The organism is Dyadobacter frigoris (assembly GCF_005280585.1).
Classification (GTDB): Bacteria; Bacteroidota; Bacteroidia; order Cytophagales; family Spirosomataceae; genus Dyadobacter; species Dyadobacter frigoris.
In genome coordinates, this window is the sequence record NZ_SZVO01000016.1 from 115,344 (window position 1) to 173,014 (window position 57,671).

49 protein-coding genes (2 of these 49 cut by a window edge) are annotated in these 57,671 nt (G+C 39.9%); 37 read left to right on the top strand and 12 right to left on the bottom strand.

The features are described 5' to 3' along the window. On the top strand, window positions 1-2,218 hold the 3' portion of the coding sequence (locus tag FDK13_RS27625; RefSeq protein WP_137343259.1) for an aconitate hydratase. 50 nt of this gene lie to the left of the window's left edge; 2,218 of the gene's 2,268 nt are visible here — the last part of the coding sequence; its start codon lies beyond the left edge, outside the window; the stop codon is at window positions 2,216-2,218. Window positions 2,219-2,465: 247 nt separating this feature from the next. Beyond that, entirely contained in the window at window positions 2,466-3,584 is a 1,119-nt protein-coding gene (locus tag FDK13_RS27630) for an MBL fold metallo-hydrolase (RefSeq protein WP_137343260.1), read from the top strand. 13 nt (window positions 3,585-3,597) lie between these two features. On the opposite strand, the gene FDK13_RS27635 is transcribed toward FDK13_RS27630, so the two are convergent. After that, window positions 3,598-4,077 (bottom strand): DUF6252 domain-containing protein, encoded by a 480-nt coding sequence (locus tag FDK13_RS27635; RefSeq protein ID WP_137343261.1) that lies wholly within the window; start codon window positions 4,075-4,077, stop codon window positions 3,598-3,600. 474 nt (window positions 4,078-4,551) lie between these two features. Here FDK13_RS27635 and FDK13_RS27640 point away from each other — a divergent pair, with 474 nt between their 5' ends. The 6 genes from FDK13_RS27640 (at window position 4,552) to FDK13_RS27665 (ending at window position 12,306) form a co-directional block, all read left to right on the top strand. Then, window positions 4,552-5,166, top strand: a complete 615-nt coding sequence (locus FDK13_RS27640; protein ID WP_137343262.1) for a TetR/AcrR family transcriptional regulator — start codon at window positions 4,552-4,554, stop codon at window positions 5,164-5,166. Between the two features lie 65 nt (window positions 5,167-5,231). Continuing rightward, window positions 5,232-6,548, top strand: coding sequence for a TolC family protein (locus FDK13_RS27645; protein ID WP_137343263.1), 1,317 nt, complete (start codon window positions 5,232-5,234; stop codon window positions 6,546-6,548). 39 nt (window positions 6,549-6,587) lie between these two features. Next, the gene (locus FDK13_RS27650) at window positions 6,588-7,637 is read left to right on the top strand and encodes an efflux RND transporter periplasmic adaptor subunit (RefSeq protein ID WP_137343264.1); all 1,050 of its coding nucleotides are present in this window, start codon (window positions 6,588-6,590) and stop codon (window positions 7,635-7,637) included. 24 nt (window positions 7,638-7,661) lie between these two features. Continuing rightward, window positions 7,662-10,811 carry an efflux RND transporter permease subunit gene (locus FDK13_RS27655; RefSeq protein ID WP_137343265.1) on the top strand — a complete coding sequence of 1,050 codons (3,150 nt, stop codon included), beginning with the start codon at window positions 7,662-7,664 and terminating at the stop codon, window positions 10,809-10,811. A gap of 18 nt (window positions 10,812-10,829) precedes the next feature. Then, window positions 10,830-11,057: an acyl carrier protein gene (locus FDK13_RS27660; RefSeq protein WP_229216236.1), complete on the top strand. Its 228-nt coding sequence runs from the start codon at window positions 10,830-10,832 to the stop codon at window positions 11,055-11,057. Window positions 11,058-11,097: 40 nt separating this feature from the next. Continuing rightward, on the top strand, window positions 11,098-12,306 hold the full coding sequence (locus FDK13_RS27665; protein WP_137343267.1) for an NAD(P)/FAD-dependent oxidoreductase: 1,209 nt from the start codon (window positions 11,098-11,100) through the stop codon (window positions 12,304-12,306). A 446-nt stretch (window positions 12,307-12,752) separates the two neighbouring features. Here FDK13_RS27665 and FDK13_RS27670 read toward each other — a convergent pair whose 3' ends face one another. Then, complete coding sequence (locus tag FDK13_RS27670) at window positions 12,753-13,718, bottom strand: helix-turn-helix domain-containing protein (RefSeq protein ID WP_137343268.1); 966 nt, start codon at window positions 13,716-13,718, stop codon at window positions 12,753-12,755. Window positions 13,719-13,788: 70 nt separating this feature from the next. Between FDK13_RS27670 and FDK13_RS27675 the strand changes: the two genes are divergently transcribed. Beyond that, window positions 13,789-14,430 (top strand): CatA-like O-acetyltransferase, encoded by a 642-nt coding sequence (locus tag FDK13_RS27675; RefSeq protein WP_137343269.1) that lies wholly within the window; start codon window positions 13,789-13,791, stop codon window positions 14,428-14,430. A 4-nt stretch (window positions 14,431-14,434) separates the two neighbouring features. On the opposite strand, the gene FDK13_RS27680 is transcribed toward FDK13_RS27675, so the two are convergent. Then, window positions 14,435-15,109 (bottom strand): phosphatase PAP2-related protein, encoded by a 675-nt coding sequence (locus tag FDK13_RS27680; RefSeq protein WP_137343270.1) that lies wholly within the window; start codon window positions 15,107-15,109, stop codon window positions 14,435-14,437. Window positions 15,110-15,288: 179 nt separating this feature from the next. Further along, window positions 15,289-16,131 carry an ATP-grasp domain-containing protein gene (locus FDK13_RS27685; RefSeq protein WP_137343271.1) on the bottom strand — a complete coding sequence of 281 codons (843 nt, stop codon included), beginning with the start codon at window positions 16,129-16,131 and terminating at the stop codon, window positions 15,289-15,291. Window positions 16,132-16,545: 414 nt separating this feature from the next. On the opposite strand from FDK13_RS27685, the gene FDK13_RS27690 reads away from it, so the two are divergent. From FDK13_RS27690 to FDK13_RS27745, 12 genes are all read left to right on the top strand, one after another. Beyond that, entirely contained in the window at window positions 16,546-18,189 is a 1,644-nt protein-coding gene (locus FDK13_RS27690) for a TldD/PmbA family protein (protein ID WP_137343272.1), read from the top strand. A gap of 101 nt (window positions 18,190-18,290) precedes the next feature. Continuing rightward, window positions 18,291-19,643: a TldD/PmbA family protein gene (locus tag FDK13_RS27695; RefSeq protein ID WP_137343273.1), complete on the top strand. Its 1,353-nt coding sequence runs from the start codon at window positions 18,291-18,293 to the stop codon at window positions 19,641-19,643. 66 nt (window positions 19,644-19,709) lie between these two features. Continuing rightward, window positions 19,710-21,347, top strand: coding sequence for a TldD/PmbA family protein (locus FDK13_RS27700; RefSeq protein WP_137343274.1), 1,638 nt, complete (start codon window positions 19,710-19,712; stop codon window positions 21,345-21,347). Window positions 21,348-21,356: 9 nt separating this feature from the next. Beyond that, complete coding sequence (locus tag FDK13_RS27705) at window positions 21,357-22,694, top strand: TldD/PmbA family protein (protein WP_137343275.1); 1,338 nt, start codon at window positions 21,357-21,359, stop codon at window positions 22,692-22,694. Between the two features lie 51 nt (window positions 22,695-22,745). Further along, on the top strand, window positions 22,746-23,363 hold the full coding sequence (locus FDK13_RS27710; RefSeq protein WP_137343276.1) for a DUF4159 domain-containing protein: 618 nt from the start codon (window positions 22,746-22,748) through the stop codon (window positions 23,361-23,363). A gap of 3 nt (window positions 23,364-23,366) precedes the next feature. Continuing rightward, complete coding sequence (locus tag FDK13_RS27715; protein ID WP_137343277.1) at window positions 23,367-24,350, top strand: AAA family ATPase; 984 nt, start codon at window positions 23,367-23,369, stop codon at window positions 24,348-24,350. Between the two features lie 92 nt (window positions 24,351-24,442). After that, a complete protein-coding gene (locus tag FDK13_RS27720) occupies window positions 24,443-25,351 on the top strand; it encodes a DUF58 domain-containing protein (RefSeq protein WP_137343278.1) in 909 nt (302 codons plus the stop codon). After that, on the top strand, window positions 25,351-26,571 hold the full coding sequence (locus FDK13_RS27725; RefSeq protein WP_137343279.1) for a BatA domain-containing protein: 1,221 nt from the start codon (window positions 25,351-25,353) through the stop codon (window positions 26,569-26,571). Before FDK13_RS27720 ends, FDK13_RS27725 begins: the two co-directional genes overlap by 1 nt. After that, window positions 26,564-28,780 (top strand): DUF4175 family protein, encoded by a 2,217-nt coding sequence (locus FDK13_RS27730; RefSeq protein ID WP_137343280.1) that lies wholly within the window; start codon window positions 26,564-26,566, stop codon window positions 28,778-28,780. The genes FDK13_RS27725 and FDK13_RS27730 overlap by 8 nt, the downstream gene beginning before the upstream one ends. Window positions 28,781-28,809: 29 nt before the next feature. After that, window positions 28,810-30,483 (top strand): hypothetical protein, encoded by a 1,674-nt coding sequence (locus FDK13_RS27735; RefSeq protein WP_137343281.1) that lies wholly within the window; start codon window positions 28,810-28,812, stop codon window positions 30,481-30,483. Between the two features lie 428 nt (window positions 30,484-30,911). Continuing rightward, entirely contained in the window at window positions 30,912-31,709 is a 798-nt protein-coding gene (locus FDK13_RS27740; protein ID WP_137343282.1) for a HipA family kinase, read from the top strand. Next, window positions 31,687-32,070, top strand: a complete 384-nt coding sequence (locus FDK13_RS27745; RefSeq protein ID WP_137343283.1) for a DUF3037 domain-containing protein — start codon at window positions 31,687-31,689, stop codon at window positions 32,068-32,070. The genes FDK13_RS27740 and FDK13_RS27745 overlap by 23 nt, the downstream gene beginning before the upstream one ends. A 149-nt stretch (window positions 32,071-32,219) precedes the next feature. Here FDK13_RS27745 and FDK13_RS27750 read toward each other — a convergent pair whose 3' ends face one another. Then, the gene (locus tag FDK13_RS27750) at window positions 32,220-32,705 is read right to left on the bottom strand and encodes a TlpA family protein disulfide reductase (RefSeq protein ID WP_137343284.1); all 486 of its coding nucleotides are present in this window, start codon (window positions 32,703-32,705) and stop codon (window positions 32,220-32,222) included. 210 nt (window positions 32,706-32,915) lie between these two features. Here FDK13_RS27750 and FDK13_RS27755 point away from each other — a divergent pair, with 210 nt between their 5' ends. Genes FDK13_RS27755 through FDK13_RS27765 form a run of 3 tightly spaced genes read left to right on the top strand, consistent with a single transcriptional unit; the run spans window position 32,916 to window position 34,738 of the window. Then, window positions 32,916-33,323 (top strand): hypothetical protein, encoded by a 408-nt coding sequence (locus FDK13_RS27755; protein ID WP_137343285.1) that lies wholly within the window; start codon window positions 32,916-32,918, stop codon window positions 33,321-33,323. Between the two features lie 15 nt (window positions 33,324-33,338). Continuing rightward, window positions 33,339-33,797: a hypothetical protein gene (locus FDK13_RS27760; protein WP_137343286.1), complete on the top strand. Its 459-nt coding sequence runs from the start codon at window positions 33,339-33,341 to the stop codon at window positions 33,795-33,797. Between the two features lie 41 nt (window positions 33,798-33,838). After that, on the top strand, window positions 33,839-34,738 hold the full coding sequence (locus tag FDK13_RS27765) for a winged helix-turn-helix domain-containing protein (protein ID WP_137343287.1): 900 nt from the start codon (window positions 33,839-33,841) through the stop codon (window positions 34,736-34,738). A gap of 173 nt (window positions 34,739-34,911) precedes the next feature. Here the strand turns inward: FDK13_RS27765 and FDK13_RS27770 are convergent, their stop codons facing one another. Next, a complete protein-coding gene (locus tag FDK13_RS27770) occupies window positions 34,912-36,627 on the bottom strand; it encodes a GMC oxidoreductase (protein WP_137343288.1) in 1,716 nt (571 codons plus the stop codon). Window positions 36,628-36,641: 14 nt separating this feature from the next. Then, window positions 36,642-37,247 carry a gluconate 2-dehydrogenase subunit 3 family protein gene (locus tag FDK13_RS27775; RefSeq protein ID WP_229216237.1) on the bottom strand — a complete coding sequence of 202 codons (606 nt, stop codon included), beginning with the start codon at window positions 37,245-37,247 and terminating at the stop codon, window positions 36,642-36,644. Window positions 37,248-37,563: 316 nt separating this feature from the next. Between FDK13_RS27775 and ytxJ the strand changes: the two genes are divergently transcribed. Together ytxJ and FDK13_RS27785 are read left to right on the top strand one after the other, a co-directional pair. Continuing rightward, window positions 37,564-37,914 carry a bacillithiol system redox-active protein YtxJ gene (gene ytxJ / locus FDK13_RS27780; RefSeq protein ID WP_137343289.1) on the top strand — a complete coding sequence of 117 codons (351 nt, stop codon included), beginning with the start codon at window positions 37,564-37,566 and terminating at the stop codon, window positions 37,912-37,914. Window positions 37,915-37,953: 39 nt separating this feature from the next. Then, window positions 37,954-38,517, top strand: coding sequence for a DUF4468 domain-containing protein (locus FDK13_RS27785; protein WP_170982934.1), 564 nt, complete (start codon window positions 37,954-37,956; stop codon window positions 38,515-38,517). 11 nt (window positions 38,518-38,528) lie between these two features. Here FDK13_RS27785 and FDK13_RS27790 read toward each other — a convergent pair whose 3' ends face one another. Continuing rightward, window positions 38,529-39,083 carry a mechanosensitive ion channel family protein gene (locus tag FDK13_RS27790; RefSeq protein ID WP_137343291.1) on the bottom strand — a complete coding sequence of 185 codons (555 nt, stop codon included), beginning with the start codon at window positions 39,081-39,083 and terminating at the stop codon, window positions 38,529-38,531. 40 nt (window positions 39,084-39,123) lie between these two features. Then, entirely contained in the window at window positions 39,124-41,541 is a 2,418-nt protein-coding gene (locus tag FDK13_RS27795) for an ABC transporter permease (RefSeq protein ID WP_137343292.1), read from the bottom strand. Between the two features lie 222 nt (window positions 41,542-41,763). On the opposite strand from FDK13_RS27795, the gene FDK13_RS27800 reads away from it, so the two are divergent. Further along, window positions 41,764-43,311, top strand: a complete 1,548-nt coding sequence (locus FDK13_RS27800) for a SulP family inorganic anion transporter (protein ID WP_137343293.1) — start codon at window positions 41,764-41,766, stop codon at window positions 43,309-43,311. A gap of 294 nt (window positions 43,312-43,605) precedes the next feature. Further along, a complete protein-coding gene (locus FDK13_RS27805; RefSeq protein WP_137343294.1) occupies window positions 43,606-44,637 on the top strand; it encodes an aldo/keto reductase in 1,032 nt (343 codons plus the stop codon). A 64-nt stretch (window positions 44,638-44,701) separates the two neighbouring features. Here FDK13_RS27805 and FDK13_RS27810 read toward each other — a convergent pair whose 3' ends face one another. Then, window positions 44,702-45,736 carry a glycoside hydrolase family 43 protein gene (locus tag FDK13_RS27810; RefSeq protein ID WP_220417436.1) on the bottom strand — a complete coding sequence of 345 codons (1,035 nt, stop codon included), beginning with the start codon at window positions 45,734-45,736 and terminating at the stop codon, window positions 44,702-44,704. A 204-nt stretch (window positions 45,737-45,940) separates the two neighbouring features. Here FDK13_RS27810 and FDK13_RS27815 point away from each other — a divergent pair, with 204 nt between their 5' ends. The 9 genes from FDK13_RS27815 to FDK13_RS27855 all read left to right on the top strand — a co-directional run bounded on the left by FDK13_RS27815 (window position 45,941) and on the right by FDK13_RS27855 (window position 55,191). Then, window positions 45,941-46,507, top strand: a complete 567-nt coding sequence (locus FDK13_RS27815) for a TetR/AcrR family transcriptional regulator (RefSeq protein WP_137343295.1) — start codon at window positions 45,941-45,943, stop codon at window positions 46,505-46,507. A gap of 68 nt (window positions 46,508-46,575) precedes the next feature. Continuing rightward, window positions 46,576-47,328: an SDR family oxidoreductase gene (locus tag FDK13_RS27820; RefSeq protein ID WP_137343296.1), complete on the top strand. Its 753-nt coding sequence runs from the start codon at window positions 46,576-46,578 to the stop codon at window positions 47,326-47,328. A gap of 199 nt (window positions 47,329-47,527) precedes the next feature. Beyond that, window positions 47,528-48,262 carry a TlpA family protein disulfide reductase gene (locus tag FDK13_RS27825; protein ID WP_137343297.1) on the top strand — a complete coding sequence of 245 codons (735 nt, stop codon included), beginning with the start codon at window positions 47,528-47,530 and terminating at the stop codon, window positions 48,260-48,262. Between the two features lie 100 nt (window positions 48,263-48,362). Beyond that, complete coding sequence (locus FDK13_RS27830; protein ID WP_220417437.1) at window positions 48,363-49,241, top strand: helix-turn-helix domain-containing protein; 879 nt, start codon at window positions 48,363-48,365, stop codon at window positions 49,239-49,241. A gap of 90 nt (window positions 49,242-49,331) precedes the next feature. Further along, window positions 49,332-50,339 (top strand): aldo/keto reductase, encoded by a 1,008-nt coding sequence (locus tag FDK13_RS27835; protein ID WP_137343298.1) that lies wholly within the window; start codon window positions 49,332-49,334, stop codon window positions 50,337-50,339. A 122-nt stretch (window positions 50,340-50,461) separates the two neighbouring features. Beyond that, a complete protein-coding gene (locus FDK13_RS27840; protein WP_229216238.1) occupies window positions 50,462-51,643 on the top strand; it encodes a DUF3095 family protein in 1,182 nt (393 codons plus the stop codon). Between the two features lie 162 nt (window positions 51,644-51,805). Next, on the top strand, window positions 51,806-52,267 hold the full coding sequence (locus FDK13_RS27845) for a (2Fe-2S)-binding protein (protein WP_137343299.1): 462 nt from the start codon (window positions 51,806-51,808) through the stop codon (window positions 52,265-52,267). A gap of 2 nt (window positions 52,268-52,269) precedes the next feature. After that, window positions 52,270-54,414: a xanthine dehydrogenase family protein molybdopterin-binding subunit gene (locus FDK13_RS27850; RefSeq protein WP_137343300.1), complete on the top strand. Its 2,145-nt coding sequence runs from the start codon at window positions 52,270-52,272 to the stop codon at window positions 54,412-54,414. Between the two features lie 174 nt (window positions 54,415-54,588). After that, entirely contained in the window at window positions 54,589-55,191 is a 603-nt protein-coding gene (locus FDK13_RS27855; protein WP_137343301.1) for a nucleotidyltransferase family protein, read from the top strand. A 140-nt stretch (window positions 55,192-55,331) separates the two neighbouring features. On the opposite strand, the gene FDK13_RS27860 is transcribed toward FDK13_RS27855, so the two are convergent. Together FDK13_RS27860 and FDK13_RS27865 are read right to left on the bottom strand one after the other, a co-directional pair. Continuing rightward, entirely contained in the window at window positions 55,332-56,561 is a 1,230-nt protein-coding gene (locus FDK13_RS27860) for an XdhC family protein (RefSeq protein WP_137343302.1), read from the bottom strand. 21 nt (window positions 56,562-56,582) lie between these two features. Beyond that, on the bottom strand, window positions 56,583-57,671 hold the 3' portion of the coding sequence (locus FDK13_RS27865) for a cysteine desulfurase family protein (protein WP_137343303.1). 69 nt of this gene lie beyond the right edge of the window; the window shows 1,089 of its 1,158 coding nt (coding positions 70-1,158); the start codon falls outside the window, past its right edge; the stop codon is at window positions 56,583-56,585.

Sequence of the window (57,671 nt, forward strand, 5' to 3'; positions counted from 1 at the left end):
AAGAGTGGAAGCTGCTCGTAAAATAGAAGGGCGGCCGTTGACTTTAGCAGAAAAAATATTGTATTCTCACTTATGGGAAGGTACACCTTCTCAGGTTTATGAGCGAGGTAAATCTTACGTAGATTTTGCTCCTGACCGCGTTGCGATGCAGGATGCTACTGCACAGATGGCCCTTTTACAATTTATGCAGGCCGGAAGGCCACAAGTTGCCGTTCCATCTACTGTACACTGTGATCACCTTATTCAGGCTGAAGTTGGCGCTGTTGCGGATTTACAGACTGCAAAAGATAAAAATAAAGAAGTGTATGATTTCCTTGCTTCGGTATCTGATAAATATGGTATCGGATTCTGGAAACCAGGCGCAGGTATTATTCACCAGGTTGTTTTGGAAAACTATGCGTTTCCAGGTGGCATGATGATAGGTACTGACTCACACACACCAAATGCAGGTGGTTTGGGTATGGTTGCAATCGGTGTTGGTGGTGCAGATGCGAGTGATGTAATGTCAGGATTGGCCTGGGAGCTTAAAATGCCTAAGCTGATCGGTGTTAAATTGACAGGAAAACTGAGCGGATGGGCTGCTGCAAAAGATGTTATTCTTTGGGTTGCAGGTCAGCTTACTGTAAAAGGTGGTACTGGCTGCATCGTTGAATATTTCGGTGAAGGTGCTGAAAGTCTTTCTTGTACAGGTAAAGGAACCATTTGTAACATGGGTGCTGAAATCGGGGCTACAACTTCTATTTTTGCTTATGATGAGAAAATGGCTGCTTACCTCCGCTCGACAGACCGCGTTGATGTAGCGGATGCTGCAAATGCTATTGCTGGTTACCTTCGTGCAGATGATGAAGTTTATGCAAATCCTGCTGCTTATTACGATCAATTAATTGAACTTGATCTTTCAACGCTTGAACCTCACGTAAACGGTCCGTTTACACCCGATTTGGCCTGGCCTATTTCTAAATTCGCTAAGGCGGTGAAAGAAAACGGATGGCCGGAAGTTCTTTCGGTTGGTTTGATCGGTTCTTGTACCAACTCTTCTTATGAAGATATCAGCCGTGCAGCTTCTTTGGCACAACAAGCCGTTGATAAAAAACTGGTGGTAACATCTGAATATACAATCACGCCGGGTTCTGAACAGGTTCGTTTCACAGTAGAACGTGACGGTTTCCTTGATACTTTCGCTCAAATCGGTGGTGTAGTTTTGGCTAATGCTTGCGGGCCTTGTATCGGTCAGTGGGCACGTCATGGTGCTGAAAAAGGTGAGAAAAACTCAATTATTACTTCTTTCAACCGTAACTTCTCGAAACGTGCTGATGGTAACCCCAATACGCACTCGTTCGTAGCTTCTCCTGAAATCGTTACTGCTTTGGCCATTGCCGGTCGTTTGACTTTCAACCCGCTTACAGATACGCTGATCAATTCTGAAGGTGTTGCAGTAATGCTTGACGAACCATCGGGACTTGAACTTCCTACAAAAGGATTTGCTGTTGAAGATGCAGGATATCAGGCACCAGCCGAAGACGGAACAAAAGTTCAGGTTTTGGTTAGTCCGACTTCTGATCGTCTGCAATTGCTTGAACCGTTTAAGGCTTGGGAAGGTACAGATCTTAATGGATTGAAACTTCTGATCAAAGCAAAAGGAAAATGTACGACGGATCATATTTCTATGGCTGGTCCATGGTTGAAATACCGTGGTCACCTTGACAACATTTCTAACAATATGTTGATCGGTGCGGTTAACTTTTACAACGAAAAAACAAATACCGTTAAAAACCAGTTGACTGGCGTTTACGGTGAAGTTCCAGCGGTTCAACGTGATTACAAAGCGAACGGTATCGGTACAATCGTGGTAGGTGACGAAAACTACGGAGAAGGTTCTTCACGTGAGCATGCGGCTATGGAGCCTCGTTTCTTAGGTGCTCGTGCTATTCTTGTAAAATCTTTCGCTCGTATTCACGAAACGAATTTGAAAAAACAAGGCATGCTGGCATTGACTTTTGCTAATACTGCTGATTATGATAAAATTCAGGAAGACGATACAATTGATATCAAAGGTTTGCAATCATTCGCTCCTGGTGTTCAGTTGACAATCGTTCTTCATCATTCGGATGGCACAACCGAAGAATTCCCGGTGAACCATACTTATAACCAACAACAAATCGAATGGTTTAAAGAAGGTTCGGCTTTGAACATTATTCGTAAATCGGTAGCTGCATAAGCTTCGATTGATAAATTTTTGATAAAAGAGCTCCTGGAAACGGGAGCTTTTTTTGTGGATAATTTCTCTTCATTAAAAACCAGACCGGTCCACGAGATTAAAATTTTATTATTATACGTAATTTCCTTTTTCGGTTATCAAATAATCATTTAGCTTTGGTGATTGATCAATCAGTCGAAATTAAAAGTGAGGCAAAAGGGTAGTGGATTTTGCTTACAGGCAGGTTGAAAGGAATAATTAACCCAAAATGAAAAAAATAATCATAAAAATGCTGGCAGGAATTTTAATTTTAACGGTCGTGCTGACCGGCGCTATATATTTGTTTTTACAACAAGACCAATTTGGCAAAACTCCATCGGGAGCCCGATTGGAAAGAATTCAGAAATCCCCGAATTATCGTGATGGTCAGTTTCAAAATTTAAGTTTTACACCTGATCTTGCGGAAGGTGTAAGTTATTTTAAAGTGTTAAAAGAATTTATTTTTGACAAAAGCAAAAGGATCAAACCGGAATCCGTTCTTCCTTCTGTTAAGTCGGATCTGCTACATTTGGATCCAAACGAAGATCTTTTGGTATGGTTTGGACATTCTTCTTATTTCATGCAGATTGATGGCAGGACGATGCTTGTCGATCCTGTTTTTAGTGGTGCTGCTTCTCCGGTTAGTTTTACAACGCCAAGTTTTGCCGGAAGTGATGTTTATTCAGTCGAAGATTTTCCGGCAATCGATTATCTTTTTATCTCCCACGATCACTGGGATCATTTGGATTATGAAACCATTTTGAAATTAAAATCCAAAGTGAAAACTGTGATTACCGGATTAGGAACTGGTGAACATTTTGAGACCTGGGGATATGATCTTTCAAAAATAAAAGAAAAAGATTGGGATGAAGAAGTGAATTTGGGAGATGGTTTTGTGGTAAATATTACGCCGGGAAGACATTTTTCTGGAAGAGGACTATCGAGAAACCGTGCTATGTGGGCCTCTTTCGTTCTCCAAACGCCGACAAAAAAGATATTCCTAGGCGGCGATTCTGGTTATGATACCCATTTTAAAAAGATTGGAGATAAATTTGGCCCGTTTGATCTGGTACTCCTGGAATGTGGTCAATACAATTATAACTGGAAATACATCCACATGATGCCCGAGGAAGTTGCCCAGGCGGCGGAAGATTTACAAGCTAAAAAGCTGATGCCGGTTCATTGGGCAAAATTTGCACTGGGACAGCACGATTGGGATGAGCCTATCATTCGTGTAACCAAAGCGAGTAAATTGAAAAACTTGCCACTTGTAACACCCGTGATAGGAGAGGTTGTAAATCTGAATGAAGATAAAGTTTTTCCCGCTTGGTGGGAAAAGGTTAAATAGGAGATTTTCGATTCTATTTCAGCAATTTCCACTTGAAGCAACCATTAGCAAATTTCAGAATATTGATATTATTTTCAGGATTGGCATATTGCTTGGTAAGCGATATGTCAAAAGTCCCTTCTATTAATTTTTGTGCAGGATTATATTTCGTAACGGTAAGATGTCCTACATCACCATTGGCCATAACATAATTGCTGGAAATAACATCTCCACCGACCGTTGAATAATAGCCGGCCTGATTACCTTTTAATGGATAGGATCCGATTTCATTAAACTTGATTTTCACCCACAAAACTTCATTTGAATTATTAGCTTTAAAAAGTAGTGTTAAGGTGTCAGAATCTGGTGCCTGCAATGATATTTCGGTAGTTCCAGTCCATTTTTCATCATTTTTTTCTGCTGAAAATAAATAATTTTCCGGAGCGAATGACTCCTTATCTTTTTTGCAGGAGAATATTCCCAGTGCAAAAAATAATATTGCTAATTTTCTCATGTATTTGTCTTTCTAAAACCGACACAAGTTGTTTTCAATTGGTTGGAATCAGGGTTGAAACAAGAAGAATGGAAGTGAATATTTTTACTTACTCATTCTTTATTTTAATATTTTCAATGCCGATTCAAAACTTTTGGAATCGGTGGATAATCTGCCATTCGTGAAGAAAACACGACCGTAAGATGCATAAAATCCAAACGACTCATTTTTTGTACGACGGATAGCTTTATCTCTTTCGTCATTAATGAAAAGGGAATCATTCGAATCTTTTAAGATTGCAGCAATTAGATATCTTTCCTTATTTAAAAGTTTATAAAATTGAAATGAAATAGGATTAAGCGGATTCTTTTCTGTTTTAAATTTATATTTTAAATGTTTGTTTAAATTATGCGTTTAAATTATTTGGAAGTGATATTTTTAATTAACAACTTTGAATCGTAATTACAACAAGGCGAAATAAAAGGAACAATAAAAGTGAGGTGCATAGGACAATCCAGCGAGGAGAAAATCAAGGAAGCTGCAAGGAAAGTATTTTTGAAGAAGGGTTTTGACGGGACCACTTCCAGGGATATTGCGAATGAGGCTGAGATGAATATTGCACTGACCAATTATTATTTCAGAAGTAAGGAAAAGCTGTTTCTTGAAATTTTCAAGGATTTGCTGAACCTGTATTTTCAGGATACAATTGACATTTTTAATAAGGATATTCCTTTAAGGGAAAAGATTATTGAGTCTGTCGATCATACCTTTGAGATGGTTAAAAAAGAGCCGGATCTGGTTATTTTTATTATGAACGAGGTTCACAAAGAGCCAGAACGCCTTGTTCCGGATTTGAATTTTTTACGTCAGGTTAAAAACTCGAAGCTTGCTCAACAGCTTTCCGATGAAATAGTAAAAGGAAATATCAGGCCAATAGGCGTGGAAAATATTCTACCGATGCTTTGCGGGTACATTCAATTTATTTTTATGGGAAAGAATATTCACATGAAAGTTTTTGAAGTGACCGAAGAACAATTTGCAGTATTTGCGGAGGATCACAAAAATATAATTAAAGATATGATCATCAACTATATTTTTCTGCCAAAGTAAATTTTTTTGGCATAGGGTTAAACAAACATTTAAAATATTCATTTTATATATATTCTTCGTAAACCATGAAATTTTCATTTTACAGGGGATTTCTGCTGTTAATATTAACGGCTGGAAGTTCCCAGGCACAGCAGCTCAGTCTCGGGCAGTTGGTCGACCTTGCCATGAAAAATAATTATGCTATCCAGGCTTCTGTTTTGGATGAGGCCAAAACAAACGCAAAGATCGATGAGGTTAAATCAAACCTTTTACCGACTGTTAATGTGACCGGAGATTATAAACGTTATTTCAAAATTCCCGGCCAGGTTGTGCCTGCAAGTGCATTTGGAGGGCCGGAGGGTACATATAGTACTTTCGCTTTTGGTTTACCGTATAATTTGTCGACTACGGCACAAATAACCCAGAAATTATATAATCCATCTGTCAAATACGCACTTAAAGCAGCAGATCTCAATCGCGATCTTACGGCGCTCAGTACGACAAAAACGAAAGAAGATGTGGCCTACAATGTAACCGACGCCTATTATAATCTGGTTACAGTGGTTCAGCAAATGGCCTTTCTTGATAGTAACCTGATTTCAACGGATCGTTTGTACAAGGTCACAGATCTGCTTTATCAAAATCAGCTTGCGCAGCGCGTAGATAAAGACCGGATCATGATCAACAAAATGACTACTGAAACCCAATTGAAAACGTTGAGACAATCGTACGATCAGCTTGTCAATCTTTTGAAATATTATACCGGAATTCCTCAGTCAGATTCGCTTCGTATAGAGATTAAGGTTAAGGATGTTTTGCTTCCGTCTAATGCAGAAAAAGGTAGTTTGAAGCGGACGGATGTGACTTTACTGGAAAGACAAAAAGACCTGAATATCTTGCAGGACAAGAATTTTAAATCTGGCTTTTTACCGACAGTTAGCGCTTATGGTGTAGGGAACCTGACTTATTTTGCAAAAGGCGGAGATAATTCTGTTTTTAAATCCGTTCCGGGTTACTGGGCAGGATTACAAATGAACTGGAATGTTTTTGACGGATTTGCACGAAAAGCACAACGAAATCAAAACAGGATTGACAATCAAAAACTTTCTGTTCAATTAAAGCAGTTGGAAGAATCCATTCAAATGGAGGAAATCAATGCACGAAATAAATTTGCCGTCGAGCAGCAAAATATCAATTCAAAAAATGAGCAGGTGGCTCTTGCAAACCGCGTTTATGCGCAAATTCAGTTGCAATTTAAAGAAGGTTTGGTTTCGCTCTCAGACGTAATTCAGTCGGAACAAACACTTTTGGATACCCAAAGTAACTATCTGACTTCACTCGTTCAACTGCTTCAAGCCGAGCTCGAATGGAAAAAAGCAACAGGGACTTTACTTGAAAAATAATATCAAAATATAGCTGTCAACCTTCAATAGTATAAAATTATGAAACGCCTTTTAATTTTTGTAGCCGTGATTGCTGTTCTGGGCCTTACTGCTGCAAAGCTTTTAACAAATAAAGAAAATACCGAAGCGAAAATATATCAGCCGGATCCAAATCTTAAAGTGGGTGTTAGAACGGCCGTTGCGGAACTTAGGAATATGTCGCAGGAGAACAAATTTTTGGGATCATTTTCACCCAACAGAAAAATAGAAATTCGTCCGCAAGCCGGTGGGGAAATTGTTAAACTTCCGATTGAAGAAGGCCAGCATATTAGTGCAGGGCAACTTTTGGCAAAACTTGATGATGATCAGCTTCGTTTTCAGGTTGAAGCTTTGCAGGTAACGCTGGAAGGTCATCAAAATGATTTAAGACGTTTTGAAGTTCTGGTAAAAGGTGACGCGGTACCGGCTGTTAATATCGAAAGAACAAAGTTGAGTATCCGCAGTACACAGGCGCAGATCAAACAATTGAACAAACAAATTGCAAACACAACGATTTTAGCACCTTTTTCGGGTATAGTTACTTCCAAAATGGTAGAGAAAGGTTCGGTTGTTGCGATTGGAACAGCCATGGCTGAAATAACGGATATTGCTTCTTTGAAACTGGTTGTGAATGTTCCGGAAAAAGCCATTAACCAGTTCCGCATGGGACAAACCATTTCAGTTCAAACGGAAGTTTATCCGGACTCTAAATTTCAGGGAAAGGTTACGATGATTAGCGCAGAAGGAGATGAAGCGCATAATTATCCGGTAGAAATTACGGTTCCAAATACGGCCAATAATCCGTTGAAAGCAGGTATGTATGGTTCTATTGCGAATTTGAATGAGATCAAAGGCCAGTCACTTGCCGTACCTCGCCAGGCGATTATGGGTTCAGCGAAAGAGCCTCAGCTTTATGTGGTTGAAAACGGAAAGGCTGTTTTGAAAAGCGTTTCAATCGGGCTCTCAACCAACGAGTTTTATGAAATTACAAAAGGGTTGAAAGCGGGCGATCAGGTGGTAACAAGCGGCCAGATCAACCTTCAAAACGGAACTTTGATAAGTGCTCAATAATCCTCATTCCTAAAAGTATTTATTATGAAATTTATTGAATCCATAATCAAACGCCCGTCGATGATTATCGTACTTTTTGCGATTTTATCATTGGGCGGGATATTTTCCTACCGGTTGCTGAGTTACGAATTATTGCCGGAATTCTCAGTTCCAATCGTCACGATTACAACACTTTATCCGGGTGCAGCACCGACAGAAGTTGAATCTGAAATAAGCAAAAAAATAGAAGACGCCATTTCAGGACTTGATAATATTGATGACGTAACTTCCAAATCTTACGAAAGTGCGTCACTTGTAATTGTTCAGTTAAAACCCGGAACGGATATCGACAAAGCGCTGGAAGATGCTCAGCGTGATATTAACAACATGGTGAGTGATTTACCGGATGATGCGGAAACGCCTTCGTTGTCAAAAATATCACCGAGTGATCAGCCGATTATGCAGCTTTTGGCAACGTCTTCGCTTCCAAACGAAGTTTTCTACCAACAGGTTGAAGATAAATATTTGCCTGTGATTCAGCAAATTGCAGGTGTTGCGGAAATAAATATGGTAGGAGGTGACCAACGCGAAATCCGTGTGAATGTGAATGACGAAAAACTTCGATACTATGGTTTGTCGCTTTTGCAGGTAACCCAGGCCATCAATCAGGCGAACCTGGATTTCCCAACTGGCAAAGTAAAAAGCACTTCCGAAAATATGACGCTTCGTTTAGCCGGAAAATTCAGTTCACTGGATGATATCAGAAATCTGGTAGTATCTACTTCGAAACAGGGAAGTCAGATCCGGGTCGGTGATGTTGCCGATATTACGGATGGCTTGGGAGAAGCTGAAAGTATTAGCCGTTATAACGGACAAAACGGGATAGGACTTTTTATAAAGAAACAATCGGATGCTAATGCGGTGGAAATCAGTCGCCTGGTACAGCTGAAATTATCAGAAATTGAAAAGGCAAATGCCAAGGATAAAGTACATTTTGCAATCGCTTACGACAGTAGTATTTTTACGTTGGAATCTGTTGAAGCGGTAACACATGATTTGATTTTGGCTGTTGTGCTTGTAGCAGCCGTTATGCTTCTTTTCCTGCATAGTTTCAGGAATGCGTTTATTGTAATGGTTTCCGTACCCGCTTCTCTGGTTTCAGCATTTTTGTTTATGTATGTGATGGGTTATTCCCTGAACCTGATGACTTTATTAGCACTTTCGCTTGTAATTGGTATTTTGGTGGATGACTCGATTGTGGTTTTGGAAAACATTCAACGACATTTGGAAATGGGCAAAAACCGCTGGCAGGCCACGATTGACGGTGTGACGGAAATCGGCTTTGCAGCACTTGCTATTACATTGGTAATTGTTGTCGTTTTCGTGCCAATCACGATGGTGAATTCTGTGATTGCAGATCTTTTGCGCCAGTTTTCCCTGACCGTAGCTTTTGCAACTATGATCAGTCTTTTGGTGAGTTTTACTTTAACGCCGTGGATGACTTCAAACATGGCTCGTATTGAGCATCTGGATCCGAAAAATCCTTTTCAAAGGTTCTTGCTTTGGTTTGAAAGACAATTGACAAACCTTACAAAAGCGTATCACGGAAGTCTGGAATGGGTGTTGTCGCATAAATTGATTTTTACCGGCGGACTTATTGCGCTGTTCGTCATGACTGGCTGGGTGATGGGACTTGGCATTATCGGACAGGAATTTGTTGCGCAGGGAGATCAGGGTAAGTTTTTATTAACCATGAAACTTGATAAAAGCGCATCGTTACAGCAAAATAACCTGACTGCGCGAAACATTGAAGATTATCTGAGAAAAAAGCCGGATGTAACAACCATTTTCGCCAATGTCGGTGGAGCAAGTACAGGTTTGAACAGTTCAGGGCAAGGCGAAACAAATCGTACAGAGCTTACCGTTGAATTAAAACCTTTGGCGGAACGTGGGGGACTGGTCCCAACGGAAACTTATATGCTGAGCGTTCGGAAGGAGCTTGAAAAGAAATTTGCCGGCATAGAATTTAATTCAGCTATCGTTGGTATGGTGAATTCAGGTTCAGCGCCGATAGAAATTTTTCTAACCGGAAATGATCTGAAACAGATTTTAGCTTCCGCCGATGACCTTTCAAATCGCCTGAAAAAAACACCCGGTGCAAATGATGTAAACGTTTCTGTTGAAGCAGGAAATCCGGAAGTGCGCGTTGATATTGACCGTGAGAAAATGGCCAGGCTTGGTTTAAATATTCAGACCGTCGGTGCGACCATGCAAAATGCTTTTGCAGGAAATGATGATTCCAAATACCGTGATGGCGGAGAAGATTATGATATCAGGATTATGCTGGATGCATTCGACCGGAAAGATCCTGACGATGTAAAACACATCACATTTTTCAGTCCGTCAGCAAATCGTCCGGTTCGTCTGGAAGAATTTTCCAATGTTACTTTGAGTACCGGTCCATCCGTTTTGGAAAGAAAAAATCGTCGCTCATCTGTTACAGTTACAGCCAATACTTTGGGACTTGGTTCTGGAACTTTGGTTGCTAATATCCAGGCTGATCTGTTAAAAAATCCGCTTCCTGCCGGTGTGGTGGTAACCTGGGGGGGAGATGCAAAAAATCAAAGTGAAGGTTTTGGCTCGTTGGGTTTGGCTATGATGGCGGGTTTGATGCTGGTTTACTTTATCATGGTTTTGCTTTACGATAGTTTTATTTATCCTTTTGTGGTATTGTTTTCAATTCCGGTAGCCGTTATCGGAGCCTTGCTTGCGCTTGCCTTGTCTTCTTCCAATATCGGGATTTTTGCTCTTTTGGGGATGTTGATGTTAATCGGTTTGGTAGTAAAAAATGCGATTTTGATTGTCGATTTTGCCAATCAGCAGAAGGCAATGGGTACGCCATTCCGACAAGCAATTCTCCATGCGGGCGAAGAACGGCTGCGTCCGATTTTAATGACAACGATCGCGATGGTGATCGGTATGATTCCGATTGCGACCGCGTCTGGCGCGGGCGCAGAGTGGAAGAATTCTCTGGCCTGGGTTTTGATCGGTGGTTTGAGCAGTTCCATGGTTCTGACAATCTATCTGGTTCCGATGATGTATTATCTGGCCGACAGGGTAGGTGAAAAGTGGGCTTCTTTTCGTTCTAAGTCGAATTCTGAACAAGAATCCTCTGTGGCTACTGCTGCCCAATAACATCAAAATATGACAAAAATGAAAGAGCAACTTCTTGAATTATTAAGCAAAAGCACAGGTTTACCGGTTTCTTCTATTTCAGTAGAATCACATTTGATGAAGGATTTGGGATTTGACAGTCTTGATACCATTGATCTGGTTTTGCAAATGGAAGATCAGTTTCATATCGCAATTCCGGACGAAGATTATGATAAACTTCAAACAGTTGGACAAATAGAACGTTATCTTTTGGTCCGAAGCAATTGATTAAACCAACTGGCGTGAAGATAATTAGCAGCAAATTGAAATGAAAGTAATTATAGTAGGTGGTGGATTTGCCGGCATAAATCTCGCGCTGTCACTGGCCCACAATATCAAATTTCAGGTAACGCTCGTAGATAAGAACGATCATCATTTTTTTACGCCGTTTCTTTATCAGCTAACCAAAGGAGTTTTAAAACCTGATGATATAAGTTTTCCTTTCCTGAAATTGTTTTCGGGAAAGGAAAATCTAAAATTTCATTTAGGTGAGTTAGTGGAAGTAATGCCTTCTGAAAACAAACTTATCCTTAGCAACGGCATTCTGGAATACGAATATCTGATATTGGCCACCGGTTCCGTAACCCGGTTTTCTGATCATCAAAATATTGCCGAAAAAGCATTTAGCTTAAAAACAGAGGAAGATGCTCTTGCCTTGAAAAACCATTTGATAAAACAATTTGCGACTGCTGATGTTTCAAACAGAAATCTAAAAATTGTTGTAGCGGGCGGTGGATCCGGAGGCGTGGAAGCATCTGTGATGCTGGCAGAAATACTGGACGATGTTCGTGCAAAACAAAAATTCCCAAATCTCAAACCGGAGATTTATTTAATTGAAAAAGAAGACTCCCTTTTGCCAGCAATGGATTTGAAATCGCAGCAAAACGCTTATAACAATTTGAAAGAATTAGGTGTCAATATTTTGATTGACCATTTTGTGGAAGATTATTCAGATAACTCCGTTTTATTTTCTTCTGGTGAAAAAATTGAGACGACAACTTTAATCTGGACAGCTGGAATAAAGTCAAGGAAGTATAACGGATTTATTTCCGAAGCTTACAATGCGGATGATCGGCTTGTTGTGGATGACTATAACAAGGTCATCGGGACTTACAATGTATTTGCTATCGGTGACATGTGCATCCAAAGAAATCCTGAAAATTTTCCAAACGGTTATCCGCAAATGGCATCTGTTGCAATGCAGCAAGGACAAAATCTGGCGGAGAATTTTCAGTTGATGGCGGAGAGAAAGGCTTTGAAAGAATTTGTGTACAATGATATTGGTACTTCTATTGTAACTGGAAAGAGAATTGCTATTACCAGCTTTTCTAAATCTAACATCCATTTTTACGGTAAGACGGCCTGGTTCATTAGGGTATTTCTACATCTTAGGCCAATGATTCAGGAAGGAAACCGGCTAAAAATGTTATTTCGTGGGGTATATGGGCATTTTGGGAAGGTGATTTTTAATAAATAAAAAAAACTTATCAATTAAAATATTAAGTTTTCCTGTTAAAGAAAATTCCTGAACATTATCCAATAGAAATCTAGGGTTGAATGCTTTCATATTTCTCAACTGCCAGAGCCATTCTTCCTAATTTTAGGATTTCTTTTTCTGAAAGATTTCCTTCACCCATATTCATAAGTTCAAGTATTTCTTCCAAAACCTGATTATGTTCGGATTCGGTTAAAATATTTATTTATTTTTCATAGGTTCATTATTTCTTTATAGTTGGTAACATTAATCCAAAAACCCCTTAAAGTCAATGTGTTTATAAAACGGACTTTGTTTAGCAACATTCATTTCCTCGATATCAAATGTATGTTTCGAGTTCTTGAATAGTCATGACTTAGCGTTTTATCAAAGATACAAATTCTATGTATGATGCTTTTTTGAGTTGGTAAAGGCAAATTAGAAACCAATTAATACCGTTTAACCTTCCCCGGACTACACCCAAATTTCCCCTTAAAAGCCCTGACAAAAGCAGCATCACTGTCATAACCAATAATGGCAGCAACTTCACCAATTGGCAATCTATTTTTCAAAAGTAACTCATGCGCAAAATCCAGTCGTAGTGTTTGTATGTATTTGAAAACGGTTGTCCCAAACAGTTCTTTAAATCCGGCTTTAAGCTTGAATTCATTGAGCAAAAATCTTTTTGATAATCCTTCCAAACTGAGAGAAGTCAGATAGTCCGTGGAAAGAAATTCTTTTAATCCATATAAGCGCTCCTGGTCAATTTTGTTAATAACAACTTTATCAAACGATGTCTTAACCTGATAACCACTTAATGTCAGCAGAATAAGCTCCTTAACTTTCGATCTCAAATAATGGATTTTTAATGAATCAGCAATATCCGGAGATTGGATGTGATGCAAAGTATTCAGCTGCAAATAATTAGTGGCCCGATTGGTTTTGTACAATGAAAACGAATTTTCATTTTCACTCAACTTTAAAATAGTATCATATTCCGATCCGCATTCAAGAAGTACTGAATTGAAAAAATCCGGTTTCAGACCCACACAGATATACTGATAGTTATTTTGTTTTGGAAAAATAAACGTACTGACAGGATCCACACAATTAATCAGATTAAACTGTCCGGCCCCCATTTTCATTCCAGGTTTAAATCCTGAAATGTCGGCATCCGAACTGCCACTCATCTGGAAATGCAAGCTTACATGCGTGGTATCCTGCAATTGCTCCACTTTTACATCTTCATGAAAATCTGACGACAGAAATAAAATGTCAAAGTTTTCATCTCTGAAATTTTTGCTTTTGCAATCAAACCTGTCAGTTAAAAACCCGGACGCTTCATGAACGGAAAATTCTTTTACAAATTCCCGGTTGATCAGATTTGAAAATTCATTTCCTTTTAGCGTAAACATAATCCGTTTCGGTCAATTTTTAATCCGTTTGAGCAAAGTTGCCACCGAATTTAACTTGCAATTTGCACAAATGAAAGATACAATAAACAAGACAAAAATAGACATTGAAAGCTGGAAGAGAAAGGAGCACTTTGATTTCTTTCGAGGTTTTGAACAGCCATTCTGGGGGATTACCGCGGAAGTTGATTGCACGGGTTCATATGAGTATTGTAAAACATATAACATTCCTTTCTCTACTTTTTACTTGTATAAATCGCTAATTGTAGCAAATCGGATCCCGGAATTTCGGCAGCGAATAGAAAATGGATCTGTTTTTGAGTACGAAAAAATTTCAGGTTCTGTTACAGTTTTGAGAGAAAATGAGACTTTTGGGTTTGCCAATTTTAGTTATCTGGAAGACTTTGATTTGTTTAAAAATGAACTGGAAAGTCAAATCTCAGAAGAAAAAAACAGATATGGTTTAAAACCGGATTTTAATCTGAACAGTCTGATTCATTATTCAGTAATTCCGCTTGTCCGATTTTCCAGCTTTGAGCATGCACAGAAAATGGATATTGATTCCGTTCCTAAAATCGTTTTTGGGAAATTTAATAAAATTGAAAACAGGCTGTTTTTACCAATTTCAATACACGTTCATCATGCCTTGTGTGACGGTGTGCATGTGGGGAAGTTTGTAAAGGCTTTCGAAAAAGAAATGATTATGGAATACTGAAAAATCAATTTTCTTCCATAAGTTCTTTGTCTGCAATAACCTCATTTTGATTTTCATAAAGAGGTTTGGTAGCCAAAAATCTTTTGGCGCAATAATAATTGAAATAGGCAAAAAATGGTGCTGCCAGGACATCCATGCTATAATGAACATGCTGAATTAACAATAAAAGACCGACGATTCCTGTGGAAAACAAGACAAAAAGTTTATCGTTTTTCTTTTCAAGACAAAGATAAATAAGGAAAAGTGTTGCAGTATGTCCCGAATAAAAGAGATCCTTGGTAATGAAAATCTGCCCGTAGAAATAATTGCTTAAAGGGTCTCTTAATGGTATCAATCCTTCCGGAGCATTGAGCGGAACCAGTGTAATGGTAATAATCCGGGTAAGACACAAGGCCACGTACGACCACAAAAATCCAAGAAAAATCATCGGATTATATAAAAAGCGAATCGTCGCCAGCACTACACAGGACCAAATAAGGATAAATATAATCTCTGAGCAATCTTTTGCCGGCAATATGGAAAGTAAAATGTCATTTAAAGCAATACCTTCCCTGACTTCGATAGCCCGGAAAAAATGATTTAAAAAACAGGAAATGACACAAAGTATCAAAAAGCCGGAAATCACAGTAGTTTTATATGTTTTTTTCTGCCATGTTTCCTTCCAAATACTGGAAATCATATTTAATTAGGGCTGTCTTATTTTAAAGTAATTGGTGTCTGTTTTTAATCTGTCAGTAAAAAATCCAATTTTTCACTGTTTAGTACTACTGGAAATTATAAGAGTAATCCGAGGTAAAAGTATATAATTTAAAGGTAAGCCAAAGGCTGAATTATCTAAAGGTCAATTATCTAATCAAATTATAATCCGGACACATTTTCAGCTATCGTTTTGTTGATCGATTCAATAAAATTTACCACAAACTTTTCTCTTGTTTCGATACTTAAAAGATCCAGCGACAAATACGGATTCAAATCTTCCAATTCAACTAACAACAAGTCACCACTTGAAGTTCTACACGCGTCTACCCGCTGTATTCCGTGGGTTACTGTATTCCATGTAATAAATCGATCTGCAAAAGTAAGATCATTCGCAGTTGCATCATATATTTCCAGCTCCCATCTTTTGCTCTTGTCAGGTGCATAAAGCGCGTATTGAAAATCATTGTCGATAAAATAAAACGAAACTTCATAAACAAAATCGACAAAAGGTTGAATAATGTTTCCGCCCAGTTCAATTACTACTAAACCTTCCCTGTCAACAACCTGCATACCAATGGAATCAGCTCCATCTTTCAGTTTTATCATGTACTTGTCACTTTCCGGCAGCAAAGGCAAATCTTGTAAATGTTCAATGGTTGGTATCACTGGATAGCCTTCTTTGGTCAGCTTGGCCAAATAGGATTTTCCCTTCATATCAGCCTTGCCCGACATGGCATTGTAGGTTGGTGATTTTTTTGTATTAATCCTTGTAATAAATGAATTAAAGTAATTTTTGTAATGCATAACCGGTCCCGTGTTTCTGAAAATTATCAGATCAACGATTTCCTCAAACTTTTCAGAGTCACAAGGGTGACATAGCAATATATCAAAGTGTTCTCGAAGTCTGGATGTCAGATATAGATCCTCTTCGCAATACTTTCTTCCTTTTGCTTCAAAATATAAATCGGTAAGATATAATATAGAATATTTTTTCGATGTCATGAAAATTGATAATAATTGATACGTTGCAATATAATATTTTGAATTGTAAGCGAACCGGAATTAAAAGGAATAATTGACTTTTCGATTTAAGCTTAAAAAAAGTAACCCAAAGGCCAGATTTTGCTGCTTCGATTTTCAACACATTTTTTCCAATTCATAAAGTCTTAATTCATAAACCCGGGAAATTAATTGCTATCAAACCTTTACCATTATAGATTATATGGGAAATGTTTAATTGTATCTTTTTGTGTTGATGTGAAATTATTATTAAGCAAAAATTAATTTGGTAAAATTGTCCTTTCTAAGGTTTTTATCTAACTTGACGCTGTGAGCGCAGAATATCCTGGTTTTAATAAATTGGCTAAAAAATATCATTTTTCATCATCATATATTCATAAAGATTAGCTAGGACGAATGAAAAGAAGAGATTTTATGCAAATGACGGGTATGGGAATGGGCGCATTAATGTTGCCATCCGTTCCTATATTTGGAAATACTATATCAAGCGAACATTTACTTGAACCAGGCATTGATGCTGCCCTGAAGAAAAGATATGCAGACATTGCTCTGAACGCTACAAAAAGTAAGGGGGCTACCTATACTGACGTGCGGATCGGACGCTATTTGCAGCAATTTGTTTTTACACGAGAAAAACAAGTTCAGAATATCGTTAATGCAGAATCTTTTGGTGTCGGTGTCCGTGTTATTGCAAACGGGACCTGGGGCTTTTCGGCAACCAGTGATGTTACGCCTGAAGGAATTGCCAAATGTGCGGAAACTGCGGTTGCAATTGCGAAGGCAAACTCAAAATTTCAAAAGGATCCGGTGGTTTTAGCTCCGCAAAAAGGAGTTGGTGAAGTTAGCTGGAAAACGCCGATCAAGAAAAATACTTTCGAAATTCCTACTTCGGAAAAAATAGATTTACTAATGAAAGTAAACGGCAAAGCCATGGAAAATGGGGCAGGCTTTGTCACTTCAAATATTTTCTCAGTTAATGAGCAGAAATATTTCGCTTCTTCCGATGGTTCCTATATTGATCAGGATATTCACCGGATCTGGCCGACATTCACGGTAACCGCAATTGATAAAGCAGCCGGGAAATTCAAAACCCGTGGTGCGCTTAGTTCTCCAATGGGTATGGGTTACGAATATCTGGATGGCCTGGCTTCTGAAAAAATTGCGGGTCCAAATGGTACTGTCGGTTATAGAAGCTCCTATGATATGGTGGAAGATGCTATTTTAGCCGCAAAACAAGCAAAAGAAAAACTTACAACTAAATCGGTTTTGCCCGGGAAATATGATCTTGTTCTGGATCCAAATCATTTGGGATTAACGATTCATGAATCCGTTGGCCATCCAACAGAACTTGACCGTGTATTGGGTTATGAAGCCAATTATGCCGGTACGAGTTTCGCGACTTTGGACAAATGGGAATCGAAAAAATTCAATTACGGAAGCAAGCTTGTCAATATCGTAGCCGACAGAATCCAGCCGCATACTTTGGGTGCTGTTGGTTTTGACGATGAAGGTGTACCGGCAAAAGAATGGGACATTATTAAGGACGGGATTCTGGTAAATTATCAGGCAATTCGTGATCAGGTTAAAATAATTGGTGGTAAGGAATCTAATGGCTGCTGTTATGCAGACAACTGGGATTCTGTACAATTCCAAAGAATGCCCAATATTTCGCTTCGGCCCGGAACGGAAAAGCTTAGTGTGATGGATATGATAAAAGGGGTTGAAAAGGGAATTTATATTATCGGAGCTGGTTCTTATTCGATTGATCAACAACGATATAACTTCCAGTTTGGCGGACAGGTTTTCTACGAGATCAAAAAAGGCGAGATCGTTGGTATGTTGGATGATGTCGCTTATCAATCTAACACGCAGGAATTCTGGAATTCCTGTACGCAGATTTGTGATAAAGATGACTACCGGACTTTCGGTTCTTTTTTTGATGGAAAAGGACAACCTTCTCAAATCAGCGCCGTGGCTCATGGAAGTGCGACTACGAGGTTTGATGGCGTGAATGTGATTAATACGGGAAGGAAAATATGATCTTGATTTTCTTGATTTGAAGATTAGCTTGATTTGACTACAATTATTATTAAAAGAGATTCCTGCCTAACTGACTGTTTATAAATTAAATTTTTTCTAACATGGCTGTCTTATCAAAAGAAGAAGCAAAGCAAATAATTGACAAAGTGTTGGCTTTTTCGAAAGCTGATGAAACGAGTGCCAATTTGAACGGCAGTCGTACGGGAAATATTCGTTATGCCAGAAACTCGGTATCTACCAGTGGCGAAACAACCAATCTTTCACTTTCTGTTACGTCGGTTTTTGGTAAAAAATCGGGAACTGCAACAATTAACGAGTTTGATGATAAATCGTTAGAAAAAACGGTTAGACGTGCCGAAGAAATTGCTCATCTGGCGCCTGACAATCCTGAATATGTAGGAATGCTTGGGCAGCAGAATTATTTAGATATTAAATCTTTCGCAGGTAGCACGGCTGCTATTAATCCTGATTTCCGGGCGGAAGCAGCGTTTAAAAGTATCGATCCTTGTGCAAAAAAGGATCTTACGGCGGCTGGATATTGGGAAGATAGTACAGGATTTGCCGCCTTGGGAAATACCAAAGGTTTGTTTGGATATAATGCAGCTACCTCTGTTGATTTTTCTATCACTGTTAGAACCAATGATGGTTTAGGTTCCGGTTATGCTGTTCGTGATGTTAATGATGTTTCGAAACTGGATGTCGCTCTGGCAACGGAAGTAGCGATTCAAAAGGCTCAGGCTTCCTCAAAAGCGAGAGCTTTGGAGCCTGGAAAATATACGGTAATTCTTGAACCGACTGCTGCGGTGGATCTGCTTCAAAATATGATGGGCAGTATGGATGCCCGTAACGCAGACGAAGGCAGAAGTTTTCTTGGAAAAAAAGGAGGTGGAACCCGTTTGGGAGAAAAACTTTTTGATGAACGTGTCAATATTTATTCTGATCCGCAAAATCTTGAAATTCCTGGTTCTCCGTTTGGTGGAGGAGGCGGACGTTTTGCTTTTGGAGGTGGTGGAAGTGATGGTCGTGCTCAGGAAAAAGTTGTTTGGGTTGAAAATGGTGTTGTGAAAAATATGTATTATTCCCGCTACTGGGCGGAGAAAAAAGGTGTGAAAGCGATTCCTCCTCCATCAGGATTTATTTTTGCTGGTGGAAATGAATCACTGGCAGATTTGATCAAAGGAACTGAAAAAGGAATTTTGGTAACGCGGCTTTGGTACATCCGTGCTGTGGATCCGCAGACATTGCTTTATACGGGACTAACGCGTGATGGCACTTTTTATATCGAAAATGGAGTGATCAAGTTTCCTGTTAAAAACTTCCGTTTTAACGAAAGTCCGGTAATTATGCTCAATAACCTCGAAGCAGCTGGTAAACCAATGCGCCAAGGCGGAAATCTTGTTCCGCCATTGAAGATCCGGGACTTTACTTTTACAAGCTTGTCCGACGCCGTTTAAGACAAACGGAGGGATTCTAAGTTTATTTATACAATCATTTATTGACCTAAAAAGGAGGGACTTAACTTGAACCGACGCGATTTTATTCAGATAGCCGGACTTAGCACCGGTGCATTTATGTTACCAGGTTTTGCCAACGGAAGAACGGTTTCTCCCGAAGCACTTTTAGAACCGGGACTTGACGTTGCTGTTAAAAAGAGACTGGCTGATGCAGCACTTAATGCAGCGAAGTCCAAAGGAGCAACTTACGCGGATGTGCGTATCGGACGTTACCTGAACCAGTTTGTTATTACAAGAGAAGACAAAGTTCAAAATATAGTAAATACGGAATCTTACGGTGTGGGTATTCGTGTTATCGCCAATGGCTGCTGGGGATTTGCCGCTGTTGCAGACGCAAAAAGTGATACTCAAATTGCCAAAGCGGCAGAGGATGCCGTTGCGATTGCAAAAGCAAATTCAAAACTAATGAAACAGCCGGTTGAACTGGCTCCCCAAAAAGGATTTGGCGAAGTAAGCTGGAAAGCGCCTATAAAGAAAAATGCGTTTGAAGTTCCTGTAAAGGAGAAAGTTGAATTGTTGCTTGGCGTGAATGACGCTGCGATGAAAAACGGTGCGAATTATGTCAATTCGATTCTTTTCATGGTGAACGAGCAGAAATATTTTGCTTCAACAGACGGTTCTTATATTGATCAGGATATTCACCGCATGTGGCCAAACTTTACGGTTACAGCGATCGATCCGGCATCGGGAAAATTCCAGACCCGTAATGCGCTAAGCTCCCCGATGGGAATGGGTTATGACTACTTGCAGGTAAATCCAAAAGATAAAGTGACTGGCGTAACAACCCGTTATAATATGGGTTATGATATGCTGGAAGATATTACGGCGGGAGCGCAGCAGGCTAAAATGAAATTGTCTGCAAAATCTGTTGAAGCTGGAAAATATGATCTGATCCTGGATCCTTCTCACCTTTGGTTGACAATTCATGAGTCGGTAGGTCACCCGCTTGAACTGGACCGTGTACTGGGTTATGAGGCTAATTTCGCCGGTACTTCATTTGCGACTTTGGATAAATGGCAATCGAAAAATTTCAAATACGGAAGTGATAAAGTAACGTTAATTGCAGATAAAACTCAGGTTGGTTCCTTAGGTGCTGTGGGTTGGGATGATGAAGGTGTAAATACCAAGAAATGGGATCTGGTTAAGGATGGTGTTTTGGTGAATTACCAGGCAATCCGCGATCAGGCTAAAATTATTGGTGAAAAAGAATCACATGGATGCTGTTATGCGGATAGCTGGAGTTCTGTTCAGTTTCAGCGTATGGCCAACGTTTCTCTGGCTTCCGGAAAAACACCGCTTTCGGTTGAAGACATGATCAAGGACGTTAAAAAGGGGATTTATATTATCGGTGACGGATCGTTTTCTATTGATCAACAGCGTTATAATTTCCAGTTTGGCGGACAATTGTTCTACGAGATCAAAGACGGAAAAATCGTTGGTATGTTGAAAGATGTGGCATATCAATCCAACACGCAGGAATTCTGGAACTCATGTGTTCAGGTTTGTGATGATCGTGATTATCGTTTGGGTGGATCTTTCTTCGACGGAAAAGGTCAGCCATCACAATCGAGCGCGGTTTCTCATGGTAGTTCGACTGCCAGATTTGCCGGTGTTAACGTTATCAATACAGCCAGAAAAATTTAATACTGAAATATGTCAGTGATATTAACGGAAGCAGAAGCGAAAGCATTGTTACAGAAGGTTTTGAAGTACTCAAAAGCGGATGAATGCGAGATTAATATATCGGGAGAAAAGCGGGGGAATCTGCGTTATGCACGTAACGAAGTTTCCACGAGTGGTGCGCAGATCACACAGAATCTGATCGTTCAGTCTTCTTTCGGGAAAAAGGTAGGAGTTGCTACAACGAATGAATTCAGTGATGAAGCATTTGAAAAAGTAGTTCGCCAATCGGAAGAACTGGCCCAGCTGGCACCGGAAAATCCGGAGTATGTTGGCGTTTTAACTCCTCAGCAATATAAAAAGTCGTCTGGTTTTTTTGATTCTACGGCTAATATCACGCCTGATTTTCGTGCGGATGCTGTGGCTAAAAGTCTTGAATTGTCGAGAGCTCAGAATTTAGCAGCGGCTGGTTTTTGGGAAGATACGCACGGTTATTCGGCGATGCTTAATTCAAAAAAGCTTTTTGCCTATTATCCAAGTACGGATGTCAATTTTTCACTAACTGTCAGAACGCCTGATGGAACGGGTTCTGGTTATGTGGCGAAAGGATATAGCGACGTTACAAAACTGGATACCGAATCTGCTACCAGAATCGCGATTCAAAAATCAACAGGTTCGGTAGGAGCAAAAGCTTTGGAGCCGGGTAAATATACCGTTATTCTTGAACCAACCGCGGCGGCCGTTTTATTGGAAAATATATTTTTCAATATGGACGCACGCAGTGCTGACGAAGGACGTTCGTTTTTGAGCAAACAAGGTGGGAAAACCAAGCTTGGCGAAAAGATTGTGGATGAAAGAGTTAACATCTATTCAGATCCTGCGCATCCCGAGTTGCCATCTGCTCCCTGGGCAGGTGACGGCCAACCGATGGAAAAGGTGAACTGGATCGAAAAAGGTGTCGTAAAAAACATGGCTTACTCACGTTACTGGGCACAAAAGAAAGGTGTTAAAGCAGTTCCTTTTCCTAATAACATGATCGTAGCCGGTGGTACCGCGACTTTGGAAGAAATGATTGCTTCTACGAAACAGGGTATTCTGGTAACTAAATTATGGTACATCCGCGAAGTGGATCCGCAAACATTGTTGCTTACGGGATTGACACGGGACGGTACTTTTTATATCGAAAACGGTAAAATCAAGCATCCTGTTAAAAACTTCCGTTTCAATGAAAGTCCGGTGATCATGCTCAATAACCTTGAAACATTGGGGAAACCTGAGCGGGTTGTCAGCACGGAATCAAACCAGAATTACATGATGCCGCCGATGAAAATCCGTGAATTTACATTTTCGTCACTATCTGACGCAGTATAAATTTTTATTTGCAGCGGATCACTTTCCGCTGCAAATACTTTTACTTAACCTATGAAACCTTTTTTCTTCACCCGTCTTCAGTATACCTCAGGAAACTGGGATACCGACCAGCGCATGCCTTCAAATTTGCTGCATTCGCTCGTGGAGTATACCACCATCCCCATTGATGAGAAGGAAAAGGTGGTGCTGCTGAGCAGTAATGATATTTTCAAAAGTCCGTTTTGCTACCTGAGCGGCCACAAACTTGTCGAGTTTTCAACGCAGGAAAGAGACCATTTTAAACGTTATGTTCAAAATGGAGGATTTGTGTTTGTAGACGATTGTAACCACGATATAGACGGGTTATTTGCTAAATCCTTTGAGCAGGAAATGTCCAGAACATTTGGTCCCAAAGCTTTACAAAAGATACCCAATAATCATCCGATCTATAACAGCTTTTTCCATTTTGAAGATGGCCCGCCGACCACAGCTTTTGAACTGAACGGCTGGGGAGATGATCTGGTACATGATTATCTGAAAGCGGTAATGATCAATGGGCGCATCGGTGTACTTTACAGCAATAAGGATTATGGCTGTGAGTGGGATTATGATTTTAGAAATAAACGTTTTTTGGCCGTCGATAATACCAGATTCGGGGTCAATATTGTCATGTATGCTTTAACCGCTTAACGATTGGAAACACAGGAACTAACCCATTATAAAGCCTTGGTAGCGAAGCTGCCGCTTCTTAAAAAAGAAATTGGTAAAGTCATTGTAGGACAGGAAGATGCGATAAATGAAATTTTGATATCACTTCTTGCCGGTGGCCATTGTTTGCTCGAAGGTGTACCGGGACTGGCAAAAACGCTGATGGTGAAAACAATGTCCGAAGCTTTGCATATGAGTTTCAAACGTGTCCAATTCACGCCGGATTTAATGCCCGGAGATATTGTTGGCACTGAAATTCTGGAAGAAGATCATGATACCGGGAAGAAGTTTTTCAAATTCAACCAGGGACCCATTTTTGCGAACGTAGTCCTTGCGGATGAGATTAACCGGACACCGCCAAAAACACAGGCGGCACTTCTGGAGGCGATGCAGGAAAAAAGCGTAACCTATGCAGGGACGAATTACGCATTACCCAATCCGTTTCTGATCATAGCTACACAAAATCCGATTGAACAATCGGGCACCTACCCATTGCCGGAAGCACAGCTTGACCGCTTTCTTTTGTATATCAAACTGAGCTATCCGAGTGAACAGGAAGAGCTTGATGTATTGAAAAATACGACGGGATCCAAAGGTGTGGTAATTGACCGGGTGCTTAGTGATATGGACATTATCGAGCTTCAAAAGTTAACCAGACAAGTTCATATCAGTGAAGATCAAATTTCATATATAAACCGATTGGTTCGGGCGACAAGGCCGGATGGAAGTCCTTCTGAATTTGTAAAACAATGGTGTGATTGGGGGGCTGGCCCAAGAGCGGGACAGGCACTTGTGCTTTGCGCAAAGGCAAGAGCGGTTTTAAATGAACGTTTTGCGGTCATTCCGGAAGATATTCATACGCTGGCTTTTCCAATTCTTCGTCACAGGATCTCAATGAATTTCAGAGCGGAAGCGGAAAGTATTACGTCGGATCATGTGATTGGAGATTTAATTAAAACATTGAAATAGCGGGTAGCTATTAGCTTTTAGTACTTGGTGAGAGGTTAACCAAGTCTGATTAATATCCATTTTTGCGAATTGTCAAAAGGCAAATAATACTTATGTCAGAAAAACGTACCGGGCTTCTTGCTTCGGATTTGATCAAACTTGGGAACCTTCAGCTGGTTGGAAAACTGGTGAGTGAAGAACTTATGCTGGGTGTACATGCCAGTAAACGTTCTGGCATGGGGACTGAGTTTGAACAATACCGTCATTATGAACCAGGCGATGACCCGAAACGGATTGACTGGAAATTATATGCAAGGACGGACAAACATCTTGTAAAAGAATCGTCTGCTGAAAGTAACAGACAAATCCGGTTTTTACTGGATCTTTCCGGTTCAATGAATTATGCTGAAAACGGAATGAGCCGTTTGGAATATGCAAAATTACTTATTGCATCGCTGGCTTATCTTGGTTACATACAAAATGACCAGATGAGTCTTTATTCATTGCAAGATGGAAAAGTAAACAGCATGGCTAGCGGAGCTTCAAGTTCTGGTAAACAGGCTTTCAACAAAATATTATTTGGATTGCAAAAAACGACAGCCTCAGGAGAATGGACAACAGATTTTGCTTCAAATGGAAAGTTGCAATTCCCCGAATTTGCAACGAAAAGTCAGGAGCAACTGATTTTTGTAACGGATTTTCTTCAGGTAGGTCAGGAGTGGCTCACATTGATAAAATCCATCGCAAGTCCGCGCCGTGAAATCGTTATTTTTCAGATTTTGGGAGATAATGAAGTGGATTTTAACCTGACCGGTTTTTACCGTTTCAAGGATTTGGAAACCGGAAAAGAAATAGAATTACAGGCAGAGGCTGTTAGAGACAAATTCAAGGAATCTTCAAAAGCGTATTTTGATATGCTCGAAGAAGAATTGCGGATTCCTTATGTAAATCTGGTTCAGGCCAAATTAAGCGATCCGCTGGGAATGGTTTTAAAAGAATTTTTAACAAGAAGGAAAGGCTAATGAATTTCTTACAACCTTTCATGTTTTGGGGCGCGCTGGCGATAGCCATACCAATTTTTATCCATTTCTGGCATCAGAAAAAAGGGAAAGAACTGGACTGGGCCGCCATGCAGTGGTTAATCGATAAAAGTCAGCAGCAAAGCCGAGGCTTTCGTTTGGATGATCTTCCGCTATTGGTCGTTCGTTGTTTTCTAATTTTGATTTTGACGGTTTTGTTAAGTCAGCCGGTTATAAAATGGTTTAAACAAATTGAACATGCTGAGCGGATACACCTGGTTGAACCATCCGTGAATCTGGTTAATAATTATCGTTTTGAAATTGAAACGGCAATAAAAAACGGAGATAAAGTATTTTGGATAAATCCTGAAAGTGAAGAAATAAAAGATCTGTCTTCAATTTCAAACCCAAGAAACAAAGGCGTTTTATATCTTCAGGAAGTAATTAACAAAGTAAGCAAGACGGGAGCGAAGCTTGATCTGTATCTGGTTGGCAATCAGAAATTGCTGGATATGCCAAAAATTTACATTCCGGAAGCTTACCAATTGCATTTGTTAACAGATTCTTCCCAAAATTATTCTCACAAGTTTTTAGACTTAGGAGAAGGCAAAAAGTTGTTTGTCAACAAAGGCCTGCTCACAGCTGCAAGTCCCGGCCAATCGGATAATTTGCCGAGGCTGGAATCTACGCCAGTTCATGCAGGAAAATTAAATGTCCTGGTTGAGTATAAAAACAAAGCCGAACAACAAACCGTCGAGGCGGCTCTTGGTTCTTTGTCCGTAGTATATTCGTTACCGATGGAAATTGACCTTAAAAATATTAGTGATAAGAAATATGATCTCGTATTAACAGATCAAAAAGTAGCCAAAACCAATCCGGAAGTATTGTATGTCTTATCCGGAAAATCGGATACCGGTAACCAAAGTCTTGTTTCAAACGTTGTTCAATTACAGGACTCACTTCGGATCCAGACATCCGAGATGGTTAATTCCGGGCAATTACCAGAATTTCTTGGCGACTTACTTATCTCACACTTTAAACTGAATGAACCCCAAAAGCTGATCAGTCAAAAACAATTAAAGGCACAGTTTGTGCAGACTAAACCTTTGGAAGTCAACATGGAAGGTAGTTTACGTCCCTGGCTTCTTATTCTTTTTATCGCATTACTAATTCTTGAACGCTGGATGGCTTTAAAGAAAACGATACAGAAAAGTTATGTATGAGCTAAAAAAATTAATCAATTCAGTCACCACGCAGCTGTACGCGAATGCATTTATTCGCTGTCTTTTGCTGGCGGTTTCTGCTTTTGTACTGACGTCGGTATTCAAGCAAACTTCGCCGATCGCTCCCGTTTTAGCTTCTATTATTGGCTTGGGAATTGGCGCTTACATCACAAAGTTATATCAAAATAAAAAACCGCAGGCGATCAGTTTGATTCATAAAACGGTTGGTGAATCAGAATATAGTTTGCATTTATTGGAAAAAGACGAGCTGAATATTGCCGAACAATTGCAGTTGGACAGGCTGAGTAAAAATGTTTCCGCAGGTCATTTCCATTACCGGAATCTGTATGACGGAACCATGATGTACGGTCTGATTTTCCTTTTTTCGCTGGTTTTTTACAATTTGTATCCGCACATGAATTTCTCAACAGGAAGTCAGAGTGCGGTTTTGAATACAACGAAAAACGTAGAAAAAGTAAATATTCTTATTGCTCCTTCTTTTGAAACTGCAAGTATTACAATTAATCCACCCTCTTATACGGCACTCCCAACCAAGAAATCTGCTGACTTGAATGTAAGTGCGATCATCGGTTCTGCTTTGAATTGGGATGTTACTTTCAGTCATCAGGATAATTTATCGGTACGATTGGCAAATAATCGTGGTGATGAGCTTTTGTTCAAAAAGGCAAATGGCATTTTTCAATACAAGGATAAGCTGACTGGTTCCGGACTTTATTCGATTAAGGCCTATTGGAAAGATTCGCTCGTTTATCAGTCTGATTTTTACAAACTGGAAGCGCAACCCGATCTTGCTCCGAAAATTGAACCGGATTCAAAAGAATTATATCAATATCATTATCTAAAAGACAATAAAACGATTCAGGTTTCGGCAAAAATGTCGGATGACTTTAAAGTGAAAACTGCTTTTATCGTTGCTACTTTGGCTCGCGGTTCTGGCGAAAATGTTAAGTTTAGAGAAATGAAATTTCCATTATCACCGGGCAATTTCAAGGAAGCCAAGCTAAGTCAGTCAATCGATTTAAAAGCTTTGAATTTCACGCCTGGCGACGAACTTTATTACTACTGGGCAGCGATTGATAACAAAGAACCGGAAGCAAATTTTACAAAATCAGATACCTATTTCGTCGTTTATAAAGACACTGCAAAAGTCGAAGAATCTGAACTCTCGACAATGTCTGTCAATACTGTCCCTGAATATTTCCGAAGTCAGCGTCAGATTATTATTGATACTGAAAAGCTGATTGCAAAAAGGAAAAAAATCAAAAAGGAAGAATTTAACAGTACTTCCAACGAAATTGGTTTTGACCAAAAAGTACTCCGTTTGCGTTACGGGCAATTTTTAGGAGAAGAATTTGAACAAAATATTGGTGGCGGAGGCGGCGCGGCGCATGAAGAAAGTGGCAGCGGAAATATTCTGGACGCTTTTACCCACAAATCCGATTCAGAAGGAGAAGCTGCGGAAAACCGTAAATCTCAGCCGGAAGAATCACATCACGATCATGGCGGAGGTAATCAGGAAAGTGGGTCCAAGGATGCGATGGCAGAATTAATTGAGCAGTATGGACACGCACATGACGATGCAGATGTAAACACATTTCATGAACAATCTACCAAAAGTTTGTTGAAAATGGCTTTGGAACAAATGTGGCAGTCGGAACTGCATTTACGTATGTACGAGCCTGAAAAAGCCATTCCTTTTGAAACAAAAGCGCTTGAATATTTAAAACAAGCGCAGCATAAAGCCCGCGCATTTGTCAAGAAAAGCAGTTACGATCCGCCTCCGATCAAGGAAAAGGAAAAACGGTTAACGGGTGAACTGACTGATCTTAGCAAGAATTTCAGTCAGGAAAAAATGATCAGTCTAACGAGAACCGAGCAGCTGGCAGCTGAGGTTTTGGGTTATCTGGAATATGACAAACTGAGTTCTTCTCAACGTGCAAAATTCCAGATTGCAGGAACACAATTATCGGATCGCCTTATGAATAGCGGACCTTTCAATGGCGGACTTCAAAATTGGTCCGTACTTGGCGCATTGCAGAAATTGATTAGCGGAAAACAAATTTCAGCGACCGAAAAACAGCAGCTCAAAACGGAATTATACAAACGCGCCGGAGCCAACGTACAAAGTGGCCGTTCGTATGTCAGCGAAAAAAAACTCGAAAATATTTTTTGGAAAAAACTAAAATGAAACCGGCTGAAAATATCCGGAACTAGTGTATGATTGCATTTGATTTCAACTGGTCAGAACCACTAAACCTGGTTTTGATTTTATTTCTTATCCTTCTCGGAAGTGGACAGATATGGCTTTTGCTGCGAAGTTCCGGTCCGGATATTTCGAAGCAGAAAATGGGAATCAGAATTGCTTTAAACTTATTATTATGGTTGACCGTCGCCGGATTTGTACTTCAGCCGATCTTTCGGAGTATTGTTTTATCGGGTAAAGTAATGATTGCAGGAAAGGACGTTCCTTCCAAAGAAATAAAAAGAATTCAGGATAGTTTACATATCCGTGAGGTATTTTCAGAAGGTAATTTAAAGGGGAAATCTTTTGATACATTAACGCTTGTCGGACAGGATTTTAGTCCCGCATTTTTTTCAGATCTCAGTCAGCAAATAACGACTTCCGTTATTATTAACCGGATTCCATACTTTTCTGATCATGTTATCCAATCGATTTCCTGGAACGGAATCATTAGAAAAGGACAAGTTCAGCGTATCATAGGCTCGGTTAATTCTTCGGATGCTCAATGGGCAAAAGTTAAGTTTGGCAATCAGACGCTGGACAGTGTAAAACTGGAAAAAGGCAATCAAACTTTTGATTTATCTTTTCCCGTTTTTACGGAAAAAAGGACAAAAGTTGATTTGTATCTGGGCGATGATCATCAAGAGACAATTCAGTTTTTCGCCCGCCCTTTACCGCCTCTGACTTTTCAGATAATACTGGATAACCCGGATTTCGAAAGCCGAAGCCTTGCGACCTGGTTGGGTAACCGGGGGAATTCGGTTGAGATTTCAACCAATTTGTCAAAAGATATCCGAAGCAAGCTGACACTTAATAAAACAGGAACGCCTGATGTAATTATCACCGATCCTAAAAATGCATCCAATGCGGAGGTTAAAAAGGCCCTGGCAACTGGCAAAAGCATTTTATTTATCAATCTTTCTAATGGTTCATCTGATATTACATCAATCAATAGTGCATTAGGTACCAAATTTCAGATTAAGAAGATATCCAATGAAGAAGCGTTACCGGTTATTGGTGAGCTTTCAAAATTGCCCTTTGATTTTGGTAAGTCCAATGGATATATGACGGTTTCCAAATATCCTGTTGCTGTTGAAAAGACCACTGGTAAAGTTGCCGTGAGCTTGTTAAATGAAACATTTCCAACTTTACTTAACGGCGATAGTATTTCTTACGGAAATATCTGGACAAGTGTTATCGCAGCTATCCATCCTGCTTACCAATCAAATGTAGAAGTAAATTCGCCGGTTTATAAAGGATTTAAAACTGATTTAAAATTTAATAATCTTATCAATAATCCTGTTTCAATGGTTCTTGGTGCCGATACGCTGCATCTGAATTACTCGGCGATCAACAAACAAAGTGCTGATGTAAGCTTCATTCCTTCCGAATCCTCCTGGTTGAAGCTGTCCGATGATTCAGAAATTAATATAACTGACAGCCTGGATTTCAATGATTATTATAAGAGTAAGATCGTTGATCAGTTTGTGAAATCGAGATTACAATTACAAGTAGAATTGAATGATGTGGTTAAAGTTTCAGATCAAGCGTTACAACATTTAAATGAAAGCAGAATCCCGGATTGGATCTGGTTTTTGACGTTTGTTTTATGTTTTTCGGCCCTTTGGTTGGAGCCGAAATTTAATTAGATGGTTATCTTTTAATTATTTCGGTGCGCTGCACCTTTTATCAGGCTTCATCGTTTTTTTTGGCTTCAAATATTGGGTGCGTCACACCTTTTTCTGGAATTCCTATATCTGGCTGGCTGCTATTATTTGGTTGTGTTGCCTTTTGCCTGGATTTCAATATCTGTTTGCATTCATAAGGCTACAATTATTAATGGTGCAGAGCACCAAAATACTTGTAGAAAAAATTAATGATTCTCTCATTTCCATAGGTGCGGAGCACCGAAATAATTGAATTTAATCAGCCCAAAATCACTCACAATATTTTAAAATTGTATTCTCTTAATCCTCAAAAACTTTACCCTAAATCAACTACTTTTACGCCCCAAAGAATCTGATTTTTTAATCGTTTTGCTTTATTGTAAAATCATATTGATACAAAAACAAGATTTATGAATAAAAACGGACTTCAACTCAGAACCGTTAATGTGATACGTTATGTGACCCCTTTACGTGAAGGCGGATCACTGCCAGCGATTGCAGAAGCGGATGATGACTTTTTATATGTATTGAAATTCAGAGGCGCCGGGCAGGGTGTAAAAGCACTTATTGCGGAGTTAATAGGCGGGGAAATTGCACGTGCATTAGGATTCAGAATGCCTGAAATTGTTTTTGCCAATCTGGATGAAATGTTTGGTATGACAGAGCCGGACGAAGAAATTCAGGATTTGTTGAAGGCGAGCACAGGATTGAATTTAGCGATGCATTACTTATCAGGCGCAATTACTTTTGATCCTCAGGTAACCACGGTTGATCCAAAACTTGCCTCCCAAATTGTCTGGCTGGATTGTCTTTTGACCAATGTAGACCGGACGGCTAGAAATACCAATATGTTGATCTGGCATAAAGAATTATGGCTTATTGACCACGGCGCGTCCTTATATTTTCATCATTCCTGGACCAACTGGGAGGAACAGGCAAGGCGTCCCTTTGTTCAGATCAAAGATCATGTATTGTTACCACGAGCCTCAGAACTTGATTTAGTTAATGAATCTTTCAAATCTTTATTAACCGATGATTTGATCAATTCTATTGTTTCAATCATTCCGGACGAATGGCTGCTTCAGGATGCTCCTTTTGAAACAGCGGATGAGCATCGTCAGGCTTATGCCAAATTTTTAATTTCAAGAATTTCAGTGTCAGAAGTATTTGTAAAAGAAGCGCAGAATGCAAGAACATCACTTATTTGAGTACGCCGTCATTCGCGTCGTACCGAGAGTCGAGCGCGAAGAGTTTTTGAATGTAGGGGTAATTCTCTACTGCCCGAAACAGGGGTTTTTACAAAGTAAAATCAATCTGGACATTGAACGCCTTAGTGCTTTTTCGGGAAAGCTTGATATTTCTGAAATGGAAGATTATCTGGCAGCTTTAAGCCGGATTTGTATTGGCGGGAAAACGGCCGGGCCGATTGGAAAGTTACCGATTGCTTCCCGTTTTCGCTGGTTAACCGCCACCCGAAGTACTGTTGTCCAAACTTCAAAAGTCCATCCCGGGTTTTGTAAAGATGCGGGCTTGACGTTGGATAAGTTATTTAATGAGATGGTTTTGTAGGGAGCAATCCTGAAAGGATGACATTATTGTAGAATAGCATGTCAAACAAATTAAGTCAAACCCTGAAAGGGTGACATAGTTTAAAGTTAAAATGCTTCGTCCATTGAATTGGGCGAAGCATTTTATTTTACAAAACAGACTATATAACCTTAAAATGCTTTCAAAGTTTTGAATATTTCAGCGTATGGTTGCTCTCCTTCGTAGATTTTTACCAATTTTCCGGATTTGTCATACATTGCCAGGTAAGGAAAAGATCTGATCTGATAATACTTCTGAACAAGGTAACTTGTTCCTTCTGTACCAAGTTTAATGTTTGGATAAGCGGCCAGATTATAATCTTTTTCAAACTTTTTGATCATTTCCATGGATTGAAAAGTAATCATAACCAATTGCTTGTTGGTCATCACCGTATAATTTTTAAGCAGTGCCTTCGTGAAATTCTGGCAATGATCGCAGTCGGGTGAAAAGTACATCAGCACAACCGGACCTGGACCGAGCTGCGAAGAATTAAAAGGTTTTCCATTCGCAAGTGTGATTTGAAATGGAGCTATTTTTTTTAATCCAATTGCAGACTGAGAAAAAGCAGTACCCGCAATCAGGACATACAGGAGTAGGGGAATTATTTTTTTAGACATCGGAAATTTAGTTTTAACAAGGCTGCAAGATATGATTCTTTTTAATAGGGACGAATTTTCAAGTGACGGTTAACAACGAAATAGATGGAAATAAATCTTTTACATTTCATTTACAATCTTTTACACGTGATTCAAGGTCAGCATATTTTCTACTGATACATTTGATTCATGCCCGGTTCCGGGTTTTGTTTAACTTAAATAAAAAGGATCATGAAAAATCTATTTTATCTCCCTTGCCTATTTTTATTAGCCATTACTAACCCATTATTTGCCCAAAACAAATTCACAAACTGTTCCGCTGCTTTTCTAAATGACAAGATGATCGTGACGGAATACAGTACAAAAGGTAAAAGTACTGTCAACGAAAAGGCTACCGGAGAGCTTACCGTATACACCGCCGAACTTGGACCGACTACCAACAAACCAGTTGAGAAAATCGTGTTCAAGGTTGCCATCCGCGACAAAGATTCTAAAACGTTGGTTATGTTTTCCGACCAAGCTTTCAAACAGATCGCTATCCAGAATATTCTAAAAAAATGTAAAAAAGGAGACGCGATTGTTTTAATGACCACAGACAGTCAATACGCTTTGCCGCATAATGAAATTCTTGTTTTATAATAAATCCGTTCCAAAATGAAAAATATAATAACGAAGTTCACGATGGTTCTCATTTGTGTATTCACAATTTCAATTTCCGACGCATTACCTAAAAATGGTACGAGCAATGGTATTTCATTACTTCTTAATGGAAAATTGGCAGAGCCTGAAAATTTTATCCACGCAACAAATGGGCGTTTGACTTTGATCGACATAAATTCGAAATCCGGCCCTAAAACCGAATTGCAATTTTTCGCTTATCTTAGACGAGAGGGGAAAATCGTTGATGTTAATGCTTACGCACATAATTTTTCAGTTCGTAGTATTGAGTTGACCGAGATTTTAAAATCGGCGAAAGTGGGGGATGATATCATTATTGAACCTGCCAACAAAACTAATATTTCGGGTAGGAAAATAATATATGTCACTTATTCTATGTTGTTCCCTGTATTTAACTGGTTTCCATTTTTGAATAAAAACAAGGGAGGATGTTAATTCACGTCGTTTTGCTAAGTTTATAATAAAATTTCGAAAGGATGAATTTCAGAGATGTCAGATTGAAAACAACCGCGACAGTCACTTTTTTAGTGATGATTTTTCTGATATTTTCTGCGCTCGAAAAAGTGACGGGGAACAATGATTCTGTCAGGTTTTCTGAAAAAGTAAATCTTGCTTTGCGCCGCACTGCTCATCTTTTACTTGTTGAAAATGGAGATTCTACATCAGGAATTACGCCGGTTCAACAGCAGGATGCAAACACATTTTTAGTGAGGATTGATAAACTTTTTGATTATGATAAGCTTCCCGATCTGTTGCAAAAATCATTGAAAATTCATGGGATAGATCGGGGTTACGATGTTTCGGTACTTCGTTGCGAAAACAGCACGATTGTTTTGGGGTATAATTTTCAAGATTTAAATCAAAAAAAAGGAGTGCCGTGCAGCGGACGAAAATTGGAAGCTGGTTGTTATAATTTGAAAGTAAGTTTTTATCCGGAAACAAAAACTGCGTCTGCAACCAGTAACTGGTGGATTTTGCCAGTAGGGAGCTTGCTTGCAGGATTGGGTTTTATTGTTTGGAAAAGAAGCACGAAGGATATTAATCCGGTTAATGATCCATCGGACGATTATATCGATAACAAGATAAATTTCGGAAATTCTGCATTGGATATGACCAATTTAATTTTGATCTCAGAACGCAAAACTTATAATCTGACTTACAGGGAAGCCAAGCTTCTTCATCTTTTTACCAATAATAAAAACAAGGTTTTGGAAAGAGATTTTATTCTAAAATCAGTTTGGGAAGATGAAGGAATTGTGGTTGGCAGGAGCGTTGATGTTTTCGTTTCCAGATTGAGAAAAATGCTGGCGGAGGATTTAAATGTGAAAATCAGTGCTGTGCATGGGGTTGGTTATCGTTTGGAAGTTTCCAAATAGCAAGAGCCTGTATCCAATGATTTTTACCACAAAGGACACGAAGTTTTACACGAAGAGCACAAGATGTAATAATCTTACATTGTATTTCGATTATTTCCGGAAAAATTGAAATAAATCTTTGCACTTCTTTGTGTAAAACTTAGCGTCCGTTGTGGTTATTTTTTACCTTATTTCTACAAATTTTGTTTTTTCAATTCTTCCACCGCATGATTAGCGGCTCTTGCCGTTAACGCCATATAAGTAATAGAAGGATTCACACAGGAAGATGAAACCATAGCAGCTCCATCCGTTACAAAAACATTTTTAGCTGCATGAACCTGATTGAATTTATTTAAAACCGAAGTCTTTGGATCTTTTCCCATACGCGCTGTGCCCATGTCATGGATGCCTAATCCCAAATGCGTATCCTGACGATTAAAGCCGGCCACATTTTTGAAACCTGCAACTTCCAGCATTTCAACGGCCGCGTTCATCATATCTTTCCGCATGGCGATTTCATTTTGCCCAAAAGCCGCGTCGAAAACGATCATAGGAATTCCGTAAGGATCTTTTTTGTCTTTGTCCAGAAACATACGGTTTTCCGGATTCGGCAAAACTTCACCAAACCCACCAAAACCCATAACCCAGCTTCCCGGTTTTGTCATATCTTCTTTGAACGTCGCGCCAAATCCGTCTGCTGTAATTCCGCGTTTCCAGTCACTTCTGCTTGCGCCTCCCTGATACCCAAATCCGCGTAAATAATCCCGTTTGTCCGTTCCCCAGTTTCTGAATTTTGGAATATAAAGTGCATTCGGTCTTTGTCCGAAAATGTAATCATCTTCAAAACCTTCCACTGTTGCATTGGCTCCAACACCAAGATGATGATCCATAATATTTCGGCCCACCTGATCACTGTCATTTCCAAATCCCGTTGGAAAACGATGTGATTTTGAGTTTAAAAGAAGCGCAGCCGAGTTCATCGAGCCGGCGTTAAGGAAAATAATTTTGGCAAAATATTCTTCCACAGCCAATGTTTTCTGATTCACAACCCGAACGCCGGTAGCCTTTTGCGTTTTTTCGTCATAAATAATTTCACTGGCAATGCTATCATGCAAAACAGTAAGTTTATCCGTTTTTTTCGCGGCCGGGATTGATCCGGAAAGGGAGCTGTAATAAGCGCCGTATGGACAACCTCTGCTGCATTTGCTACGATATTGGCAGGAAGCTCTTCCGAGTTCTGTATGCCACGGTTGAGGTTTGGTAAGATTCGCAACGCGACCGATGGTGATAGGCCGGTTAAGCTTTTTCATCATCTGTTCTTTGAAATAAAGCTCAGGCGCACTCATGGGCATAGCAGGAAGAAAATGGCCGTCCGGCAAAACTTCCAGATTTTCTTTTTGTCCGCTGATACCTACAAATTTTTCTACATGTGTATACCAGGGTTCCAGATCTTCATAACGAATCGGCCAGTCAATCGCGATGCCTTCTTTGGCGTTTGCTTCAAAATCATTTTTGTTGAACCGATAAGACTGGCGGCCCCAGTGCATGGATTTTCCGCCGGTATGATAGGCGCGGATCCAGTCAAAAGGCCGTTTTTCTATATAAGGATTTTTTAAGTCATCTGTGAAAAATTCACCGGTTTCTTCATTTGCAAGATTTCCAAAACGGCTGTTCGCCCAATATTCTTCCGCTGAATGAATAGAAATTTTTCCACGGTGCTGAAATTCCCACGGACCTTTCATCGCCGTGTCGTAATCTTCAATATGTTTCACTTCCCGGCCGCGTTCTAGCATTAAAACCTGCAAACCTCTTTCTGTAAGTTCCTTCGCAGCCATCCCGCCGGTCATTCCGGAGCCCACCACAATGGCATCGTAGCGGTGGGTTTTATCTACTTTTAAGTTTAAGTTCATGGTGATTTGGTGACTCAGTAAGCGAAAGATTTTTGATTCGGTTTCAATTTTACCATTTCCAGTTTTCCCGGAATTGGTACGTAGTCGAAAGAAGATTTCAGGCCTTCATCTGAGGTGTAATAACCAAGCAAAGTCAGCTCTTTCATTAACCGCCAGAAAGGCAATCCTTTTGCCTGCTCCTTCATTTGTTCCCGGTCGTCATTATCACCCATTTTGGTTTGCTGAACCTGATAAATCTTCATCTGTTCAATCGAATCTGACTCAACCTGTCTTAATATTTCCAATTTCTGCGAAGAATTCAGAGAAAGGAATTTTTTACTTTCAAGACTAGCCAAACCTTCTGAAAAACTGACATGTTCCGGTTTTCGGTAACAATCCTGAATCATCATCACAATAAAATCGGGAACACCGACTTCTTTTGCACCCGGCGTATTTGTTTTTGGAATGATGATTTCTGCAACTTCTGCTACAATTAACTTCTGATTATCTGAAAATACGAAAGCAGCGGGAGATGCTTTTAAATTATTTTCCAAATGATTCATTGCCATCAAAGTTGGCGCTGAAAATGCTCCTCCGACCAGCAAAGCAACATTTCTTATGGCATTTCTCCTGTTCATCATTCTGATATTTATATTGAGGTTACACTATAAATCTAAGGTTTTTAATGTATTTCAATAAAAGATTATCAGTCAATAAAAATACTTTGCAATTTTAGAATCAGATAAGCAGAAAGGGTTCACGCAAAGGTGCAAAGCTAAAAGCGCAAAGGCCGCAAAGCTTTTACTTCGCGGCCTTTGCGCTTTTAGCTTACCTTCTTTGCGTGAAATTTCAGAACCATTTTCGCAGGAGAAAATATTTATTTTCACAAATTTTAAACTGCTAAGCCAAGTTCTTTGTTTATTACAAATCAGACATTGATTACTTGATTTTAAAAGCATGAATTGGATAACATTAACATCAGAAAAAGAAGTACAAGAACTTTCCAACTCGGGAGAATTATCCCTTATTTACAAACATAGTCCGCGTTGCATGACCAGCCTGATGGCGTTCAGGAATATGAAATCGGGATCAGAAAATGATTATACCATTCCATTTTATATGGTGGATGTGATTCAAAACCGGGACATTTCCCGCCTGGTGGCTGAAAAATTCAATATCAGACATGAATCGCCGCAAGTTTTAATCATTAAAGATGGCAAATGCATTTTTGATACTTCACACGAATCCATTGTTTTGAAAGATATCGTGAGCAAGATCAATAGCTTTGATAAAGAGCTGAGCAATTAATTTTGCCATTCCTTACTTGTTAAATTCTAAATTCTCTTTGTGAAAAAAGTACAATTTTTATTTGTCATACTATTCCTGGTAAGCTTTTGCAGCTTCGGCCAGGATGGTTATTTGCGGCTTGATAACCAGAAGAAAATCGTTTATACCGATGTTGCAACACTGGAGAAATCGAAGGATGTTTTATTCCAGAATGCACAAAAGTGGGTTGTGAAAACATTCGGTAATTACGAGAACGCCGTTGCTTCGGAAAATAAGCAATCGGGAAAACTGGTATTGAAAAGTTATACGCCGCTATCCTCGCCATCTTTTGAATATCTCCGTTACACCATGACGGTTGATTGCGAGGATAATAAATATCGGGTTACCATAAATGAAGTGGAAGGGATTTCAAAAAGTCAGTCGGTAACTCCATTGGGGAAAAAGCAAAATGATGAAATTCTGGAAAAGGAAATTCTCCTGAAAACAGAATCTGGCCGAAAGAAAAAATCAATAGCAGAGGAATCACTCAACCAGGCGAAAACAGATAATGATCAGATTAACCAGGCTATGTATAGCTTACTTGCGTCTTTGAAATTAGTTATGTCAGCGGATAGCGATCTGTAAGTAAAGTAGCTTCAACATAGAACACTGCTTATACAAACCAATACTTTTAGCTCAACGCTATCGATTGTGATGGCGTTGAACAAAATTTGTCTGGGCGCGGTTTTGATAATTTCATCAGCCTGATCAACGACTTCATTGATCAGCTTTTTTAGCAGTTCAAGATCCGTCTCGATGTTTACTTTAAAGATCAATTCATTTTTCAGACTTGAATTTTTCTGTGTATAATTTACAAGTCTGCCCGATAATAAATCACCATTCGGAATGATAACCCGAGATGCTTGCGGCGTTAGCATTTTACTGGAACGAATACTGATATCCAGCACTTTTCCTTTTTTATTGGCCAATTCAATATAGTCGCCGATATTGAATGGTTTTTCGAAAATCAGAATAATTCCTGAAACAAAATTGTTGATCACATTTTGGAGTCCAAGCCCGATTCCAACGCTTAATGCACCAGTTAAAACCGTTATTTTATCAAATAGTACTCCTGAAACGGTAATAGCAAACAGAAAGCCCACAATTTTGAAAAAGAATTTAAATGAAAAGGTCAGCAATCTGGTAACCATTTGGATACCGATTGCTGACTTTTATTTTTGGTTTAAAAAACTATTCCATCCGAATCGATTTAACCGGATTGATCATAGCCGTTTTTATACTCTGATAACTCACAGTGAGCAACGCAATGGCGATTGCCAGTAAACCGGAAACTGCGAAAACCCACCATTCAATTGAAATTCTATATTCGAAATCCTGCAACCATTGAGTCATCATATACCAGGCAACGGGCGTTGCAAGTACCAGCGCCACGAGCACAAGTTTGATAAATTCACCAGACAGCAATGCTACAATGCTGCCGATAGAAGCACCCAGCACTTTTCGAACACCAATTTCTTTGGTACGTTGCTGCGCTGTGAAAGTTGCCAATCCGAAGAGTCCCAGTGAGGCTACAAAAATGGTCAGACCAGCAAATATTCCAAGAATTGATCCCGTTTTTTGTTCGGCCTGATAGGTGCTGTTGAATCTTTCGTCCAGAAAAGAGTAAGAAAAAGGCTGTTCAGATTTATATCCTTTGTACTTATTTTCCATATCTGCCAGCAGACCTTTTATTTCTTTCGTTTTTATTTTGACAAGAAAATTTCCTGCGTCTTTTCCAAGAATCATAACCAATGGCGTGATTCTTTCGTGTAAAGATCTGAAATGGAAATCTTTAACCACACCAATGACGCGATACGTTCCTTTGCCGCCTTCATTATTTGTGTTGGTAATAGTTCTGTCCAGCGCATCTTTTTTAAATCCAAGCATAGCAGCCGCGGTTTCGTTCAGAATGACACCCGAAGAATCATTTCCAAACTCCTTTGAAAAATTGCGACCGGCGGCCATTTCCATACTTAATGTCGGAATGTAACTTGCGTCCACATCATATCGAAGGGTTTTTACGAGCTGCATGTTTTTGTCGTCCGGATACACCATGTAATTGTTATTGTTAGAAGGACCGGCTGGAATATAACTCGACGAACTGACGTTAACAACGCGCGGGTCACGCAGCAATTCTTCTTTGAACATTTCCTTGTTTTGTCCGAGCGACCAGGTATCCATAACCAGCACCTGATCTTTACTATATCCCAATTTTTTGTTTTGAATAAAACGTAATTGCTGATACACAACGGTTGTTCCAATGATCAATGTGATAGAAATAAAAAACTGAACAACCACTAATCCACTTCGTAGACTGATACTTTTTCTATCACTGGCCAGTCTTCCTTTCAATACCAAAATAGGTTTAAAAGAAGAAAGGAAAAATGCGGGATAACTACCGGCCAGAACTCCGACAGCAAGACCAAAAAGAATAAGGCCTGGCAAAAGAGATGGAATTGCGGTGAATTGCAGCGTCAGATTTTTACCCGATAATGTATTAAAAAGAGGTAAAGCCAAATAACCGAAAATCACCGCCAATAACATGGCAATGGACGTCAGCAAAATAGATTCAAGCAAAAACTGATACACCAATTCCTTTCTTTCTGAGCCCATAACCTTTCTTACCCCAACTTCTCTGGCACGTTTAGACGCGCCGGCAGTGGAAAGATTCATGAAATTGATACAGGCAATAACAAGCATAATAATGGCAACGGCGCCGAAAATATAGACGTATTTGATATCTCCGTTGTTTCCAAGATCATAACCAAAATCGGAATGCAAATGGATGTCCGTCAACGGTTGAAGATAAAGGCCGAGATTATTTCCGCTTTTTCTGAATTCTTCCATGGTTACACCCATGGCTACCTTCAATTGAGGCGCCATGTATTTTTCAACGGTTTGGGGCAATTTGGCTTCGAGTTTTTTATAATCGTATCCTTTTGGCAGAACCAGATAGGTGAAATATTCTGACGTCATCCAGGACGGTGATTTTGAGTCCGGGTATCCTGCCATGGAGGCAAATATTTCAAAGTGGAAATGTGAATTTTCCGGTACTTTCTCAATTACACCGGTCACTTTATAGGCTGTTTTTTCACCTTTGAAATTTATAACCTGGCCAATCGGATCAGCATTTCCAAAATATTTATTGGCCAGCTTTTGTGTAATAACCAAGGAATTAGGCTCTAACAAAGCGGTTTTAGTATCACCCTTTAATAAGGGAAGTGTAAAAACCTGGAAGAAATTGGAATCGGCAAAAACCAGATTATCTCCGGTATACTGTTTCTCTCCCAGTACAACTTTTGGAAAACCGCCCTGACGTAAACGCGTTGCAGCCAGTACTTCCGGATAATCCGCTTTAAGTGCCTGAGCAGTAGGTGGCATTACGTGGGCTTCGTTTAATTTTCCACCCTGCATTGTCCCTCTTAAAATCACGCGGACGATCTGGTTTGCCTTTTCATTGTAGCGGTCAAAGCTCAGTTCATCAAGCACATACAGGCTGATAAGCATACAGGATGCGAGACCGATGGCCAGCCCGATTATATTGATGGCAGAAAAAGCGCGATTCCGGGCAAGACTCCGCCAGGCGATTTTAAAATAGTTTTGCAGCATGATATAAAGATAGTAAGCCTGATTGCTTATTGCTCTATTTTTATGCCAATAAAATCAGGGCGTTGATATTCAAATAGATAGCTTTTTTTTAATTGTGATTTTGTTCACAAGCGTACTTGAACTGTTCGTTATCGGACACGTGAAAAAAGTACCGGAAAATACTTCAATAAGCTTTTAACCGGCTTAAAGCCTTATTTTTGCAATCTATTTTTACTTGACAAAATGACGGAATATTTAAATTTATTTGATTTTAAACAAAAGGTTGATTACAAAAACGAAATATTAGCCGGACTGACCGTCGCCATGACAATGATGCCGGAATCGCTTTCTTTCGCCATTCTGGCCGGATTTCCACCGCTTACCGGGTTGTATGCGGCATTTATCATGGGATTGGTAACAGCTATCTTCGGAGGAAGGCCGGGAATGGTTTCGGGTGGTGCAGGAGCAACGGTGATCGTGCTGATCGCATTAATGCAATCGCATGGTTTAGAATATGTTTTTGCGGCAGTGATTCTGGCTGGTTTTTTTCAGATTTTAGTAGGGATTTTCAGACTTGGTAAATTCATTCGTTTGGTGCCACAGCCTGTTATGTATGGGTTTGTCAATGGCCTGGCTGTGATTATTTTTACTTCACAATTTGAGCAGTTCAAGACTATTGCAAACGGACAAAAAGTTTGGCTTTCCGGAAATCCTTTTTGGGTTATGACCGGTCTGGTTGCTTTAACAATTGCTGTTGTGCTTATTCTACCAAAGTTGACAAAGGCAATTCCGGCTTCATTAGTAGCTATCATCGTCGTTTTTACGTTGGTTTTAGGTTTTGGAATTGATACTAAAACGGTAAAAGATATCGCTTCTGTGAGCGGGGGATTTCCTCCATTTCATATTCCGTCTATTCCTTTAAATTTGGAAACGTTACAAGTCATTTTCCCTTATGCCCTGATTATGGCAGGAGTAGGATTAACGGAAAGTTTACTGACGCTGAATCTGGTAGATGAAATAATAGGTAATCGTGGAAATGGAAATAAGGAATGTATAGCGCAGGGAAGTGCCAATATACTGAATGGTTTTTTCTTCGGCATGGGTGGATGCGCTATGATCGCACAGACATTTGTGAATATTTCTGCCGGAGCAAGGGCTCGGTTATCCGGCATTATTGCCGCCTGTACAATTCTGGCCGTAATATTGTTTGGGGCCCCGGTTATTGAAAAAATTCCTATGGCTGCATTAACTGGCGTAATGATCATGGTAGCGATCGGAACTTTTGAGTGGGGGAGTTTCAGGATTATAAACAAAATGCCCAAACAGGATATTTTTGTCGGAATACTTGTGGCTGTTATTACAATCTGGCTACATAATCTTGCATTGGCTGTGCTGATTGGCGTTATTATTTCTGCCCTCGTTTTTGCCTGGGAAAGTGCCAAACGTATCAGGGCAAGAAAATTCACAGATGAAAAAGGAGTTAAACATTATGAAATTTACGGGCCGTTATTTTTTGGTTCTGCGATGGCTTTTACTGAAAAATTTGATGTTGCCAACGACCCAAAAGAGGTTATAATCGATTTCAAAGAAAGCCGTATTGCGGATATGAGCGGAATTGACGCGCTTAATAAATTGACAGAACGTTATAAAAAAGCAGACAAAAAATTACTCCTTCGTCATCTTAGCGAAGACTGCCGTTTACTGTTAAAAAATGCGGATTCGGTGATCGAAGTAAATGTGATCGAAGATCCCACTTATAAACTTCCTGTTGAAGGGGATGAGGGAAATTAATAGCGATGTTTATTGAAATCTTATTACGGGCTTAATCAGGCGGTATTTTTAAGAAAGTAAAGTTTTCTAACACTGATAACTTTCCGAAAGTTATCTGAAAGAATGACCGGAACTATTCATCCATCCAAGTTAAGAATAAGCGGAGATTCTTCTGGGAAATAGAAATTATCTTGCTGCCTTTTTTGTTGAGATTTCAATGTGAAGACTTGTAAACTTCAACTTTGTTAAATCAGTTTAGCTAAAAGCAGATAACAGGTTGAAATTCAAATTGTAATAAACGTAATTTCAGGATTTATGGAATACAGGCAACTAGGAGCTTCCGGGATTAAAGTGCCCGTGTTAAGTTTTGGTACAGCTACTTTCGGTGGCGGAAATGAATTTTTCAAAGCCTGGGGAGAAACCGGGGTTGAAGAAGCTAAAACATTGATTAATATTTGCCTGGAAGAGGGCGTTAATTTGTTTGACACCGCCAATGTTTATTCGAGAGGATTATCGGAAGAAATTCTTGGTAAGGCTTTGGGAGGTTTGCGAAATCAGGTGTTGATTTCTACAAAAGCAACATTTCCAATGGGTGACGGGCCAAATGATTATGGCTCTTCCCGCGCTCATTTAATTCAGGCTTGTGAAGACAGTTTAAGACGTTTGAACACGGATCATATTGATATTTACCATATGCACGGTTTCGATGGCAACACGCCGGTTGAAGAAACTTTGCGCGCCTTGGACGATCTGGTGACCAGTGGAAAAGTGCGTTACATTGCTTGCTCAAATTTTTCTGGCTGGCACTTAATGAAATCACTCTCAGCTTCTGAAAAACATGGCTGGTCCAGATATGTAGGGCATCAGGCCTATTATTCGCTTCTCAACAGGGAATTTGAATGGGAGCTGATGCCGCTGGCACTCGACCAGAATGTGGGAACGATCGTATGGAGTCCTTTATCAGCGGGTTTGTTAAGCGGAAAATTCAAAAGAAATCAGCCAAAACCTGAAAGCAGCAGGTTAAGTCAGGGTGGTTCTCAGGGCCCGGAAACCAATTTTGAATTACTTTATAACATTGTAGATGTTTTGGAGGAGGTGGCTGAGGAAACCGGGAAATCTGTTGCTCAGGTTTCTTTAAACTGGTTATTACAGCGTCCAAGTGTTGTAAACATCGTTATTGGTGCCAGAAATGAAGAACAGTTAAGACAAAATCTTGCAGCGGCTGGATGGAATCTAGCAACAGAACAGGTGAAAAAACTTGATGCTGCTAGTGAAGTACCACCGATTTATCCTTACTGGCATCAGAGAGGAAACCAGAAACTAAATCCAAATCCGAAATTTTATTGATTTTAATATAACAAAAAAAGGGCGCTTCAATCGATAGCGCTCTTTTCCTTATTTTATAAGCCTGTTAATCAGGCACTTTGGCCGACCATGTAATATTGATAATATCTCCCTTTACTTCCATAGGCAGCCATAAATATCTGGAATTTTCAAGATCTGTTTTATTCCATCGGTCTGCAATAAAGAGGAACTTGCCGTTTTTGGCATTAATTGGTAAAACGAAGGTTCCCTGGGAAGAAAAAGTAGTTTCGGAAAACGGACCAATACAAGGATTGCCCATAGGTTTCCAATCACCCAATGGTGAGTCTGATACGGCATAAGAAGCAGCATTCGGACTCCAGCCCGTACAAGCTGATGTTAGCAGATAATACTTTTTTCCAAATTTGAACATCGCGGGTGCTTCGCGCCGTTTGCCTTCGGAAATCCTGATATATTGGTTGGTGACTGAACAATAATCATTTGATAACTGATTGATATACATTGTATTATTATCTTCCGAGGCATGTATAAGGTAAGCACTGCCGTTGTCATCCTTAAAAATAGTCATATCTCTGGAATCCTGCCCGTTAGGTTTTACGCTTCCCAGATACCGATAAGGGCCGGCAGGATTATCGCTGACCGCAACACCTGCATGTGCATAGCTGTAATCCTTATAATCTACGTGCATCCACATAACAAACTGTTTTGTTTTCTGATTATAAATAACTTTTGGCCTTTCAATTACCTTGCTGGTATCCAGATCACTTTCTGTATCAGAAACAGTAGCGCTCAACGCTATCTTTTCAAATTTCCAGTTTTTCAGATCTTTTGAAGAATAACAGGAAATACCTGATGCCGGAACGCGATAACATTCCATTTTCTGATCAGGAAGAAGCCAGGTTTTTCCTTTTTTTATTTCACCAAACCAATAATAAACGCCTTGATGATGAAGAATACCTCCGCCATGTGCATTAATGAAATTTCCATCGGTATCTTTCCAGACACCCGCCTGTAACATCTGTTTTTCAGGAAATTGTTTTAGAGATAATTTTTGAGAAAAGGCCGTTGTTATTGTTTGAATCAGAAATAAAAGTGACAAGTGCGCGCAAAGCCAAATTTTCATAGGTGTAGTTTTAAATTCGGTTGAAGTAATGTGGAGGGGATTTAATGATAATTGATACGTAAAAATCGCTTAAAGTAACACGGCAGAATTGTTTGTTAATGCTTTTGGTATAATATGGAATCAGAAAAAAAATAATTTTTTTTCTGATTAATTTGTTTTACTTACATATAAGTAAGTATATTTGTCAGGTTGAATTTTAATTCTATGAAAGCGAGAACGGATACAAAGGAAAAGATTGTAGAACTGGCAACAGATTTAATCCTGGCTGGCGGATATCCATCACTGAGTTATCAGCAGATTTCTTCCAAACTTGGTATTAAAAATGCTGCAATTCATTATCATTATCCCAGCAAAGAAGATTTGGGTGTTGAGGTCGTACGCAAAGAAATAGAAAGGTTTGATGACTTTATGGCCGCGGTTTCAGGTTTTGGCCAATGGGAGAAACTGGAAGCTTTTATGTTGAATTACCGTAAATATCTGGAAAATGAAAACAGGATTTGCATGATTGGTGCCTGTGCATCGGATTACCGCGAAATTCCGGAACAGATCCAATCCACTGCGGCGGAATATTTCCAAATTGTCAAAAACTGGTTCACAGATTTACTGGAATCCGGCAGAAGTGAAAAGGCTTTTTATTTCAGGGGCGAAGCGGCAAATAAGGCTTCTCTGATTTCCTCGGCCATGGCCGGAGGTTTGCAACATGCCAGACTTATTGGTAATGCGCATTATGACGCGGTAATCACTCAAATAAAACTTGAATTACAAGAATAAAAAATTTGCCATTTAAACTTACTTATTAGTAAGTAATTGAAAATAATTTATCATAAACAAAACAAGTCATGTCTGAACAAAAAATTGCATTTATCACCGGCGCAAATCGCGGAATTGGATTCGAAACAGCAAAAAAACTTGGTAAGCTGGGCATATTTCCTGTTATAGGATCAAGAAATGAAGAATCAGGAAAAGCAGCCGTTGAAAAGTTGAAAGCCGAAGGAATTGAATCAGATTTTATAAAATTTGATGTAGCGGATAAAAAGGATTACGCCAATGCCTACGAGTATTTTGACAAGAAGTTTGGCAGACTGGATATATTGGTGAACAACGCCGGACTAAGTTTTGAAGGCGATCCAATGGCTTCGATCGGAAGGGAATTCGCTACGAGCGGTGTTTCAGAAGAAGCATTACGCGGAACTTTGGAAGCTAATTTTTTCGGTGTAGTGTTTAGTACACAAGCACTTTTACCCTTGATTAAAAAATCGGAAGCGGGCCGAATCGTCAATGTTTCGAGTAATCTTGGTTCTTTGACTTTGCATTCTGATCCATCTTCACAAATTTATGCGGTGAAAATGTTTGCTTACGATACTTCAAAAACCGCCCTGAATTCTTTCACAGTCCATCTTGCGCATGAACTGAAAGACACAAATATCAAAGTAAATTCTTTGCATCCCGGCTGGATACATACCGAATTAGGCGGATCCGCTGCCCCGATGACACCACAGGACGGAGCGGATACAAGTGTGCGATTGGCAACACTTCCGGCTGACGGCCCAACGGGCGGATATTTCCATTTAGAGGAAACAATTGCCTGGTAGAAATCATTTTATCCATGTTAAAATACCTGAATCATAGCACTTGATTCAGGTATTTTTTATTTAATGGAATATCAACTATTGATAATTATCTGAAAATAGAAGCCGACTTAAAATATTACTAAGCCCAAATCAGTTATATAATCAAATTTAAAAATCGGGATACGCTTCTTTTTATCTTGACAAAATCAACAATACCTTTATGAATGTCAGATTTATCGGGTTTATCCTGATCTTTTTTTGTGTAGAAAACAGCCGGGTAACTTCGGCTCAGGTGCTGCGGAGTAAGGGAAAAATGAATCAGCAGTTTGTAATGAACGATGAAACTGTCATTGTTAACCAGGCTACCGGCCAGCGGATCAGCTACCATGCTTATGATGAATTGTTAAAGAAAAATCCAGGCCGGTATCGCACCCAGCCGGTTTTTGATAAATTTGGAAAAGCTTCATCTTTTGCCCTGATCCCGAAAACGAAATCCGAAGTTGAGACTGGAATAACTTTGACGCTGGATGAAGACGGAATGCCTGAAATTGGAAAACCAATCCCGCCTTTTGTCATGAACGGACTGGATGGAAAAACGTATGATTCTGAAAAACTGAAAGGAAAATATGTACTCCTGGGATTTTGGGTTAAATATGAAAAACCACTTTACACGTTTGAAAGCACAAAAATTATATCCGATTTCATTGAAGAAAATCGGGGAAAAGGAATAGAAATTGTCTCCTTAGGGACAACGATCAACACCGATGAAGAATGCAGAAAAGCAATACCAAAACGAAATTGCGGCTTTATCCCGGTTCCTGATTCCTTTGGTTTTAACCATCGTTACAAAGTGACAGAAACACCTTTTTTTATATTGGTTGATAAAAAAGGAATTGTGAGAGCTATGGCACCTCACACGGAGTTTGACAAAATCAGGGAACTATCTCTTCGATAGACGCTGCGAGTTATATAAGTTTGACATCTGCAATTGATGCGATAGTCTTATTTGTTGGGATATAAATCGGATCTCCCTTTGATTTTGTTAACTTTGCAGTATGACAAATATGAGAATTGCTGAACTCCTTCCGCCTCCTGCACATTATCAATTGGATGTTATTCCGTTTAGAGCCCAGATTTTCGAGGGGGATGGAACAACGCCTTTTCTACCTTATAACAGGCGAGACTACTACAAAATATGGAGCATAAGCGGTCCTGCAAAACTTCATTATGCCGACAAATCGGTTGAGATAAATAAACCTGCATTAATTTTTTCCAATCCTCTGGTCCCGTATTCACTTGAAGTTTTTTCGGATGACCGTTCCGGGAGCATGTGTGTTTTTACCGAAGATTTTCTGAAAACAAAAGAACGGCTGGATAGTATTCAGGAGTCGCCGTTGTTTAAAATCGGAAGTGATCAGGTATTTTTTCCCGATCGGGCACAGCTTTCCTTTATTTACACACTTTATGAGAAAATGGTTTCCGAGATGGAATCAACCTATATTTATAAGTATGATGTGATCAGAAATTATGTAAATCTGATGATCCATGAAGGTATGAAAATGCAGCCGGCTTTGTCGGATGTGCACCATAACAATGCAGCTTCACGTATCACCAGTTTATTTCTTGAATTATTGGAAAGACAATTCCCGATTGATTCGCCACACTTTGTTTTGAAATTAAGAAAGGCCAACGACTTCGCAAAGAATTTGTCAATTCATGTAAATCATTTGAATAACGCTGTCCGTGATGTTACCGGAAAAACCACCACGGCACATATCACCGACCGGATTGTCAACGAGGCAAAAGCACTTTTAAGACATACCAACTGGAGTATAGCAGATATTGGCTCTTGCCTGGGTTTTGAATATTCAAGCTACTTCAATAATTTCTTTAAGAAAAACGTCGGCGTTACACCTTTATCACTCCGTAAATAATGCTTTGATTTTTATAGTTTTTACTTTGAAAACAGGGATTTTGTCTGACTTTTCGAAAATACCTTTGCTGTATAATTAAATAACAGCAAAATGAAATATAACGTATTGGGAAAGACAGGTTTGAAAGTTTCTGAATTATGTCTTGGAACGATGACTTTTGGAGGTAAAGGATTTTTCAAAGTAATGGGAAGTCTGGGCCAGGATTCAGTTGATCAATTAGTGAGAAAAGCAGTGGACGCCGGAATTAATTTTATCGATACAGCCAATGTATATTCCGAAGGAATGTCCGAAGAACTTACTGGGAAGGCGATCCGGAATCTTGGATTAAACCGTGATGATCTGATTGTAGCCACCAAAGTTCGCGGAGCGATGGGTCAGGGGCCAAATGATCAGGGCCTAACCCGGAAACATATCATGCAACAGGTCGAAGCAAGTTTGAAAAGATTAAATACGGATTACATTGATTTGTATCAAATCCATAGTTTCGATCCAATAACTCCTTTTGAAGAAACAATAAATGCGCTGGATGATCTGGTTCGGAGCGGAAAAGTGCGCTATATCGGTGCTAGCAATTTGTCGGCATGGCAGCTTATGAAAGCGGTTGGGTATTCGAAATATCAGGATAAAGCGAAGTTTGTTTCTATGCAATCCTATTATTCATTGGCTGGCAGGGATATAGAGCGCGAGCTGGTTCCCCTTCTGGATGATCAGAAAATCGGATTGATGGTTTGGAGTCCATTGTCTGCCGGATTATTAAGTGGAAAGTATAACCGCAACGGAGAATCTGAAACGGGCGGAAGGCTTACACATTTTGCTTCATTCCCGGTCGACAGAGAACGCGCTTTCAATATTATTGATGTATTACAGCCGATGGCGGAAGCCAAAGGAGCGACTGTTGCTCAGTTGTCTTTGTCCTGGCTTTTACACCAGTCTGCGGTTACAAGTGTTATTATTGGCGCAAATAAAATTGAACAATTAGAAGATAACCTGCATTCGGTGGACATCGTGTTTACGGCAGAAGAACTGAAAGCTTTGGATGAGCTTAGTAAGCTGCCTGTGGAATATCCCGGCTGGATGCTGGAAAGAAGTAAAAGATAGATGGTTTTTTGATAAATGGATTAAAACGTAGTGTGAAAACAGTACGTTTTTTTGTTTGCAAGAGTTTTTCAATATAAGATTATTAAAACAGAAGTCTTGTCATTCAAAAGATTTAAATTTGAATGAAACCAGCCCTTAATATAATGCCGACTTTGTCAATCAATGATTTATTCTACTCAGCACTGCCGGTCAACGAAATTTCCCTGAGCGATCTGCTTACGGAAAAACATCTTTTTTATAAGCTACCCGACGACTGGCACGTCGTCGTTACCGACGTTAAAAATTCAACACTTGCAGTGCAAAGTGGATTGCATGAGGCTGTAAATCTTATCGCAACAGGCTGTATTGTAGCCGTTTTGAATATTGCCCGGAAAAATAATCTGAGTGTTCCTTTTTTCTTCGGAGGAGATGGTGCGACTTGCATTATTCCGCCTTTAATTCTGGAAGAGGTAATGCGGTCTTTACAAATTCATAAGGATAATACTTTTCAGAATTTTGATATTGACCTGCGGATTGGCAGTATTCCCGTACATGAAATTTATCAAAATGGCTTTACTCTGAACATCAGTAAATTTAAAAATTCGAGTATATTTTCAATTCCGGTTGTTCTGGGAGATGGATTAAGTTATGCTGAGAAATTGATCAAAGGTGAAGATCATAAACGGGATCTGCTGGAATCTGAAAATCAGCTGCTGGATCTGGAAGGAATGCAATGCCGGTGGGACAGAATTGCGCCTCCTGAAAATCTGGATGAAGTGATCAGTTTGCTTGTCATTGCAAGAGAAGAAACGCAGCAGGGAATTGTATTTAAAGAGGTAGTGGATTTTCTTGATAACATTTATGGAACATCGCAAAATCGCCAGCCGATCTCGGTTTCAAAACTGAAATTAAAATCGACATTGGCGAAGATAAATCTTGAAATGAAGGTCAAGTTTGGTCACCTGCGTTTTTTTTATATGCTTTATAATCGCTTCATTATGCTGTTTGGGCCCTATTATTTTAATACAAAAGAAGGTAAATCGTACCTGAGCACAATTGTTGAACTGGCCGATACTCTGGTGATTGACGGACGAATTAATACCGTTATTTCAGGTAATACAAAGCAACGTTTATTGCTGGAAGAAGCCCTCAATAAACTGGAAACCGAGGGTAAAATACGATACGGACTTTTTGTAAGTAAAGAATCGATTATGTCCTGTTACGTGCCTAATGAAGAAAACGCACACATCCATTTTGTAGACGGAGCGGAGGGCGGATATACCAAAGCGGCAGGTATTTTGAAACAAAAAATTCGATATAGTTAATTGGCTATATCCCTTCTGACTTACTGCAATCGCTGTTTTTTAGAAAAATATTGTTTAACTTGTAATGTCAAAATCAGCGTAAATAATATAGAATTCTTTTCACGAATCTCGTTGTTTTATCGCTGATGACATTTGAATTGTTATAACAAATACAATTTCACTATGGGGTTATTAAAATTGCAAATCAACAACCGCAGCTATGAAACAGATGTAGCCGGGGACACCCCGCTATTGTGGGTGCTGCGCGATAATCTGGGGCTTGTAGGGACCAAGTTTGGCTGCGGAATTGCCCAGTGCGGTGCCTGCACAGTCCATCTGGACGGAGAGGCGGTCCGTTCCTGCGTTTTGCCGGTATCGGCAGTGGGGAAAGGAAAAGTGACGACGATTGAAGGTTTATCAGAAAAGGGAGATCATCCGGTTCAGAAGGCATGGGAAGAAATTGATGTACCGCAATGCGGATACTGTCAGGCAGGCCAAATCATGACGGCTGCTGCTTTTTTAAAGAAAAATCCTAAACCAACCGATGCGCAGATTGTGGAGACGATGAGCGGTAATATTTGCCGTTGCGGAACCTACCACCGGATACGTGAAGCAGTAAAATCGGCCGCATCCAAAACCAAATAATCATGCAGACATTAGAACAAACTTCAAGACGTAATTTTTTAAAAATTGCGGCAACGGCTGGTGGAGGATTATTTTTAGGTTTCAGCTGGTCGGGTGCTGCTGCATTGCCAGGCGTGGTCAATCCTGAATCTGCCGGGGCGGGTGCTATTAATTTCAACAGTTTTCTTACGATCGGAACAGATAATATTATCACAATATTTTCTCCAAATCCTGAAATCGGACAAGGTATAAAAACCGCCTTTCCGATGATTGTAGCTGAGGAACTGGACGCTGACTGGAAACAGGTAAAAACGGTTCAGGCAAATCTGGACACGAGCAAATATGAGCGACAGGTAACGGGCGGCAGCGGAGCGGTTCCACATTCATGGGAACGTTTACGGAAAGCAGGTGCGACGGCAAGGTATCTTTTAATTGAAGCCGCCGCGAAAAGATGGAATGTTTCTCCGACGGAAATTACTACCGAGAAAGGAAAAGTTTTTCATAAAGCTTCGGGTAAATCAGCTACTTACGGAGAACTTGCCGGGGAAGCTTCGAAAATTTCGGTACCTAAAGAAATTAAGTTAAAAGATGAAAAGGATTTCACATTAATAGGGCAAAGTGTCCGCAATGTTGATAATCAAAATATTATAACGGGCAAGCCGCTTTTTGGATTGGATTTTTACCGGGAAGGAATGTTGTTTGCCTTAATTCAGCGTCCGAAAGCATTTGGTCTGAAACTGAAATCGGTTGATTCGGCGGAGGCAAAGAAAATGCCTGGTATCGTGGACGTTGTTACTTTTGAAAATAGTGTTGCCGTTGTCGGAAAATCAACATGGCAGGTAAAAAAAGCGCGTGAACTTTTGAAAATCGAATATGAAAAAGAATTCGATCTTGAAAGCTCGGCGGATCATAATCGTATTTTCAAACAATTATTGGAGGGTGGACAAGCCACGGTAAGAAGGAAAAATGGCGATGTGGAAGCTGCTTTTAAAAATGCCGCTAAAATAGTAACGGCTGAATATCAGTGTCCGTTTTTACCGCATAGCCCTTTGGAGCCAATGAACTTTTTTGCGCATGTTCGGGAAGATGGGGTAGAACTTGTAGGGCCAACACAAACACCGGATCGTGCACGGACTGAAGCGGCGAAAATTACAGGTTTTCCGCCTGAAAAAGTTACGGTTGAGATTACCAGACAAGGTGGAGGTTTTGGCAGAAGGCTGGCGGCTGATTATGCTATTGAAGCGACACATGTTTCAAAATTGATGAAAGCGCCGGTTAAAGTGGTTTGGACCAGAGAAGATGATATGACGGGCGGAACCTACCGGCCCGCAGTTCGTTATCGTTTTGAAGCGGCTTTGGATAAAACCGGACAATTAATTGGGTATAAATTACGAGGTGTAGGAATGAACGCCGGTAACCCGACGCGGGAAGATAATTTCCCTTCCGGAGCTGTTGATAATTTGTTAATTGATTCGGTTGATCATAAATCACCGATTACAACCGGTCCGTGGCGTGCGCCAATTACCAATTTTCTCGCTTATGCGGAACAATCTTTTTTGGATGAAGTAGCCGAAGCAGCTGGTAAGGATCCGATCCAGTTCCGTTTGGAATTGTTGGAAAAAGCTAAAAAAGCACCTGCCGGAGAAGTCAAATATGATATTGACCGGATGATTGCCGTGATAAAACTGGCCGCAGAAAAGAGTAATTGGGGCAAGAAAAAAGGCGTTCATCAGGGTTTTAGTGTCTATTTTTCACACCGTTCTTATGTGGCTCAGGTAGGAGAGGTTGTTGTGGAAAAAGGGAAACCTGTTTTGAAAAACATGATTGCAGCTGTGGATTGTGGTATAGTGATCAATAAAAGCGGATCTCTTCAACAAGTAAGAGGTGGAATCGTGGATGGTATTGGTCATGCGATGTATGGTAATCTGACTTTTAAAGACGGAGCGCCGGATCAAAATAATTTCAATGCTTTCCGGTTAATCCGTATGAATGAAATTCCGGAAGTGGATGTGCATTTTGTTGATAATGGAATAACGCCTACCGGATTAGGTGAACCGGCATTACCACCCGCCGGTGCAGCCGCAGCGAATGCTTTTTACAAAGCAACAAAGAAAAGATTGAGAAACCAGCCATTTATGGAAGAGGAAGCGTTTAAGAATATTTCATAAAAAAAACAGAATGATCAGCAGTTCAGCGGGATACAATTTTGTATTTAGCTGAACTGTTTTTTGTTTAATAATAAAATGATTAAAACCTTATTTGGACAATGTCTGGCGTAATATTTGTAATTATCTGTTAAGTGCCTGATCAATAATTTGGTAAAATAATTTAATCAATTTCAAATGAAAACTACCATTGCTATCGTTATTCTGGCCGCCGGAAAATCTGCCCGTTTAGGCCAGCCGAAACAGCTTCTTCCCTTTAAAGGAAAAAGTCTGATATGCCATTGCGTGGAAATAGCCCGGAAAGTCGTTGAAAATGTAGTTGTAGTTACAGGAGCTGAAAGGAAACGTATCGAATCGGAAATAAAAAACAGTGCTGTTGAAATTGTGTACAATCCTGAATGGGAGGAAGGAATAGCTTCTTCGATTCGTTCCGGTTTAGCTTATGTAACAGAAAAAAATCCTGATATAAACGAAGTCATTTTTATGGTTTGCGACCAGCCTTTTGTGACTGCTGATCTTCTTCATAAACTGATTAAGGAGAAAGAACTTTCTACAAAAAGCATCGTTGCAAGCTGCTATTCAGAAATAGCCGGAACGCCGGTGATTTTCGATAAAAGTATTTTTCCGGAATTAATGGAATTAACGGGTGACATGGGTGCAAGAAAAATCATCATTAAAAGTAAAGACCGTATGTCAACCGTAGATTTTCCACTGGGTAATGTTGATATGGATACAGCGGATGATTACAAGAAGTTGCTGATGCAGAAAGATTTGTTGTAATTTTAAAAATGAATGATCCGCAGACGTTGGAATGTTGGCTAATTTTGCAATCCCGAAAGGATGGTATTATTATGAAAATTCGTGGATTTTCAGATGAGCCAAACCCTGAAAGAGTGAAATAATAACGCCAATTACCTCAACTACATCGGCCCCATTCCACAAGAGCCCGAAACTTCTTCACCGGGCAAACTCAAAACATTCTGCACCTTTCTTTTTTTCAAAACCGGTATATTTTGAACGGAACGACTATGGATAACATCCGGTTTATCCCGTAGAAATGTTCCTGGTGTTTTATTTAAAACCGCCTTTATTTCAGCCAAAACCGATAGGGCGATTTCCTCAGAAGTTTCTGCGCCAATATCCAGTCCAACGGGACCATAAATTCTTGAAATTTGTTCTTCTGTAACTTCAATGCCGTCATCTTTCAAATCGGCTAACATTCTTTCCAATTTCTTTTTTGGGCCGAGACTGCCAATGTAAATAGAATTTTTACTCTTCATGAATTCGCGAAGGACGCCAAGATCGTAGTTGTAATTGTGCGTCATTAGAACAAAAACGGTCTGCGTGTCGGAAGGGATTTGGAAAATTACTTCATTGGATTTAGCCACAAATACTTTTCCTGCCAAAGGAAACCGTTGTCTCGTTGCCTGATTTGCACGTCCGTCAACAACGGTAATAGTCCAGCCCAAAAGCGAAGCCATCCCAACCAGCGGAATCACATCATTTCCGGCCCCAACAATCACAAGTGAAACAGGAGGTTTTAAAAATTCAATAAAAGCGGTAAGTTTGTTTCCTTCAAAAGAATAAGTGTTGAACAATGAGTGTTCAGAGCGCAAAGCTGTATCGCTATCCTGAATTACGGTATCAACATATTTGACAAACTGGTTTTCTACAATTAAGTGCTCTTCATCATCAAGCAGAAGCATTCCGGTGCCTGGTTGATCTGACCGGTTGGTCATCGAAAAAAGTGTAACCAGTATAGCATTTATTCTTTGTTTTGTAGCCCGTTCCAGTAAGGCAATCGGGTGGTTTTCTTGATCGACATTAATCGGTTCGAACAAAATATGTACAATGCCGTTACAACCGAGTTGAACGCCGAATTTTGCATCGTCATCATCGTCCATCGTATCATAAGTCACTAGCTTATTGGTTTGCTGCGAAATCGCCAGAAGCGCTTTTCGTAGCGCATCTCCTTCCAGACAGCCTCCGCTGATAGCGCCTGTGAGTTGTCCATCCTCTGTAACCAGCATTCTGGCGCCAGGTCTCCGGTAGGACGAACCTTCCACATGAACCACCGTCGCCAGTGCCATACTTTTACCCTCGGCAATTGCCAGATGATACGCTTCTATAATATCTGTAATTTCTTTCATTTGTTTTTCAAAAAGAAAATATCAATGCATATTGCTGCGATGATTTTCTACAATTGTTCTTATAGTCTGAACCGCGTATTCAATTTGAGAAAGCGTAGTAAATCTTCCAAGACTCATTCGGAACGAACTTAAAGCAAGCGTATCACTTAGTCCAAGGGCCTTTAAAACATGACTGGGTTTAGTTGTGACCGACGAACAAGCTGAACCTCTCGAAACCGCTATTTCACTGCATATTTCTAAAAGCAAAGCCTCTCCGTTGACATGTTCAAAAGAGATATTAGTGATGTTGGGCAAACGGTTTTCCATGCTTCCGTTTTTCTTTGTACCTTCCATTTTAAGCAATTCCCGTTCCAGTAAGTTCCGTAAAACCGCAACAGCACCCGGCTCACTTTCCAATTCCATCTTACAGATTTCGCAAGCTTTACCTAACCCAACGATTCCAGGCACATTCAGCGTTCCGCTCCGCATATTTTTTTCGTGACCGCCTCCATGGATTTGAGACGAAATATTCACTTTGGGATTTCTCCTTCTTACATATAATGCTCCGATTCCTTTTGGTCCGTATAATTTATGCGCACTCAGGGAAAGCATATCCATACCATCTTCATTGACGTCAATCAGTATCTTTCCGACTGCCTGGGTCGCATCTGAGAAAAACAGAATACCATGTTTTCTTGCCAGCTTACTGATTTCCTCAACAGGTTGAATGGTACCCGTTTCGTTGTTTGCAAACATGATAGAAATCAGAATAGTCTGACTGGTAATAGCATTTTCGAGCTCGGTCAGCTCTATCACACCTTCCGGATTCACGGGTAGATAAGTAACTTTTCCACCAGTATTTTCAACCCATTCACAGGTATCCAGCACGGCCCGATGTTCCGTTACACAGGTAATGATATGGTTTCCTTTTTCTTTATAATTTTCAAAAACTCCTTTTATTGCAAGATTTATAGATTCTGTCGCACCGGAAGTAAATACGATTTCCGAAGGATGTGCACCGATCAATTCCGCTACCTGCTCCCTGGCTATATCAACCGCCTCGGAGGCAGTCCACCCATATACATGTGAATTACTGGCTGCATTCCCGAAATTTTCAAGAAAATACGGCAG

Coding starts and splice junctions, on each gene's coding strand:
- FDK13_RS27630 (WP_137343260.1), top strand. CDS start 2,466: ATGAAAAAAATAATCATAAAAATGCTGGCAGGAATTTTAATTTTAACG.
- FDK13_RS27635 (WP_137343261.1), bottom strand. CDS start 4,077: ATGAGAAAATTAGCAATATTATTTTTTGCACTGGGAATATTCTCCTGC.
- FDK13_RS27645 (WP_137343263.1), top strand. CDS start 5,232: ATGAAATTTTCATTTTACAGGGGATTTCTGCTGTTAATATTAACGGCT.
- FDK13_RS27650 (WP_137343264.1), top strand. CDS start 6,588: ATGAAACGCCTTTTAATTTTTGTAGCCGTGATTGCTGTTCTGGGCCTT.
- FDK13_RS27655 (WP_137343265.1), top strand. CDS start 7,662: ATGAAATTTATTGAATCCATAATCAAACGCCCGTCGATGATTATCGTA.
- FDK13_RS27660 (WP_229216236.1), top strand. CDS start 10,830: ATGAAAGAGCAACTTCTTGAATTATTAAGCAAAAGCACAGGTTTACCG.
- FDK13_RS27665 (WP_137343267.1), top strand. CDS start 11,098: ATGAAAGTAATTATAGTAGGTGGTGGATTTGCCGGCATAAATCTCGCG.
- FDK13_RS27670 (WP_137343268.1), bottom strand. CDS start 13,718: ATGTTTACGCTAAAAGGAAATGAATTTTCAAATCTGATCAACCGGGAA.
- FDK13_RS27675 (WP_137343269.1), top strand. CDS start 13,789: ATGAAAGATACAATAAACAAGACAAAAATAGACATTGAAAGCTGGAAG.
- FDK13_RS27680 (WP_137343270.1), bottom strand. CDS start 15,109: ATGATTTCCAGTATTTGGAAGGAAACATGGCAGAAAAAAACATATAAA.
- FDK13_RS27685 (WP_137343271.1), bottom strand. CDS start 16,131: ATGACATCGAAAAAATATTCTATATTATATCTTACCGATTTATATTTT.
- FDK13_RS27690 (WP_137343272.1), top strand. CDS start 16,546: ATGAAAAGAAGAGATTTTATGCAAATGACGGGTATGGGAATGGGCGCA.
- FDK13_RS27695 (WP_137343273.1), top strand. CDS start 18,291: ATGGCTGTCTTATCAAAAGAAGAAGCAAAGCAAATAATTGACAAAGTG.
- FDK13_RS27705 (WP_137343275.1), top strand. CDS start 21,357: ATGTCAGTGATATTAACGGAAGCAGAAGCGAAAGCATTGTTACAGAAG.
- FDK13_RS27710 (WP_137343276.1), top strand. CDS start 22,746: ATGAAACCTTTTTTCTTCACCCGTCTTCAGTATACCTCAGGAAACTGG.
- FDK13_RS27720 (WP_137343278.1), top strand. CDS start 24,443: ATGTCAGAAAAACGTACCGGGCTTCTTGCTTCGGATTTGATCAAACTT.
- FDK13_RS27725 (WP_137343279.1), top strand. CDS start 25,351: ATGAATTTCTTACAACCTTTCATGTTTTGGGGCGCGCTGGCGATAGCC.
- FDK13_RS27730 (WP_137343280.1), top strand. CDS start 26,564: ATGTATGAGCTAAAAAAATTAATCAATTCAGTCACCACGCAGCTGTAC.
- FDK13_RS27735 (WP_137343281.1), top strand. CDS start 28,810: ATGATTGCATTTGATTTCAACTGGTCAGAACCACTAAACCTGGTTTTG.
- FDK13_RS27740 (WP_137343282.1), top strand. CDS start 30,912: ATGAATAAAAACGGACTTCAACTCAGAACCGTTAATGTGATACGTTAT.
- FDK13_RS27745 (WP_137343283.1), top strand. CDS start 31,687: ATGCAAGAACATCACTTATTTGAGTACGCCGTCATTCGCGTCGTACCG.
- FDK13_RS27750 (WP_137343284.1), bottom strand. CDS start 32,705: ATGTCTAAAAAAATAATTCCCCTACTCCTGTATGTCCTGATTGCGGGT.
- FDK13_RS27755 (WP_137343285.1), top strand. CDS start 32,916: ATGAAAAATCTATTTTATCTCCCTTGCCTATTTTTATTAGCCATTACT.
- FDK13_RS27760 (WP_137343286.1), top strand. CDS start 33,339: ATGAAAAATATAATAACGAAGTTCACGATGGTTCTCATTTGTGTATTC.
- FDK13_RS27765 (WP_137343287.1), top strand. CDS start 33,839: ATGAATTTCAGAGATGTCAGATTGAAAACAACCGCGACAGTCACTTTT.
- FDK13_RS27770 (WP_137343288.1), bottom strand. CDS start 36,627: ATGAACTTAAACTTAAAAGTAGATAAAACCCACCGCTACGATGCCATT.
- FDK13_RS27775 (WP_229216237.1), bottom strand. CDS start 37,247: ATGATGAACAGGAGAAATGCCATAAGAAATGTTGCTTTGCTGGTCGGA.
- ytxJ (WP_137343289.1), top strand. CDS start 37,564: ATGAATTGGATAACATTAACATCAGAAAAAGAAGTACAAGAACTTTCC.
- FDK13_RS27790 (WP_137343291.1), bottom strand. CDS start 39,083: ATGGTTACCAGATTGCTGACCTTTTCATTTAAATTCTTTTTCAAAATT.
- FDK13_RS27795 (WP_137343292.1), bottom strand. CDS start 41,541: ATGCTGCAAAACTATTTTAAAATCGCCTGGCGGAGTCTTGCCCGGAAT.
- FDK13_RS27800 (WP_137343293.1), top strand. CDS start 41,764: ATGACGGAATATTTAAATTTATTTGATTTTAAACAAAAGGTTGATTAC.
- FDK13_RS27805 (WP_137343294.1), top strand. CDS start 43,606: ATGGAATACAGGCAACTAGGAGCTTCCGGGATTAAAGTGCCCGTGTTA.
- FDK13_RS27810 (WP_220417436.1), bottom strand. CDS start 45,736: ATGAAAATTTGGCTTTGCGCGCACTTGTCACTTTTATTTCTGATTCAA.
- FDK13_RS27815 (WP_137343295.1), top strand. CDS start 45,941: ATGAAAGCGAGAACGGATACAAAGGAAAAGATTGTAGAACTGGCAACA.
- FDK13_RS27820 (WP_137343296.1), top strand. CDS start 46,576: ATGTCTGAACAAAAAATTGCATTTATCACCGGCGCAAATCGCGGAATT.
- FDK13_RS27825 (WP_137343297.1), top strand. CDS start 47,528: ATGAATGTCAGATTTATCGGGTTTATCCTGATCTTTTTTTGTGTAGAA.
- FDK13_RS27830 (WP_220417437.1), top strand. CDS start 48,363: ATGACAAATATGAGAATTGCTGAACTCCTTCCGCCTCCTGCACATTAT.
- FDK13_RS27835 (WP_137343298.1), top strand. CDS start 49,332: ATGAAATATAACGTATTGGGAAAGACAGGTTTGAAAGTTTCTGAATTA.
- FDK13_RS27840 (WP_229216238.1), top strand. CDS start 50,462: ATGAAACCAGCCCTTAATATAATGCCGACTTTGTCAATCAATGATTTA.
- FDK13_RS27845 (WP_137343299.1), top strand. CDS start 51,806: ATGGGGTTATTAAAATTGCAAATCAACAACCGCAGCTATGAAACAGAT.
- FDK13_RS27850 (WP_137343300.1), top strand. CDS start 52,270: ATGCAGACATTAGAACAAACTTCAAGACGTAATTTTTTAAAAATTGCG.
- FDK13_RS27855 (WP_137343301.1), top strand. CDS start 54,589: ATGAAAACTACCATTGCTATCGTTATTCTGGCCGCCGGAAAATCTGCC.
- FDK13_RS27860 (WP_137343302.1), bottom strand. CDS start 56,561: ATGAAAGAAATTACAGATATTATAGAAGCGTATCATCTGGCAATTGCC.